Origin of the sequence: Sphingopyxis sp. H050 (assembly GCF_001468265.1) — a bacterium.
GTDB lineage: Bacteria > Pseudomonadota > Alphaproteobacteria > Sphingomonadales > Sphingomonadaceae > Sphingopyxis.
Window position 1 is genome coordinate 108,727 of sequence record NZ_LNRZ01000010.1, and the last position, 54,890, is coordinate 163,616.

A 54,890-nucleotide genomic window follows, 5' to 3' on the forward strand; every position below is an offset into this window, starting at 1 on the left:
CGACCAGCCAGATGACCCAGATCGCCATCCGCTGCGCCGGCGGCGCGGTGAATGTGCCGAACGGGCCGAGCAGCCCGATCAGCAGCCCGAGCGCGACAATCACCAGCAATTCGATCGTCAGCCGCTTCGCCATAGGGCGTCTTGTGCGTGCCATTTCGCGCAGCGTCAATCGGCCGTCCGCCCGCTTTCGCGAAGAAATCCGCCGCTTTTGCGAAGAGGCGATTGCCCGCGAACGGCCAGCGGGCAGGGAAAGGGCATCGAAGCCGCCAGCAACAGGATTGGACCGTGACCGCTCTTGCCGCCCCCGCCCATACCGGACATATCCGCCGCATCGCCGCGACCGCACTGCTCGTCCTCGCCGTGATCGTCCTCGCGCTGCTTGTCCGCCCTTTCATCGGCACGTCGGATTATCGGACCCCGGCCTGGGCGATCTGGGTCCACCTCGCGACCGTCATCCCGGCGCTGCCGCTCGGCGCCTGGCTGCTCTGGCGCCGGCGCAAGGGCGACGCCGCGCATCGTATCGGCGGGCGCGTCTGGGTGCTGCTGATGATCGTCACCGCGATAGACAGCTTCTGGATCCGGACGATCACCGGCGGCATCGGGCCGACCCACCTCTTCTCCCTCGTGACGCTGGTGCAGATTCCGCGCGCGATCCTGTTCGCGAAGTCGGGGCAGATCGAGCGGCATCGGAGGACGATGCGCGGGGTCTATTTCGGGCTGATCGCGGCCGGCTTCTTCGCGATGGCGCCCGGCCGCACGCTGTGGGCGCTGATCTTCGGCTGAGCGTCTCTTCGGTTGAACGGGACGGGCGGTTGGTCCTAAAGCCGGGACATGACCGAGCAGCTGACCATCGTCCTTTCGCAGATGACCCAGACGGTCGGCGACCTTGCCGCCAACGCCGCCGCGATGCGCGCGGTGCGGGCGCGTCACGGGCAAGCCGACCTGATCCTCTATCCCGAGTTGCAGCTGATCGGCTATCCGCCCGAGGATCTGGTGCGCAAGCCCGCGCTCGCGGCGCAGGCCGCGACGCTGCTCGCCGAACTTGCCGCGGATACCGCCGACGGCGGTCCGGCGATGCTCGTCGGATCGGTCGAATGGGAGGGCGATGCGCTCTACAATATCGTCGCGCTGCTCGACGGCGGCCGGATCGTCGCGACGCGGCGCAAGCATGAACTGCCGAATTACGGCACCTTCGACGAAAAGCGCGTTTTCGTGCCCGGGCCGCTGCCCGACGTCGTCGAATGGCGCGGGGTCCGGCTGGGGCTGCCGATCTGCGAGGACGGCTGGCTGCCGACCGTTTGCCGGCATCTCGCAGGCCAAGGCGCCGAACTGCTGATCTCGGTCAACGGCAGTCCTTATGAGATCGACAAGGACGAGCGGCGGCTGACGCAGGTGTTCGCGAGCCGCGTCGCCGAAACCGGGCTGCCGCTGATCTTCCTCAACCGCATCGGCGGGCAGGACGAGCTGGTGTTCGACGGCTGTTCGTTCGTGCTGAACGGCGACGGGACGACCGCGCACCGGCTGACCGACTGGGAGCCCGAGGAGCGGGTGACGCGCTGGACCAAGGGCGCCCCAGATGGGGAGGGGGGCGGCTGGGCCTGCGATGCGGGCGCGATCACCGAATGGGAGGCGCGTCCCGCCGACATCTACAGCGCGATGATTCTCTCCTTGCGCGACTATGTCGAGCGCAACCGCTTTCCCGGCGTGGTGCTCGGCCTGTCGGGCGGGATCGATTCGGCGATTTGCGCCGCGATCGCCGCCGACGCCCTAGGCGCGGACAAGGTCTGGTGCGTGATGCTGCCGAGCCGCTTCACGAGCCAGGAAAGCCTCGACGATGCCGCGGGCTGCGCCGCGATGATCGGGTGCCGGCTCGACACCATCCCGATCGTCCCGGCGGTCGAGGCGTTCGATCAGATGCTGGCGGGCAGCTTCGCCGACCGCGACGTCGACATCACCGAGGAGAATGTCCAGTCGCGCATCCGCGGCGTGACGCTGATGGCGCTCAGCAACAAATTCGGGCCGATGCTGCTGACGACGGGCAACAAGAGCGAGATGAGCGTCGGCTATGCCACCATCTACGGCGACATGGCGGGCGGCTATAATCCGCTGAAGGACGCGTACAAGATGACGGTCTTCGCGCTTGCCGAGTGGCGCAACGCGAATGTGCCGCGCCTGTCGCGCAACCCGGTGACGCCGGTGATGCCCGCGAATATCGTCACCAAGCCGCCGAGCGCCGAGCTGCGCCCCGACCAGAAGGACGAGGACAGCCTGCCGCCCTATGCCGATCTCGACCGCATGCTGCATATGCTCGTCGAGGAGGAAGCGAGTGTCGACGATGTCGTCGCGCGCTATGGCTTCGATCGCGACGCGGTGGTGCGGATCGAGCGGCTGCTGATGCTCGCCGAGTACAAGCGCCGGCAGGCGCCGCCGGGGGTCAAGCTGTCGACGCGCAACTTCGGCCGCGACCGGCGCTATCCGATCACGCACGGGTTCCGGACGGCCTGACTCGCGCCGCCGACTCGCATCGTCAGCGAAACCGGCTATAGGCGCGCCATGACCGTTACGACCCGCTTCGCTCCCTCGCCGACCGGCACTCTCCACGTCGGCAATGTCCGCACCGCGCTCCACAATTGGCTGTGGGCGCGCAAGCATGGCGGGCGCTTCCTGTTGCGCATCGACGACACCGATCTCGAACGCTCGAAAGAGGAATATGTCGACGGCATTCGCGCCGACCTTGCGTGGTTGGGGCTCGATGTCGACGGCGAGGAGCGGCAGTCGGCGCGCTTTGCGCTGTACGAGGCCGAATTCGACAGGTTGAAAGCGTCGGCGCGCGTCTATGCCTGTTACGAGACGCCTGAAGAGCTCGACATTCGCCGCAAGGTGCTGCTCTCGCGTGGCCTGCCGCCGGTGTACGAGCGCAAGCCCGCCGACGCGCCGGTCCCTGCGGGAGTCGCGCCGCACTGGCGGTTCAAGCTCGACCATGACGCGCCGATCGAGTGGGCCGATATGGTTCGCGGTCTTCAGCATTTTGAACCGAAAAACATGTCTGACCCGGTCGTGCGCCGGGCCGACGGCAGCTGGCTCTATCTGCTGCCGAGCGTCATCGACGATATCGCTATGGGCATCACCCATGTCGTGCGCGGCGAGGATCATGTGTCGAACACCGCGGCGCAGATCCAGATGTTCGAGGCGCTTGGCGCAAAGCCGCCCGCCTTTGCGCATGAGGCGCTGCTCGTCGGGACCGAGGGCAAGCTGTCGAAGCGGCTGGGCTCGCTCGGCATGGCGAGCCTGCGCGAGGACGGGATCGAGCCGATCGCGCTCGTCGCGCTGCTCGCGCGATTGGGGACGAGCGACCCGGTCGAGCCGGTGACGTCGGCGGCGCCGCTGATCGAGAGCATCGACTTCGCGCGCTTCGGCCGGGCGCCGGCGCGCTTCGACGAGGGCGAACTGGCGCTGCTCAACCAGAAGATCCTGCACCACACCGACTATGCCGCGGTCGCGCCGCGCCTGCCGATCGCGATCGACGAAGCGCGCTGGAACGCCATCCGCCCGAATCTGATGACGGTTGCCGAGGCGGCCGATTGGGCGGCGGTGTTCGATGGACCGTTCGATCCGCCAGCGGCCGCCGACGAGGACCGGCCGATGCTGGCCGCGGCCGCCGCCGCTGCCCCCGGCATCGACTGGAGCGCCGACCCCTGGCACGCGCTGACCGATGCGGTGAAGGAAGCGACAGGGGCCAAGGGCCGCGCGCTTTTCCTGCCGCTGCGCCGCGCGCTGACGGGACGCGATCATGGTCCCGACATGGGCGAATTGCTGCCGCTCATCGCCAAGGATCAGGTAGTCCTGCGGCTGTCGGCTTAGGCGCCTCTTCCTCCTCATCGCGCCCGACGTCCTTGCCGACCTTCCCACTTGACATTGTCGGTAATGTTATACTATTACATGATCAGACTTGGCTGATAGCAGCGGTTGAGCGCGGGGCCGGGTCGTTCGAGGCAAGGAGAGAGGCCATGACCCTGATTCCGTTGATGTCCGCCATCATCGCGGCACCCGAAGCGATGACTGCGCCCGAAGGCGCGCCGGCGCTGCGGCGTGAGAGCTACAACCCGGGCGCGGGGCACCGCCCGCTGGCGGCGACGTTGGCGATCGGCCTGCCGGTCGCGCTCGCGATTGCGGTCGCGCTGTCGCCGATGATTGCCGAGATTGCCCCCAAGTCGACGCCGATCATCGGGACACTGATCGAGATCGAGAAGCTCGACCCCCCGCCACCCGATCCGCAGCCGACCCAAAGGCAGGCGACGCCGAACCCGACCTCGCCGACCGAGGTCTTCGACCCGGTCGTTCCGACCCCGCCGCTCAGTGACAACAGCACCGACGTCGGTCCCAAGATATTCGACCCCGTCATCCCCACCGGCGACGTCTATGTTGCGCCCGTCGATCCGCCGAAGCCGGCACCCTTCGTGCTCGCCAAGCTCGATGCGCGATATGCCGGCAGTTTCCAGCCCGACTATCCGGCGCGCGAACAGCGCGAAGGCGTCGAAGGCGTCGCGAGGGTGCGCGTGCTGATCGGCGCCGATGGCCGCGTGAAGGCGGTCGAACTGGTCAGCACCGACAGCCCGGGCTTTTTCGAGGAGACGAAGCGCCGTGCCCTTGCCAAATGGCGCTTCAAGCCCGCAACGCGCGGCGGGGTGGCCGAAGAAAGCTGGCAGACGATGACCGTCCGCTTCGAGATCAAGAACGCCTGAACGGGCTGACCGCACCCCTCCCGGGCGGGCGGTTTCGTGCCGCCCGCCCGCGCCTTTTGCTTGACAGCGTCGCCGAATCCCGCCAATGGCGCGCGGATAAATGGGGGCGGCGCCCGGTGCGCGGCCCTCTTGTTTTTCAAACCAACCGTCGGGGCCATAGTCCCGCCGCATCGGCCGGACCTCCGGCGGATGTGCAGATTTTTCGAGGAACAGGGCCATGGCCAAGCCGACGACCGTCAAGATCAAGCTGGTGAGCACCGCCGACACGGGCTTTTTCTACGTCACCAAGAAGAACCCGCGCACGATGACCGAAAAGATGTCGGTGCGGAAGTACGACCCGCGCGTGCGCAAGCATGTCGAGTTCAAGGAATCGAAGATCAAGTGACGCATCGATCCGTTCGGCAAGGCTGAACGGACCGGCGATGCGCCATCCCCGCGAAGGCGGGGCTCCAGAAGGGCGGCCGAGCGCCGCCCTTTTTCGTGCGCTTTTGGGGCGTCCGTATGGGGGTGGGGAGCTGCCAAAGAATCCTCCCTGTCGCGCAGCGATGGGGAGGGGGACCGCGCCCGAAGGGCGTGGTGGAGGGGCCGCGACGTTGCGCCATTGGCCCCTCCGTCAGCGCTTCGCGCTGCCACCTCCCCATGCCTGCGGCACAGGGAGGATTGACCTCGGCTTCCGGCCTTTTCGGTCGCTTCTGGCCATCGAGCCTGGAGCGCTGCGGCGGGATTATCGAAGGCTTTACGCTCTTCCATCCATGATAGCGGTCCGAATCGGAGCGTCGTCATGAGCCTCGAAGATTTCTCGCGCGAAGTGATGGGCAAGCCGCCCAAGAACCGCGGCCTCATCGACCGCGCCATCTACACCGACGAGGACGGCTGCAGCTACGACCGGCAGGTTGTGACGAGCCGCATTCCGCTCGGCGTCGGCTTTGCCTTTTTTGCAGGGTTGCTGCTCGTCGGCTGGGCCAGCAATGACCCGGCGTGGACGGAGATGGTAGGCCAGACAAAGGCGTTTCTGAGCCTCTTCTGACGGCCGACAGGTCAGGCGAAGGCGCCGACGCTCTCGATGAACTTGATCACCGAAATCGGTTTCGAGACATAGGCTTCGGCCCCGGCAGCGCGGATCTGTTCCTCGTCGCCCTTTCCCGCATAGGCGGTGACTGCCATGATCGGCACCGCGCGCAGTCCGGCGTCGGCCTTCATCTGGCCGATCAGCTCGAGCCCGCTGACGTGCGGCAGCTGGATGTCCATGATGATGAGGTCGGGCGACACTTCGCGCGCCTTTGCCAGCGCATCGCGCCCGTCGCGCACCGGGTGCGCGCTATAGCCATGCGCGTTGAGCAGGTCGCAGAACAGGCGGAGGTTCAGCTCATTATCCTCGACGACCAGGATGGTCTTGCCCATGTTATCTATGTTCCCCACCTTGCATGCGCGGTCCGTTTAGGCGAATCGGCCGCACGACTCAATTGCCTCGCGCCGAAGGGAAATTCCGCTTGCACGAAGACGATGCCGCGCTCGCGCTCCATGCGCTCGGCTGGATCCTCAGCGACGAGCCGCGCGCCGAGCGCCTGCTCGGCATGACCGGGCTCGATCCGGACGCCCTGCGCGCCTCGCTCGGCGAACGCGCGACGCTTGCCGCGATCCTTTCGTTTCTCACCGCCTATGAGGCCGACTTGGTGGCGTGCGCCGAGGCGCTCGACGTCAAGCCCGAAGCGATCGCCGCCGCCGCGGCGCGCCTCGACGGACAGCAGAGGATGGACGCATGATCCGCCCCCCTTCTCGCCCCTTGGTCATCACCGATTGCGACGAGGTGCTGATGCACATGGTCGTCCCCTTCGCGCAGTGGGTCGACGAGGCGCATGGCGTGCTGTTCCGCATGGAGGATGCGAGCTTTGCCGGGGCGCTGAAGCGCAAGGAATGCGGGACGCCTTTGGAGGCGGCCGAGGTCTGGCCCTTGCTCGACGGCTTCTTTCGCACCGAGATGGGGCGGCAGACGGAGATTCCGGGCGCGATGGCGGCGATGGCGGCGATCGGCGATGTCGCCGACATCGTCGTCCTGACCAACGTCGGGCCCGATCATCAGGCGGCGCGCGCCGAGCAGCTGGCGGCGATCGGCCTCACCGCGCCGGTGATCGGCAGCCGCGGCGGCAAGGGCGAACCGGTGCGCGCGCTGATCGAAGAGCGCCGGCCGAGCGTCACGGTCTTCATCGACGATCTGCCGGGCCATCATCATTCGGTCGCGATCGAGGCGCCCGAGGTCTGGCGGCTGCATTTCGTCGGCGAACCCGCAATCGCCGACAAGGTGCGCCCGGCGAAACATGCGCATGCGCGAATCGACGATTGGAACGAGGCCCGCGACTGGATATTGGCGCGGCTCACCGAAAATATCCCGGCGCCTGCCGCCGAACTCGCATAAAGGAACGATCATGTCCGACATCGCCGCCAAGCTCGCCGAACTCGGTCTCGAACTGCCCAAGCCCGCCGCGCCGGTCGCCGCCTATGTGCCGGCCGTCGAGCATGGCGGGTTGCTCTATATCAGCGGCCAGCTGCCGTTCCGCGACGGGCAGGTGGTCACCGGCCGGCTTGGCGACGATACCGATGTCGCGAGCGGCTATGATGCGGCGCGCCGCTGCGCGCTGATGCTCGTGGCGCAGATTGGACAGGCGCTGGACGGCGACTGGTCGCGCGTCGAGCGTGTTGTCAAGCTTGGCGTCTTCGTCAACAGCGCGCCCAGCTTCACCGACCAGGCCAAGGTCGCCAACGGCGCGTCGGAGCTGTTCGAATCGCTGTTCGGCGAAGCGGGCCGCCATGCGCGCGCTGCGGTCGGCGTCGCCGTGCTGCCGCTCGGTGCGTCGGTGGAGGCCGACGCGATCGTCGCGGTGAAGGCCGCCTAGGACCATCGTGGCCGAAGCCGACCCGCCCCAACGCACCCTATCGCTCGGCACCGGCGTTGCCGCGATCGAGGCGGCGGCGTGGGATGCGCTTGCGGGAGACGGCAACCCTTTCGTCAGCCATGATTTTCTGGCGCTGCTAGAGGAATCGGGGAGCGTTGGGCCGGGCACGGGCTGGCAGCCCGCGCCGATATTGGTCGAGGATGCGTCGGGCGCGCTGATTGCTGCCGCGCCGGCCTATCTCAAGTCGCACAGCCAGGGCGAATATGTCTTCGACCATGCGTGGGCCGACGCCTGGGCGCGCGCAGGCGGCGATTATTATCCGAAGCTGCAGATCGCGGCGCCCTTCACCCCGGTGCCGGGTCCGCGGTTGCTCGCGCAGGATGACGAGGCGGCGCTGCTGCTGATCCGCGGCGCCGAGGCGGTGGTGCGGCAGAATGGGCTGTCGTCGGCGCATGCCACGTTCGTGGCGCCCGAACAGATGCCGGTGTTCGAGCAGGCCGGCTGGCTCGTTCGCCGCGACATCCAGTTTCATTTCGCGAATGCCGGTTACGCCGGCTTCGACGATTTCCTCGCTACGCTGACCTCGGCGAAGCGCAAGCAGCTGCGCAAGGAGCGGGCGCGCGCGGTCGAAGGATTGCGGATCGAGGAACTGACCGGCGACGCGCTCAAGGCCGAGCATTGGGACGCGATGTGGGCCTTTTATCAGGACACCGGCGCGCGCAAATGGGGGCATCCGTACCTGACGCGGGCAGCCTTCGACCTGATGGGCGCGCGCATGGCCGACCGGATCATCCTGCTGATCGCCTATGACGGCGCGGCGCCGGTCGCGGGCGCGATGCATCTGATCGGCGCCGACACGCTTTACGGCCGCTATTGGGGCTGCCTTCGCGAGGTCCCTTATCTGCATTTCGAGCTATGCTATTACCGCGCGATCGACATCGCGATCGCGCGCGGCCTCCGCCGCGTCGAGGCCGGGGCGCAGGGCGGGCACAAGCTGGCCCGCGGTTACGGCCCCGTCGCGACCTGGTCGGCGCATTTCATCGCCGATCCGGGCTTTCGCCGGGCGGTCGCGGATTACCTTGAGCAGGAACGCCGCGCCGAGGAAGTCGAGATGGAATGGCTCGAAGGGCATATGCCCTTCAGGCGGAAGGATTAGGCGGCAAAGCGGCGGGTGGCCGGACGGCGCGCCGTCTCGTCGAGCCAGGCGCGCGCCTGACGCTGCGCTTCGGCGATTTCGTCGCGGGTCATTTCGTCGGACAGGTCGGCGCGGCATTGCTGGCCTTCCTTGTTGCCGCCGAGCGCCGCGAGATTGAACCATTTATGCGCCTGGATCAGATCGACATCGACGCCGCCGGTTCCGGTTGAAAAGGCGATGCCCAGATCGAAATAGGCATTCGCGTCGCCGCGCGCCGCCTCGAGCAGACGGCTTTCGATCAGGTACTGGGCAGACTTCAGACTGTTAGCCATGATAACCCCCTTTGGCTCCACCCCACATGGAAACCTCGGGGTCCAAATTTGCGGCTTATGGTCAACAAAGCGTTAACGGCGCGGCGAGTTTTTTGTGGATATAGGGGAAAGGCCGCAGAAATGCGTCGATTTCGCCGTTAATCAAGCGACCGCAAGATTGTCGATCAGGCGCGTTTTGCCCATTCTCGCCGCCGCCAGAAGCCGCGCCGGCTTCCTGAAAAGGCTCAATCTTTCCAGGCTCTCGGCGTCGGCGAGCGCGACATAATCGACGCTGTCGAACCCGCCCGCGACGATGTCGGCCTCGGCCTTGGCGAGCGTTTCGGCGATGTCGGCGCCGCCGGCGATCGCCTTGGCAGCGGCCTTCAGCGCGTTGGGAAAGGCGACTGCGGCGGCGCGCTGATCCTTCGAGAGATAGGCGTTGCGCGACGACAATGCGAGGCCGTCGCTGTCGCGGGCGATCGGTGCGCCGAGGATGTCGAGCGCGAAGTCGAGGTCGCGCGCCATGCGGCGGATGATCGCGAGCTGCTGCCAGTCCTTTTCGCCGAAGATCGCCACGTCAGGCCGGACCTGATTGAACAGCTTCGACACCACCGTCGCGACGCCGTCGAAATGGCCGGGGCGCGCCGCGCCGCAATAATCGGCGCCGAGCTCGGCGACCTCGACATGCGTGCTGTGCCCGCCCGGATACATCGTCGCCACGTCGGGCGCCCAGAGCAGGCTGACACCTTCCTCGACCAGCAGCGCGGCGTCGCGGTCCTCGTCGCGCGGATAGGCGGCGAAATCCTCGTTCGGGCCGAACTGCGTGGGATTGACGAAGATCGAGACGATCACATGATCGGCAACACGCTTCCCCATGCGAACGAGCGACAGATGGCCCGCGTGCAGGGCGCCCATCGTCGGGACCAGCGCGACGCTTTTGCCGCCTTGCTGAAGCGCCGAAACAGCACGGCGCAGCATCGCGATGTCACGGATGATTTGCACGCTCGCCCGCCCTCCGATATTGGCGGCGCAACTGCCACCCAAGCGGCTCCCATGCGCCGCCAACCGGAAAATCGCAACGCCCCATGTCTCAGACGTCGACGCCCGCCCCGCACCGCATCATCTTTGCCAATGAAAAGGGCGGGACCGGCAAGTCGACTTGCGCGGTGCATTTCGCGGTCGCGCTCGCAACCCAGGGCTGGCGCGTCGCGGGACTCGATCTCGACCCGCGCCAGCGCACCTTCCATCGCTACCTCGAAAATCGCGAGAATACGGCGAAGCGTCGCGAGATCGACCTGCCGACGCCGGTGTTCGAAGTGTTCGAGGGCTCGACGATCGAGGAACTCGACGCGCAGGTGGCACGGCTTTCCGAAGGCGCCGACTATTTCATCGCCGACACCCCCGGCCGCGACGATGTCTTCGCGCGTCATCTCGCGACGAGCGCCGACACGCTCGTCACTCCGATCAACGACAGCTTCATCGACTTCGACCTGATCGGGCAGGTCGATCCGGAAACATTTCAGGTCGTGCGCCCCAGCTTCTATTCGGAGCTGATCTGGGACACGCGCAAGGCGCGGGCGAAGACCGACGGGCGGACGATCGACTGGATCATCCTGCGCAACCGCCTCCAGCATGTCGATGCGCACAATATGCGCCGTGTCGGCGAGGCGCTCGGGCAGCTGTCGCGCCGCGTGGGCTTTCGCGTCATCCCGGGGCTGGGCGAGCGCGTCATCTATCGCGAGCTGTTTCCGGCGGGCCTCACCCTGCTCGACAAGGCGCATCTCGGCGGCATGGGGATCGGCCATGTCGTCGCGCGGCAGGAACTGCGCGAGGCGATGGGCGGATTGAACCTTCCGGCGCGCGAGCGGTTGCATCCGGACGGCGACCTGTTCGCCGCGGCTTGACCTTCTCTTCCCAAAGGGACCGACGATGACCCACCTTTTCCACCCCACTATGCTGCGCGAATATGACATCCGCGGGGTTGTCGGCGATACGCTGTCCGACAAGGATGCCTATGCGATCGGGCGCAGCTTCGCGACGCTGATCCGCCGCGATGGCGGACGGCGGGTTGCGGTGGGCTATGACGGCCGCCTGTCGTCGCCGATGCTCGCCGACGCGCTGGTCGCGGGCATCAACGCGGCGGGCGTCGATGCGCTGAATGTCGGGTTGGGGCCGACGCCCATGCTCTATTATGCGGCCTCAACCGAGGATGTGGACGGCGGCATACAGATAACCGGCAGCCACAATCCCCCCGACTATAACGGCTTCAAGATGGTGTTTCAGGGACGTCCGTTCTTCGGCGCCGACATCCAGCGGATCGGCCAGATCGCCGCGGCCGGCGACTGGGAGGCTGGCGAAGGCGCGGCGGAGAGCATCGACATCGTCGACGCCTATGTCGACCGGCTGGTCGAGGGGTTCGCCGGCGGCGCTTTCCGGGTCGGCTGGGATGCCGGCAATGGCGCCGCGGGCACCGTCATCGAGAAATTGACCGCGCGCCTTCCCGGCGAGCATCACCTTTTGTTTACCGACATCGACGGCCATTTTCCGAACCACCATCCCGATCCCACCGAAGAGAAGAATCTGGCCGACCTGAAGAAGCTCGTCGCCGAGAAGAGCCTCGATTTCGGCGTCGCTTTCGATGGAGACGGCGACCGCATCGGCGCGATCGACGGCGAAGGCCGCGTGATCTGGGGCGATCAATTGCTGCAAATCTATGCCGCGGCGGTGCTCAAGGACCGGCCCGGCGCGACCGTCATCGCCGACGTGAAGGCCAGCCAGGCGCTGTTCGACCGCGTCGCCGAGCTGGGCGGCAAGCCGCTGATGTGGAAGACCGGCCACAGCCTGATCAAGGCGAAGATGAAGGAAACCGGCAGCCCGCTGGCGGGCGAGATGAGCGGGCATATCTTCTTCGCCGACACCTATTATGGCTATGACGATGCGCCCTATGCCGCAGTGCGGCTAATCGAGGCGGCGACGAAGCTCGGCAAGAGCGTCACCGAGCTGCGCGGCGAGATGCCGGCGATGGTCAACACCCCCGAGCTGCGCTTCCAGGTCGACGAGGTGCGCAAATTCGCCATTGTGGACGAGGTTCTGGCGCGGCTCGCCGCGTCGGGCGCAACGGTCGACCGGACCGACGGCGCGCGCGTGCTGACCGACGACGGCTGGTGGCTGCTCCGCGCGTCGAATACGCAGGACGTGCTCGTCGCCCGCGCCGAGGCGAAGGACGAGGCGGCGCTCGACCGGCTGATGGCGGCGATCGACGACCAGCTGGCGCAATCGGGCGTCGAGCGTGGCGAGACCGTAGGGCATTGAGCCGACGATCCTCCCTGTGGCGAAGCCATGGGGAGGTGGCGGCCCGCGGGGCCGACGGAGGGGCGAATGCGCAAACGTCGCGGCCCCTCCGCCACCGCTTCGCGGCCGCCCCCCTCCCCATGGCCTGCGGTCCCAGGGCGGATGCTTCTCGTTGCCGCCCGAATACCCTGCAAAAATCTTGCCAGATTGACCTTGGCCGCGTCGCTGGGGTAACGGCGCATGGGGGCTAGAAACGGAACCGACCGACCTATGACCGACGAATCCACCGTGGGGACGCTGACCGACGACGATCATGGCGTCGCCGAGCACAGGGCGCATGCCCATGAGGATGCGGCGACGGGCAACGGCCTGGCGGTCATTTCGATCGCCAAAAGCTATGACAAGCGGGTCGTGCTGTCGGACGTGTCGCTCTCGGTCGGCAAGGGCGAGGTCGTCGGTCTGCTCGGCCCGAACGGCGCGGGCAAGACGACCTGCTTCTATTCGATCATGGGGCTGGTGAAGCCGGATGCCGGGCGCATCATGCTGGACGGGTCGGACATCACCGCGCTGCCGATGTACCGCCGCGCAATCCTCGGTCTCGGCTATCTGCCTCAGGAAACCTCAATTTTTCGCGGCATGACCGTCGCGCAGAATATCGAGGCGGTGCTCGAACTCGCCGAGCCCGACAAGGTGTCGCGCGAACGACGGCTGGAGGAGCTGCTCGACGAATTCGGCCTCACCCGGCTGCGCGATTCGGCGGCGATGGCGCTGTCGGGCGGCGAGCGCCGCCGCGCGGAGATCGCGCGCGCACTCGCCGCAAACCCCTCGATCATGCTGCTCGACGAACCTTTCGCGGGCATCGACCCCTTGTCGATCAGCGACATTCGCGACCTCGTCGCCGACCTCAAGACCCGCGGCATCGGCGTGCTGATCACCGACCATAATGTGCGCGAGACGCTGGACCTCGTCGACCGCGCCGCGATCATCTACGACGGCAAGGTGCTGCTTGCCGGTTCGCCGGCCGAACTCGTCGCCGACCCCGAGGTGCGCCGCCTCTACCTCGGCGAGGGCTTCTCTTTGTGAGCAGCTAGTCCCTGATGGCGTTGGGTCCGCGCCTCGATTTACGCCAGTCGCAATCGCTGGTGATGACGCCGCAATTGCAGCAGGCGATCAAGCTGCTTGCGCTGTCGAACCTCGAACTCGAAGCCTATCTGGCCGAGGCGCTCGAGGGCAATCCGCTGCTCGACGCCTCGCCCGCCGACCGCGACGACGATAGCGGCCCCGACGAAGGCGGCGGCGAGGCGCCGGTCGCCGCGGTGTCAGGCGAGACCGACACCGATCAGGCGCTTTCGTCCGACGCCGGGACCGCCGACGACCTCGACGTCGATTTCGGCGAGGAGCGTTTCCACCACGACAGCGCCAGCGATTCGGTCGGCCTGTCGGGCGCCGGCGAGGATATCGACTTCGACAGCTTCGCCGAGCATGACGGCACGCTCCACGACCATCTGATGGCGCAGGTCGGCGAGCGCTTCGACGGGATCGAGGCGATCGTCGCGGGCCAGCTTGTCGCGCTGATCGACGAGGCGGGCTATCTCCGCGCCGATCTTTCCGAGCTGGCGGCGCAGCTTGGCGTCCCGCTCGCCCTGATCGAGGAAGTCCTCACGGGCATTCAGCTGTTCGATCCCTCGGGGGTCGGCGCGCGTGACCTCGCCGAATGCATCGCGATCCAGGCGCGCGAGGCCGACCGCTACGATCCCGCCATGGCCACCATGATCGCGCACCTCGATCTGGTCGCGAAGGGCGCCTTCCCGCAGCTGAAGCGCATCTGCGGGGTCGATGACGAAGATCTCGCCGACATGATTCGCGAACTGCGCGGCTATGATCCCAAGCCCGGGCTGAAATATGGCGGCGAGGGCGTGCAGGCGGTCGTTCCCGACCTGTATGTCCGCCAGACCGCGAAGGGCTGGGCGGTCGAGGTCAACAGCGGCACGCTACCGAGGCTGCTCGTCAACCGCCGCTATTATGCCGAGCTGGCGACGGGCGCAGCGGCGAAGAGCAAGGCGTGGCTGTCCGAACAGCTTGCGGGGGCGAACTGGCTCGTCCGCGCGCTCGACCAGCGCCAGCGCACGATCGTCAAGGTCGCGAGCGCGATCGTCAAGCAGCAGGAAGGGTTTTTCCTCCACGGCGTCGCGCACATGCGCCCGCTGACGCTGCGGCAGGTCGCCGAAGAGATCGGCATGCACGAATCGACCGTCAGCCGCGTCACCAGCAACAAATATCTGAGCTGCGCGCGCGGATTGTTCGAGCTCAAATATTTCTTCTCGTCGGGCATTTCGGCGACCGAGGGCGACGGCGCGGTGTCGGCCGAGGCGGTGAAGAGCCGGATCAAGGCGATGATTGAGGCTGAAGACGCCAAGGCGATTCTCTCCGACGAGACGATCGCGCAGAAACTGTCGGCCGAGGGCCACGACATCGCGCGGCGCACCGTGGTCAAATATCGCGAGGCGATGGGCTATGGCTCTTCGGTGCAGCGGCGGCGGCAGAAAGCGCTGGCGGGTTAAGGACCTCGTCACCCCGGACTTGATCCGGGGGTCCATGACGTCGCCGCAGCTATGGATGCCGGATCAAGTCCGGCATGACGAAATTAGGGGAGTGAACCGGTTGACTTTTTGCCCGCATCCCCATAGTTGCGCCGCTTCGCGTCAATACGCCAAGATTTACGGACAGAGATCATGAAGATTCGCAACAGCCTGAAGTCGCTGAAGGACCGCCACCGGGATAACCGCGTTATCCGCCGCCGTGGCCGCACCTATGTGATCAACAAGACCAACCGCCGCTTCAAGGCGCGCCAGGGCTGATGGCCCTGCCGGGGCGTTTTCCGCCCCGCGCGCATTGCGAAGTTAGCGTAACGCCGTCGGATGCTTCCGGCGGCGCTTTCGCGTGTCTGGAGGCCCCATGATTCGCCAGAGCGTGATCTTCGACGTCGGCCGCGTCCTCTTTGACTGGGACCTGCGCTATCTGTTCGCCAAGCTGATCGACGACAGGGACGAGCTCGAATGGTTCGTGACGCATGTCGTGACGCCGCAGTGGCACTTCCAGCACGACGCCGGCCGCCCGCTCGCCGAGATGCTGCCCGAGCTGAAAGCCGAATTTCCGGGGCACGACGCGCTGATCGACGCCTATGCGGCGCGCTTCAACGAGACGATTCCCGGGCCGATGCCGGGCAGCCTCGAACTGGTCGAACGGCTGGACGCTGCCGGCGTGCCGCTGTTCGCGATCACCAATTTCGGGCATGAATTCTGGGAAGGCTTCCGCCCGACCCAGCCGGTCTTCGACCGCTTCCGCGACATCGTCGTGTCGGGCACCGAGAAATTGATGAAGCCCGATCCCGCCATCTACCGCCTTGCGATCGAGCGATTCGGGATCGATCCAGCGGGCGCGCTGTTCATCGACGACGTCGCGCACAATGTTGCGGGCGCCGAATCGGTCGGGATCGCGGGGCACCAGTTTGTCGATGCGGCGGCGCTGGAGCGGGAACTGGTCGGGCGAGGGTTGCTGGCGGAATAGTCGGGGAACTCCCGCGAGCGCCGGTCTTTTTTTGGTTCACGCAAAGGCGCGAAGGCGCGAAGAAGAGGGCTTGGGCCGTCAGGCCCCTCCTTGCCATCCACGATCTGGTTTATCGCGACGTCGATGGGAAAAGGCCGCTTTGCGGCACGTGCAATCTTCTTCGAGCCTTCGCGTGCAAATCCGAAAAGCCTATTTCTCCACCCCCAGCTGCGTCAGCACGAAGGCGAACTCCTCGGCGTCCTCGTGCAGCGCCCCCCAGCGGCCCGACTTGCCGCCATGGCCCGCGCCCATGTTGGTGCGCAGCAGCAGCGTCGAATCGTTCGTCCGCGTCGCGCGGAGCTTGGCGACCCATTTGGCGGGCTCCCAATAGGTCACGCGCGGGTCGTTGAGGCCCGCCGACACGAGCATCGGCGGATAGGCTTTTGCGGTCACATTGTCGTAGGGGCTGTAGCTCAGCATATAATCGAACGCGGCCTTGTCGGTGATCGGGTTGCCCCACTCGGGCCATTCGCCCGGGGTCAGCGGCAGCGTGTCGTCGACCATCGTGTTGATCACGTCGACGAAGGGCACCCCTGCGAGAACCGCGCCCCACAGTTCGGGCGCCTCGTTATAGATCACGCCCATCACCTGCCCGCCCGCCGAGCGCCCCTCGACCGAAATTTTGCCGGCGCTGGTGTATTTCTTGGCGATCAGGCCCTTCGCGACGTCGATGAAGTCGTTGAACGTATTCTTGCGCTCGGTCGTCTTACCCGCAAGATACCAGGCGCGGCCCATGTCGTCGCCGCCGCGGACATGCGCGATCGCATAGATCATCCCGCGATCGACGAGGCTGAGCCGCGTCGTCGAGAAGCCCGGCGGGACGCGGTAGCCGTATGAGCCGTAAGCATAGAGATGCATCGGCGCGCTGCCGTCGAGCTTCGTCCCCTTTTTGTAGACGAGCGATGCTGGGATCAGCGTCTTGCCGTCGCGGCTCGGCAGATTAACCCGTTCGGTTACATATTGTGTCGCGTCGTAACCCGAAGGAATTTCCTGCACCTTCAGCGTTTCCAGCGTTCCGCTTGCCAAATCATAGTCATAGACGGTGTCGGGCGTGACCATCGATTCATAGTCGAGCCGCAATTTGTCCTGATGATATTCGGGATTGTCGCCGAGACCCGCGACATAAGTCGCCTCAGGGAATTTGATCCGGCCCGGGGTCAGCGGCGCGTCATATTTGCGGATATCGACCTGATCGAGCCCGTCCTCGCGCGCTTCGATGACGAAATAGTCGCGGAATATCGACAGGCCGGTGATGTAGCTGTGATCCGATCCGGGGATCAGCGTGGTCCACTTGCCCGGGTCCTTCACGCTCGCGGTCGCGACGCGGAAGTTCGGATGCTCGTCGTTGGTGTGGATGTAGAGCGTGCCCTCGCGCTCGTCGACGCTATACTCGCGGCCCTTCTGGCGCGCCGAGACGAGCTGCATCTTCGCCTCGGGATTGTCGGCGGGGAGCAGATACACCTCGCTCGTCTCGTTATCGCCCGTCGCGATCACGATGTAATTGTCCGCCGCGGTTTTGCCGATCCCGACCCCGAAACCGATGTCGGGCTCCTTGTAGAGCAATTTGTCGTCGGCGACGGGCGTCCCGAGCTTGTGCAGCCGGACATTGTCGGTGCGCCAATTCTCGTTCGCGAGGCCGTAGAGGATGGCGTCGTTACCCGACGTCCAGACGAGCGACGACAGCGTACCGGGGATGACATCGGGAAGTTGCTCGCCGGTATCGAGATTGCGGATCCGCGCCTCGAACCGCTCCGAGCCATTGTCGTCGAACGAATAGGCCATCAGCTTGCTGTTCGGGCTGATCGACAGTTCGGCGAGGCGGAAATATTCCTTGCCCGCGGCCATTGCGACCTCGTCGAGGATCAGCTGCGCTTCGCCGCCTGCGACGGGCTTGCGATACCATTTTTTATATTCGGCGCCCTCGTCATATTCGACCCAGTAGAGCCAGTCGCCGTCCTTTTGCGGCACGCTCGAATCGGCTTCCTTGATGCGGCCCTTCATCTCCTGGAACAGCGTCTCGACCAGCTTCGCGTGCGGCTTCATCGCCGCATCGAAATAGGCATTCTCGGCTTTCACATAGTCGAGGATATCCGCGTCATCGATCACCGGATAGCTTTGGTCGCGGAGCCAGAAATAGGAATCGGACAGCGTCTTGCCGTGCAGCGTGACTTCGTGCGGGCGCTTGTCGGCGACCGGAGCGGCGGGGCTGGTGGTCAATTTGGGCTCTTTCTCTTCGGCAAGGGCACTCGGGGACGCGACAAGCGGGGTGGTAATTGCGGCCAGAAACATCCAAATAGCGCGCATATGAAAACCCTCGCAGCGTCGCCCCGATCGGGCAGGATGGCTGCGATGTAGGAACAAGGAAGCAGCCATGTCCAGCCCCGTCCACGCAGAGCGCCTCGCCCGCGTCCGCGCCGAACTCGCCGCGCGCGGCCTCGACGGCTTTGTCGTGCCGATCAGCGACGAGCATATGAGCGAATATGTCGGCGCCTATGCGCAGCGCATGGCGTGGCTGACGGGGTTCGGGGGATCGGCCGGGACCGCGGCGGTGCTGCCGGCAAAGGCCGCGGTGTTCGTCGACGGGCGCTACACCGTGCAGGTGCGCGATCAGGTCGACGGGACGCTGTTCGACTATGTCGGCGTGCCGCAGTCGAGCGTCGCCGAATGGCTGGGCGCGAACGTCAGCGCGGGGCAGAAGGTCGGGTACGACCCGTGGCTCCACAGCATCGACTGGGCGCGCGGGCTGGAGAAGGCGATCGCGGCGAAGGGCGCGAGCCTCGTTGCCGTGACGCCGAACCCGCTCGACGCCGCGTGGGACGACCAGCCCGCGCCGAGCGACGCCGTTGTGACCGTCCACGACGCCGCGCTCGCCGGGCAGGGCGCGGTCGAAAAGCGCGAGGTCATCGCCGACTGGCTGAAGGCCAAGGGCCTCGACACGACGGTGATGACCGCGCTCGATTCGATCGCCTGGACCTTCAACATTCGCGGCACCGACGTCAGCCACACGCCGGTCGGCCTCGCCTTCGCGCTGCTCCACGCCGATGCGACGGCCGATCTGTTCATAGCGCCCGAAAAAATTACCGACGCCGTGCGCGCGCACCTCGGCAACAGCGTCCGGATCCACGATCGCGACGCGTTCGAGGCGGCGCTTGCCGATCTGTCGGGCAAGGCGGTCGCGGTCGATCCCGACCGTGCGGTCGCCGCGATCTTCACCGCGCTCGAAGCCGCCGGCGCGAGGATCGAACGCCACCGCGACCCGGCGGTGCTGCCCAAGGCGATCAAGAACCACACCGAGCTCAATGGCACCCGCGCGGCGCATGTTCGCGACGGCGTCGCGGTCGCGCGCTTCCTGAAATGGATGGAAGAGGTCGCGCCGCAGGGCGGGCTCGACGAGCTCGGCGCAGCGGCGAAGCTCCGCGCATTCCGCGATGCGAACGGCGCGCTCAAGGATCTGTCGTTCGACACCATCTCGGCCGCCGGCCCGAACGGGGCGCTGCCGCATTACAAGGTCGACGAGACGACCAACCGCGCGATCGAGACGGGCACGCTCTACCTCGTCGATTCGGGCGGGCAATATGCCGACGGCACGACCGACATCACGCGCACGATCGCGATCGGCGCCCCGACCGCCGAGATGCGCCGCCGCTTCACGCAGGTGCTGAAGGGCCATATCGCGCTTGCGACCGCGCGCTTCCCCAAGGGGACGCGCGGCAGCCAGCTCGACATTCTGGCGCGGCAATATCTCTGGGCCGACGGGGTCGATTATGCGCATGGCACCGGCCACGGCGTCGGCGCCTATCTGGCGGTCCACGAGGGGCCGCAGCGCATCGCCAAGCCCGCGGGCGGCCAGGCGGGGACGGAGGAGCCGCTGCACGCGGGCATGATCCTCTCGAACGAGCCCGGTTACTACAAGGCGGGCCATTTCGGCATCCGGATCGAGAATCTCGTTGTCGTCGTGCCGCAGAGCATCGCGGGCGCCGAGGAGGATATGCTGGGGTTCGAGACGATCACCTTTGCCCCGATTGCGCAGAACCTCGTCGAGGTGGCGCTGCTGTCGCCCGCCGAGGCCGACTGGCTCGACGCCTATCATGCGGAGGTGCTGGCGAAGCTGGGGGCAGGCATGGCAGGCGAAGAACGCGCCTGGCTGGAAGCGGCCTGCGCACCGCTTGATCGCACGCCCGCCTCGCTCGCGGCCTGAGGCCCGCATGATCGATCATCGCAGCGCCATACCGCTCGCCGATTTCCGCGTGCAGGAGCGCGTTCGCGTGCGCTTCAACGAGATCGACGGCCAGAATATTGTCTTCAACGGCAATTATCTGGTCTATGCCGATATCGGGGTGACCGAATATTTCCGGGCGCTCGGTGAGGGCCAGCCCGGCCCGTATTTTAACCAATACGGTACGGATATTCGCGAAACGCATTGCGAAATCGACTATCATGCGCCGGCGCGACTCGACGAGCTGATCACGATAGCGGCGCGAATCAGCGCCTTTGGGCGGACGAGCTTTACGCTCCATTGCGGAATTTTTCGCGGAAACGAGCGGCTGACCGATATCGAGATCAGCTACACCCATATCGATTCGGACAGCGGGCAGCCGACGGCGCTGCCGGGCAGCTTCATCGCCGAGGTGCGGCGATTCGAATCGCGCACGCCGGCTCAGGACTGATTCGCGCGCGGGCCGGTTCGAACCGGATCGTATTTCTCGACCAAAAAACTCAGCTTTTCCGGCCGAAAAGCCAAAAAAAAGGGCCGCCCAAAGGCGGCCCGTGAAAGTTTTGGGAGAGGATGCCTAAAAGGCGAGTTTGTTATTGCACTGCACCATGATTGCTGCAACTGCGAAAAAAGCATCCGCAGTTGCATTTTTTGCAATGCTGAAAGCGGTTGCATGCATTTGGCGCATCTGCCCCGGGCCGCATCCGCGCGCATCCGGCTCTCGCATTCTGCGGGCACATCCCCTAAATTGGGCCGATGCGAATGTTCAACAATCTGGATGTCACCGGCGGTCTCAGCGATTTCTGGACCTATGTCCGCGAACCTCGGCCGCATCGCTGGGCGGTATGGGGCGTCGCGATCGCGCTGACATGGGTCGTGTTCCACGGGGTGTCGGAATATCTGATCCCTTATGAGAAGCCGAAGCCCTCGATCGTCTATTTCGAGAATTGGAAGGCGACGCGCAGCGCGGCCGAGATCCGCGCCGACTGGGTGGCGCGCGCCAAGGAAACGACCCTCCGCAACGCCGAAAAGCGCGCCGAATATCAGCGCTTCGCCGACAGCATGGGCATCGAATATGATTCGAGCGAGGCCGACAAGGTGACGCGCGAGACGCTGGGCGAGGAAGCCGCAGCCGCCGCGAAGCAGAAGCCCGCGCCGGTACAGACGCGCTCGACGCTTGCCGAGCGCGCGGCGCGCGGCCCGGCGGCCCCCCCGCAGAATTGATGCGGCAACCGCTCACCGACGCCGACTGGATGGCGGTCGCCATCGCCCTGTCGCGGCGCGGACGGCCATCTTCCGCGCCCAATCCCAATGTCGGGTGCCTGCTCGTCAGGGATGGAAAGGTCGTCGCGCGCGGCTGGACGCAGCCCGGCGGACGGCCGCACGCCGAAGCCGTTGCGATTGCCGCGGCGGGCGAAGCGGCGCGGGGCGCCACCGCCTATGTCAGCCTCGAACCCTGCGCGCATGCGAGCCCGCGCGGGCCGGCGTGCAGCGATTCGCTGATCGTGGCGGGCGTTGCGCGCGTGGTGATCGCGGCGCAGGACCCCGATCCGCGCACCGACGGCGCGGGCATCACCCGGTTGCAGGCGGCGGGCATCGAGGTGGTGACGGGCGTGTTGCCGGCCGGGGCCCGCGCTGCCATGGCGCCCTGGTGGACGCGGCAGGTCGAGGGGCGGCCGTTTGTCACGCTCAAGCTTGCGACCTCGCTTGACGGCTGTATCGCGCTGCGTGACGGGTCGAGCCGCTGGATCACCGGCGAACGCGCCCGCGCGCATGGCCATCTCGAACGTGCGAGCCATCAGGCGATTCTCGTCGGGCGCGGCACGTTCGAGGCCGATGCGCCGAAGCTCGACGTGCGGCTGGCGGGGCTCGCCGACCGCAGCCCGAAGAAGTTGTTGCTGACCACCGGCGGCGCGCCCGAAGGCTGGACGGCTGTCGCGTCGCCGCAGGCGATCGCCGATGTCGATTCGGTGCTGGTCGAAGGCGGCGCCGGCGCGGCGTCGGCTTTCCTCGCCGCCGACCGCGTCGACCGGCTGCTGCTCTACCGCGCGCCGATCCTGATCGGCGGCGGCAAGCGCGCGCTTGGCGATATCGGCCTGACCGATCTGGCCGAGGCCCACGACCGCTGGCGGCTCTCCGACAGCCGCCTGCTTGGCAGCGACCGGCTCGACGTCTACGAGCGCATCAGGACATATTGAGGGCATCCATGTTCACCGGCATCATCACCGACATCGGCACCATCCGCAGCCGCGAGGATCGCGGCGACACGCGGCTTGTCATCGGCACCGCCTATGACACCGACACGATCGACCTCGGCGCGTCGATCGCCTGCTCGGGGGCGTGCCTGACCGTCGTGGACAAGGGGCATGACGGCGATGGCCACTGGTTCGCGATCGACGCGAGCGGCGAAACGCTGGCGCGCACGGCGGCGGGGATGTGGGACGCGGGCCGCCGCCTCAATCTCGAACGCGCGCTGAAGATCGGCGACGAGCTCGGCGGGCATATCGTCACCGGCCATGTCGATGGGGTGGGTACCATCGTTTCGGTAACGCCGGTCGGCGACAGCATCGGCGTGACGGTGTCGGCGCCGGCGGAGCTGGCGCCGCACATCGCCGCCAAAGGATCGATCACCGTCGACGGCATCTCGCTGACGGTCAACGAGGTCACCGATCAGCCCGACGGGACCGCGCATTTCACGCTCAACATCATCCCGCACACGCAGGAGATGACGACGCTGAACGAAGCGGCGGCGGGGCGTCCGGTCAATCTGGAGATCGACATTTTGGCGCGCTACCTCGCGCGGATGCAGGCGCGGGGGTAATCAGCCCGCAAGGCCGGTTACGAAAATATCTCACGCAAAGGCGCGAAGGCGCGAAGAAAAACGCCGGCGCGGCGAGTCTTTCAATAATTCTCACACAAAGACACAAAGATGGGGGCTTGCCCAAGCGACGCGTTGTGACCCCGGGGCGAAGCGATTTTTTTCGTGGCCGCCTGCGGCGGCAAGCAGCGATCGCGCCTGAAGCCGCCATCTTTGTGTCTTTGTGTGGGATTCCTCTTCCTGGCGCCTTCGCGCCTTTGCGCGAGATAATTTTCCCGCACCGACGCGAGCGGAATCAGCTCTCGACCCAGCCCGCCGCGATCTCGGGATCCATTGCGATCATCGACCGCCGCATCGCGATGCGTCCGATGCGCAGCAGCTCGGCCTTGCGCCGCGCCGGTGCAAGGTTGCAGCTCGCGGCTTCGCGCACCACCGCGGCGCCATAACGGTCGGCGATGATCAGCCCCGAGCTTTCGGGGCGATAGTCCGGCGTCTCGAGGATCGCGGGGTCGAGCCCCGACGCCAGCGCCCAATAGAAGCGATCGCACCAGTCGCAATAGTCGGGCCATTTGCCGTCGCCGTGCAGGTCGGCACGGCTGACCTTGATCTCGACGATTATGATATTGCCCTTGGCGTCGATGGCGGTCAGGTCGGTGCGCCGCCCGTTCGGGAGCGTCACCTCGGGGATCGCGACCAGCCCCTGCTGCGCGAACAGCCGGCACACGCCGCGCGCGACATCCGCGGCGGTGATTCCAACGTCGGCGCCGACCAGTCCAGTCACGGCCACACCTTACCCCGTTCGCCCCGAGCTTGTCGAAGGGCCGTTCTTCGCTCCCGCGGCGTCACAAGACAGGACGGTGCCTCGACAAGCCAGGCACGAACGGGCGTGCGTTTGTCCTCAGAAGGGAACGTCGTCGTCCAGGTCGTCGTCGAAGGGCGCACGGCCACCGCCGCCGCCCGCGCTTCCGCCACCGCCCTGGTTCCAGCCGCCGCCTGCGCCTGCGCCGCCGGACGAGCCGCCGCTGCCCTGATCCCAGCCGCCGCCCGATCCGCCGCCGCCCTGCGACCAACTGTCGCCGCCGCGCGAGCCGCCGCCGCCCGGCGCGCCGTCGAGCATGGTCAGCGTGCCGCCCATCCCCGCGATCACGACCTCGGTCGTATATTTGTCGTTGCCGTCGCGGTCCTGCCATTTGCGGGTGCGCAGCGAGCCTTCGATATAAACCTTCGAGCCCTTCTTCAGATAGCGCTCGACGACCCCGACCAGCCCGTCGCCGTTGATGACGACATTATGCCATTCGGTGCGCTCCTTGCGCTCGCCGGTCATCCGGTCCTTCCACTGTTCGCTGGTCGCGATGCGGATATTGGCGATCTTGCCGCCGTTCTGGAACGACTTGATTTCGGGATCGGCGCCGAGGTTGCCGATGAGAATTACCTTGTTGACGCTGCCAGCCATCGCCGCTCCGCTCCGCTCAAAAGTTGGGAGGATCAGCCTAGGCCAAAGGCGACGGCTGTCCAGTAAGTGATTCCAGCAGCGGCATAGGCGAGCAGGAACAAATAGCCAACCATGAACAGTGGCCATTTCCATCCATTGGTCTCGCGGCGCGTGATCGCGATCGTCGAAATGCACTGCGGCGCAAAGACGAACCAGGCAAGGAAGGCGAGCGCGGTGGCGAGGCTCCACTTGCCCTGCAGCCGCTCGCCCAGCGTCTCGGCCATCGCCTCCTCGTCGCCGTCGGCGTCGATCGCATTGGCGGTCGCCATCGCCGACACCGCGACCTCGCGCGCCGCCATCGCGGGGATCAGCGCGAGCGCGATGTCGTGGTTGAAGCCGATCGGCTCGACGACGACTTCGAGGCCGCTCGCGATGCGGCCGGCGACGCTATATTCGACCTGGCTCTGCCCGTCGGGCGCCCTGGGGAAGCTGAGCAGAAGCCAGAGGACGACGGTGGTCAGCGCGATGATCGTGCCCGCGCGGCGCAGGAATATCCATGCCCGCTGCCACAGGCCGAGCGCGATGTCGCGCCACTGCGGCATCTGGTAGCGCGGCATTTCCATCATGAAGCCGGCCGCATTGCCCCTCGCGATCGTCTGCCGCAGCACGAAGGCGACCGCGAGCGCGCCGACGATCCCCGACAGATAGAGGCCGAACAGCACCAAGCCTTGCAGCCCGACGCCGACACCGCCGACGGTACGGTCGGGGATGAAGGCGGCGATGATCAGCGCATAGACGGGCAGGCGCGCCGAGCAGGTCATCAGCGGCGCGATCAGGATCGTTGTCAGCCGGTCCTTCTCGTCGGGAATCGCGCGCGTCGCCATGATGCCCGGCACCGCGCAGGCGAAGCTCGACAGGAGCGGAATGAAACCGCGCCCCGACAGCCCGACCTTCGCCATCAGCCCGTCCATCAGAAAGGCGGCGCGCGTCATATAGCCCGACGCTTCGAGCAGCAGGATGAAGAGGAAGAGGATCAGGATCTGCGGCAGGAAGACGACGACGGCGCCGACGCCCGCCAGCAGACCTTCGACGATCAAGTCGCGGGCGAAATTCTCGGGCAGGGTGGCGACGACCCATTGCTGCATCGACCCGACCAACCCTTCGAGCGCATCGGCGGGCGGCCGGGCCCAGGCGTAAACGGCCTGGAACATCACGAACATCAGCGCGAGCAGGATGATGAGGCCGCCTATGGGGTGCAGGACGATGCGATCGACGCGCTGCGTCCAGCGGCGCACCGGCGTCTCGGTGACGATCGCCGCCGTCGCGAGGGCGCGCGCGCGCTGGTGGAGCGACGCGTCGTTCTGGGGCGCGGCCACCGCTTCGCGCGGCTGGTGCGAGCGGATCGCGCCATCGATCGCCTCGAGCAACTCGGTCAGCCCGCGCTTGCGTACCGCGACCGTGGGGACGACAGGCACGCCTAGCTCGCGCGACAGCCGCTCGGGATCGAGCGTCAGCCCGTCGCGCTCCGCCAGATCGAGCATGTTGAGCGCAACGACGGTCGGCAAGCCGAGCGCGAGCAGTTCGAGCGCGAAGCAGAGGTGATTGTCGAGGTTGGCGGCGTCGAGCACGACGATCAGCGCGTCGGGGCGCTTCTCGCCCTCCTGCCGGCCGAGGATGACGTCGCGCGTCACCGCCTCGTCAAGGCTTGCGGGGGTCAAGCTGTAGGTGCCGGGCAGGTCGATCAGCGAGATCGGGCGTCCGTCGGCGAAGCTCGTATGGCCGGCCTTCCGCTCGACCGTCACGCCGGGATAATTGGCGATCTTCTGCCGCGCGCCGGTCAGCGCGTTGAACAGGCTCGACTTGCCCGCATTGGGATTGCCGACCAGCGCGATCGAGGGAATCGCGGCGGTCATGCGGCGCCCCCGCGGCCGACAATGGCCTCGACTTCGATCGCGGCGGCCTGCCTGGCGCGGATGATCACTTGCATCCGCCCGATCGTCAGCGCCAGCGGGTCGCGCGAGAAGATGCTGCCGCGATGTCGCGGGGTGACTTCGCATCCTTCGAGCAGCCCGAATTCGCGCAGCCGCCGGCCCTCGTCCTCGGACATCGCCGTCCAGTCGATCCGCGCGATTCGCACCGCCACGCCGAGCGGCGCCTTGTCCAACACATTCGCGAGCAATGCTGTCATTTGCGAGCGATTATCAATATCGCTCGTGCGGCGCCAGTTCTTTATCGAAACGGGTCAGCGGCCGGGGTAACGCAGCCGACCGATGAAGCGCGCCAGGCTGGGCCGCTCGCTGCTGCGCGCGGTGCGGCGGTGCTTCCAGCTTTCGAAACGCATCACTTGGTCGATCCGCCGTGCGAGGAAAGCGCGCGTTTCGGCGAAATCCTCGCTCTCGTCGTTCAGGAACACCGCCATCGTCGAGCCATAGACCGCGCCCAGGATCGTGCGCTTGCTGTAATGATTGAAGTCGGTCGCGGTGTCGCCCGCGAGGTTCCACATCAGGTCGGCGGCGCGCCAGCCGAGCCTGGCGGCATGCGGCGCGTTGGTCGGGAGGGCAAGCAGCGCCAGCGCGCGGCGCAGCGATTCGCGGTCGGGCGCCAGCAGGTCAATGCGCGTCTCGACGAGCGTCGTGATCCGTTCGCGAACTTTGAGCGTCGCCAGCTTTTCGGCGGGCCAGCGGTCCGCCATCGCGGCGTCGATGCTCGCGAACCACGCATCGACCATGTCGCGGGCGCCGCCGGGAAAGGCCAGGCGGGCGACGTCGGCGTCGACACCCAGCCGCGCGGCGGCATCGGCGAGCGCTGCGTCGCCGAAGCCGTCGAACGCCGCATTCTCGGCGATCAGCGGCGCGAGCGCGGCGCGAATCTCGTCGAGCGTGGGATCGGCGGGAAGCGGCGCTGTCGGTGTCTGGGCCATGACGATCAGATAGGCCGCCCGGCGCGGCTCGGCAACCGGATCAATACGAGCGCGGCGCCGACCAGCATGCCGCCGAAAAGATCGATCGGCCCCAGGGTCTCGCCGAACATCAGCCAGCCCGTCAGCGCCGCGACCGCGGGCTGGACGAGCAGCGTCAGCCCGATAACAAGCGGCGAAAAGCGCGGCAGCGACCAGGTCATGAGCCCCTGACCGATGATCTGGCTGGTCAGCGCGAGCAGGATCAGCGGGGTCCAGTTCTGCGGGAGGATGGTCTCGCCGAGCGCGAGCGCGGTGCCGAGCAGGATCGGGACGCATGTCGCGGAGGAAATGCCGAGCGCGGTCCACGGCGCGAGCGTCCCGCGCACGCGCTGCATCAGGATGACATAGGCGGTGTAGAGCACGCCTGCGAGCAGGCTCAGCAGGTCGCCGACCAGATAGGCGGGGGAAAGCTCGTAGCTTTGTCCCATCAGCAGCGCCGATCCGGCGAAGGCGAGCAGGATCGCCGCCGCCTGCCACCCGCGCGGCAGGCTGCGGGTCAGGAAGATCGTCCAGACGACGAGCAGCAGACTGGCGCAATTGCCGAACAGCGTCGCATTGGCGACCTTGGTCTGCAGGATGCCGATATGCCAGGCGGCCAGATCGAGCGCGAAAAAGACGCCCGCCGCCGCCGCAACGGTGATGGCGGGGCGTGGCGGCAGCATGCCGCCGCTCTCGCGCCAGGCGAAAAACAGCAGGAAAGGCAGCGCCAGCGTCATCCGCCAGAAGGCCGAGGCGGTCGGGCCGGTGTCGGCCAGTCGGACCAGCATCGCGCCGATCGACAGCGACACATTGCCCGCGAGCAGCGCCAGGAATGCCCAGCGGCCCGCCTGCGGAGCCGTCACCTTGCTTTCGTCGAGGCTTTCGATCTTGGCTGTCATTTAGATTTTCTTTTGCTACCCACCATTGTGCCGGCGCCGTGGTATCCATAGCTTCGGGGGCCATAGCGACGGCCGTTCGGATCGTCGCGGACAAAAAGCGAAAGGTGGAAATATGGCCGTATCATTGTTCGACCCGATCAAGCTGGGCGCGATCGAGGCGCCGAATCGCATAATTATGGCGCCGCTGACGCGCGGCCGCGCCGGGCCGGGCTTCGTGCCCAACGAACTCGCGCGCGACTATTATCGCCAGCGCGCCTCGGCGGGTCTGATCATTTCGGAAGCGACCGGCATCTCGCAGGAAGGTCTCGGCTGGCCGAGCGCGCCGGGGCTATGGACCGACGCGCAGGTCGAGGGCTGGAAGCCCGTCACCGACGCCGTCCACGAAGCCGGCGGGCGCATCGTGGCGCAGCTCTGGCACATGGGCCGCGTCGTCCATTCGGTGTTCAACGACGGCAAGCCGCCGGTCTCGGCATCGGCGACGCAGGCGCCCGGCAAGGCGCATACGCCGGTTGGCCGCCTCGAGTATGAAGTCGCCCGCCCGCTCGAGCTCGCCGAAATCCCGCGCGTGATCGCCGACTATGTGACGGCGGCCGAGAATGCAAAGAAGGCCGGATTCGACGGCGTCCAGTTGCACGGCGCGAACGGCTATCTGATCGACCAGTTCCTGCGCGACGGCAGCAACCTGCGCGACGACGACTATGGCGGCCCGGTCGAGAATCGCATCCGCCTGCTCCGTGAAGTGACCGCGGCGCTGATCTCTGTGTGGGGCGCCGATCGCGTCGGTGTGCGCCTGTCCCCCAATGGGGACACGCAGGGTGTCGACGACAGCGCGCCCGAACAGTTGTTCCCGGCCGCCGCCGCGGCATTGGACGCGCTCGGCATCGCCTTCCTCGAATTGCGCGAACCCGGCCCCGACGGCACGTTCGGCAACACCGACGTGCCGAAGCAGTCGCCCGCAATTCGCCGGGCCTTCAACGGCCCGTTGATCCTCAACAGCGACTATGACGTCGCAAAGGCCGAGGCCGCGCTGGACAGCGGCGTCGCCGATGCGATCGCCTTTGGCCGGCCGTTCATCGGCAACCCCGACCTGGTCGAGCGTATCCGCACCGGCGCCGACTGGGCAGCCGACAATCCGCAGACCTGGTATTCGGCGGGGCCGGAAGGCTACACCGACTATCCGGCGCTGGTTACCGCGTAAGTAAAAATTGGCCGGGCAGCGTGATCTGCCCGGTCAATTTCTTTCCGCGATCGCCTTGTCGACGATCCCGGCGCCGATCGGCCCCAGGATATTGCCGCCGAAACGGAACAGCAGAAAGGCGCCGATGAACAGGATCACCGGCGAGATCACCAGCGCCACGATCGCGGCGATCAGCCCGACGAAGAACAGCGTCATAAAGCCGCCGCTCAGCACCTGCTGACCCTTTGCGCCAAGCTCTATCGTACGCGGCCCTTTCGCATCCCACCATTTGCCGGTGACCACGGTCTTGCGGCCGCGCGCCGACCCGCCCGCCTGTGGCTGAGGGCGTTCGGCGATGCGCGCCGGCTGGGGCGCCTTGGCGGAGGGCGCTGAGTCCTTCCACGGCCGCTTTTTGTTCATCTCGGCAACCGCGGCCGTCAGCCGCTCGTCCGGCCGCGGCGGCGCTGTCTCGGTGCGGCGGGCGGGAGCGGGTGCGGTCGTTGCAACGGCAAGCGGTGCCGCCTCGCGCTCGATCGGCGCGCTGCGCTCATGTCCCATGCGCCGGTCATGCTGGGCCATGCGCTCGGCGGCGCTCAGCGGAGTCTGCCCGGTTTCCTTGTCGATCACCACCAGCCGCCCGCCGCGCTCGACGACGGAAAAACGGCTGGGAGGCGGGCGATCAACCAATGCCGAATTGTTCCTTCAGGGCCAGCATGGCGAGCGCGGCCTTCGCCGCTTCGCCGCCCTTATCCTTGCGCGTCTTGTCGGCGCGCGCAAGCGCCTGTTCCTCATTCTCGACCGTCAAAATGCCGTTGCCGATCGCAAGGCCGTCGAGCGTCAATGCCATGATGCCGCGCGCGCTCTCGTTCGAGACGACTTCGAAATGATAGGTTTCGCCGCGGATCACGACGCCGAGCGCGACATAGGCATCGTACCGCCCGCTGTCGGCGGCGAGCGAAATCGCGGCGGGAACTTCGAGCGCACCGGGCACGGTCACGACCTCGTGGCTATGTCCCTCGGCGTCGAGCGCGCTTTTCACGCCGTCGATCAGCATGTCGTTGAGGTGGCTGTAGAAGCGGGCTTCGACGATCAGAACATGGGCCATCAGGCTTCTCCGGGGATGGGTCGCTCGCCGACGACCGACAGGCCATAGCCTTCGAGGCCGACGATATTGCTGTGGGTGGGGGTGAGCAGTTCCATCGCATGGACGCCAAGATCAACGAGGATCTGGGCGCCGATGCCATAGGTGCGAAGGTCCATGCCGCCTTCGGGCGGCGCCGATTCGGCGTCCGCCGAGCCCGGGAGCGGGCGCATCAGCATCACGATAACGCCGGCGCCGGCTTCGCCGATGGCGTCCATCGAGCGCTGGAGGCGGCGCTTCCTGGGGCCGGGGCGGCCCATGATGTCGTCGAAGATCGAGACCGCGTGCATGCGCACCAGCGTGACGCCTTCGGGATCGACCGGGCCCTTCTGGAGCACCAGATTGACGCTGCCGTCGACCTTGTTGCGATAGGATTTGAGCCGCCAGTCGCCGCCGTAATCCGATTCGAACGGCTCGTCGGCGACGCATTCGACCAGCCGGTCGGTGCGGCTGCGATAGGCGATCAGATCGGCGATGGTGCCGATCTTCAGGCCATGGCGCCGCGCGAAGGGGATGAGGTCGTCGAGCCGCGCCATCGTGCCGTCGTCGTTCATGATCTCGCAGATCACGCCCGAGGGATTGAGCCCGGCGAGCCGTGCGATGTCGACCGACGCCTCGGTATGGCCGGCGCGGACCAGCACGCCGCCGTCGCGCGCGATCAGGGGGAAGACATGGCCGGGGGTGACGATGTCGTCGCGGCCCTTGCCGGCGTCGATCGCGACCGACACGGTGCGCGCACGGTCGGCGGCGGAAATGCCGGTGGTGACGCCCTCGCGCGCCTCGATCGAGGTGGTGAAGGCGGTTTCGTGCCGGGTGCCGTTCTGGCGGCTCATCAGTTCGAGCCCGAGCGTTTCGACGCGGCTGCGCGTCAGCGTCAGGCAGATCAGGCCGCGGCCGTGGGTCGCCATGAAATTGATCGCATCGGGGGTCGCCATTTGCGCCGGGATGACGAGGTCGCCCTCATTCTCGCGGTCTTCGTCGTCGACGAGGATGAACATGCGGCCGTTGCGCGCCTCGGCAATGATCTCTTCCGGGCTCGCCATCGGGGAGATGTCGCTGCCGTGCGCGAGCCAGTTTTCGAGCTTGCGCAGCGTGTCGGCGGTGGGGTTCCAGCCTTCGGAATCGAGGTCGCGAAGGCTGTTGGCGTGAAGACCCGCGGCGCGCGCCAGCCCCGATCGGGACATGGTGCCGTCTTCGACGATGGCGCGGATACGGTCGATGAGTTGCGTGGACATGACCCCGCAATTTCACATCAGAGTGTGATTGTCAATCCCGTGATCACATCGAACCGAATGGGATGGATCATTTCGGCCCGAAGGTCGTCCCCAAGTCGCGTTGTGTCGCGCCCTTGGCGTCGAGCAACGGTAGGATCGTTCCCGTACGATCGTCGCGCTTCGCATAATCGCGCGCCGACATGCCCGCGATATGGTCGGCCTTGTCGGGGTTCGCGCCATTGCGGATGAGCAGGCGAATCACCGCGGGATTTTTTGCCTGGACCGCCAGGATCAGCGCGGTCTCGCCGCGCCGGTTGGTCTGGTCGATCGGCGCCTTCCGGCTCAGCAACACTTCGGCGCCCTCGGTGAAGTCGAGCAAGGCCGCATGCATCAGCGGCGTCACGCCCTGCCGGTCCGCGATCGACGGGTCGGCATCCTTGCCCAGCAGGAAACGGACCCACTGAATGTCGCGCCGCTTTGTCGTGATGATAAGGGCGGTCTCGCCGGTGTCGGGATTGCGCGTGTTGACGTAGGTCGGATCATTCTTCAGCGCCTCGGTCGCCTTGGTGCCGTCGCGGCTGTCGACCGCCTGCAGGAAGCTGTAACCGCCGCGAAACTGCGCCAGCGCCGGGTTTGCCGACAGCGCGGCGGCAGCTGCCAGAAGCGAGAGCGAAGCTAGGCGGAATTCCGCGCGTCGAAACATGATCGAGAGACCCCTGGGGCAATTTGTCCGCCGCTCGGCACGACGACAATGGTTGATTTTCGCGGGCTAGCCGATCAAGGCTGGCCGCATGATGAATATGGATATTATGGGACGAAGGCGGGTCCGTTCAAGTCTGCTCCTGATTATGGCGGCGATGCTGGCCGGCTGCAACGCCCCTGCAGGCGCCCCCGCGGCCGATCCGCCGCTCGCCGGCGCAAAGATCGGCGGGCCGTTCACGCTGACCGATCAGGACGGCAAGACCGTCTCCGACACCGACTTCGCCGGCAAGTACCGCCTCGTCTATTTTGGCTACAGCTTCTGCCCCGACATCTGCCCGGTCGACCTGCAAAAGCTGATGCGCGGGCTTGCGCAGTTCGAAAAGGCCGACCCCGCGCGCGGCGCGAAGGTCGCGCCAATGTTCGTCACCGTCGATCCCGAACGCGATACGCCGGCGGCGCTCAAGCCCTTCGTCGCGCGCTATCATCCGCGGCTGATCGGCTTGACCGGCACCCCCGAACAGATCGCCGCCGTCGCGAAAGCCTATGTCGTCACCTATAACAAGGTGCCGGGATCGGCGCCCGACCGCTATCTGATGGCGCACAGCCAGCTCGCCTTCCTGATGGACCCGCAGGGCAAGCCCCTGGCGCTGCTGCCGCTGGACGATCCGTCGACCGATCCCGACGAGGGCGCGCCCGACAAGGTCGCCGCCGACCTGGCGAAGTGGGTCAAGTGATGCCTCCCAAGGCGCAGCCCTTCTGGGAAGCGCCGCTCGCCAGCCTCGACGCCGGCCAGTGGGAGGCTTTGTGCGACGGCTGCGGCAAATGCTGCCTCCACAAGCTCGAGGACGAGGACACGGGCCGCGTCTATCCGACCAATGTCGCCTGCCGCCTGATCGACCTCGAGACTGCGCGCTGCAGCGACTACAAGCATCGCCGCCGCCATGTTCCCGACTGCCTGACCCTGACCAAATCGAAGGTCGAGGATCTCGAATGGCTGCCGCAAACCTGTGCGTATCGCCTGCGCGCCGAAGGCGAGCCGCTGCCCGAATGGCATTATCTGGTCTGCGGCGACCGCGACGCCGTGCATCGCGCTGGCCAGTCGATCGTCGGCTGGACCGTGGCCGAGGATATGGCGGGACCGCTGGAGAATCATCTTGTCGAACGCGTGGTTTAGTCCCGACGCCGACAGGCCGCAGATCCGGGTCGGCGACACCGCTTGGCCGGTGCGGATCGTCCATCACGCCCAGTCGCGCCGCTACAAGCTGATCTTCGACGGCGCGCGCGGCGAGCTGCGCCTCACCCTGCCGCGCCGCGCGAGCGCGGTGCGCGCGCTCAAATGGGCGAGCGAGCAACAGGACTGGCTCGCCGAGCAGGTCGGCAAGAGCGCCGCGCCGGTGCTGGTCGGTCCGGGCGCGTCGGTGCCGCTGTTCGGTATCGCACGCCGCGTCGAGTGGAACCCCGCTGCGCCGCGCGCGGTGCGGCTACGGGATGATGCGTTGCTCGTCGGCGGTCCCGTCGACACCGTCGGCCGTCGCGTCGAACGCTGGCTGAAGGGGCAGGCGCTCGAGCTGATGGAGCGGGAGAGCCGCGAGATTGCGGCGCGCGCGGGGCTTTGCGTCGGCCGCGTCGGGGTCGGCGATCCGCGCAGCCGCTGGGGCAGCTGCACCCACGACGGCGACCTGCGCTATAGCTGGCGGCTGGTGATGGCGCCCGATCATGTCCGCCGAGCGACCGTCGCGCACGAGGTCGCGCATCTGCGCCATATGGATCATGGCGCCGACTTTCATGCGCTGGTCGACGATCTGCACGACGGCGACGTCGGCGCAGCGCGCGCCTGGCTGCGCCGCGAAGGGCGCGGCCTGCACCGCTATCGCTTCAGCTAATTGGGCTCACCGTTCGCCGGACGCGGCGGCGGCGATGCCTTGGGCGCCGGCACCGTGACGATCTTGCCCTGCGGCCCGCTCTTGGGTGCGCCATTGTCTGCCGGCCGGCGGCCGGTCTGTTCCTCGATCCACTGCTGGTTGAGCACCGGCCCGCCCTCGTCGCCGGTCGGCGGCGGCGCGTCGGCGGGCGGTGGCGACAGGTCATAGGGCAGCTCGATCGGCATGCCATTCTCGTCGACCAGCCCCCCCTCGCCGGGCTCGCCCATATAGGCGTCGCCTTCTTCCTCCAGCTGCCATTCGGGCAGCACGACCTCGGTATCGAACGCCTCGACCGGGCGCCGCGCGACCGCGACGCGCATATAGTCGGCAAAGGCCTTGGCGGGTGCGCGGCCGCCCTGCAGCCCGCCGACCGGCCGGGCGTCGTCGCGGCCCATCCACACGCCGGTGGTCAGCCCGCTCGAGAAACCGAGGAACCAGCCGTCCTTGTTGCTCGACGTCGTGCCGGTCTTGCCCGCTACGGGGCGGCCGATCTGCGCCGCCTTGCCGGTGCCGGTGTTGACCGCGGTCTGGAGCAGGTCGGTGATCCCCGCGGCGACCCAATTGTCGACCAGCACCTGTCCGTTCGACGCGGGGCGCTGATAGAGCAGGCGGCCGTCGGCGGTCGTCACCTTGGTGATGCCGTAAGGCTGCACCGACACGCCCTTGCGCGACACCGCGGCAAAGGCGGCGGTCATGTCGATCACCCGCACCTCGGCGCTGCCGAGCACCATCGAGGGGTGGGTGTTGATCGGCGTCGTGATCCCGAAGCGCCGCGCCATGTTCGCGACCGCCGAAAAACCGACTTCGTCGCCCAGCTTCGCCGCGACGGTGTTGACCGAATAGGCAAAGGCGGTGCGCAGATCCATCGCGCCGGCAAAACGCCCCGACGAGTTGCGCGGGCTCCAGCCGTTGATCGTGATCGGCTCGTCGACGACCTGATCGTTCACCTTATAGCCCGCCTCGAGCGCGGCCATATAGACGAACAGCTTCCACGCCGACCCCGGCTGGCGCATCGCCTGCGTCGCGCGGTTGTAGTTGGAGCTGACATAGTCGGTGCCGCCGACCATCGCGCGCACCGCGCCGTCGCGGTCGATCGACACCAGCGCGCCCTGCACGCCCTTCGGGGTGTTCGCCTGGATCGACGCGGTCGCCGCGCGCTGCATATTGAGGTCGATCGTGGTGTACACGTCGAGCGCTTCGCTGCCCTCGTCGATCAGCATGTCGAGCTGCGGCAGCGCCCAGTCGGTGAAATAGCGCGCGCTATTCTGTCCGGTTTCCTGCGCCATCTGGACGTCGGCGGGCTTGGCGCTATCGGCCTGCGCCTGCGTGATCACTCCGGCATCGACCATCACCGACAGCACGACGTCGGCGCGGCCGAGCGCCGCCTGCGCGTCGGCGGTCGGCGAATAGCGCGACGGCGCCTTCACGAGCCCCGCGATCACTGCGGCCTCGGACAGCGACATTTCGGTCGCGCTATGCCCGAAGAAGCGCCGCGAGGCGGCGTCGATGCCGTAACTGCCGCCGCCGAAATAGACCTTGTTGAGATAGAGCTCGAGCAGCTCGTCCTTCGAGAATTTCCACTCGAGCGCCATCGCCAGCACCATCTCGCGCGCCTTGCGCGTCCAGGTGTAGCTGTTCGACAAGAAGATGTTGCGCGCCAGCTGCTGGGTGATCGTCGACGCGCCCTGCATGCGGCGGCCGGTGCCGTAATTGCGCGCGGCGACCACCGCGGCGCGGCTCATGCCGACCGGATCTACGCCGGGGTGATAGCGAAAGCGCCGGTCCTCGACCGCGACCATGGCGTCCTGCATCACCTCCGGCGTTTCGCGCAGGGTCAGCCAGCGCCCGTAATTGGGCCCCAGCGACAGGAAGACGGTGCCATCGGCGGCGTGGATGCGGATCGTCTGCCCCGCGGGCGATTTCTTGAGCTCCTCGAAGCTCGGGATGCGCTGCACGGCGATGCCGACCGCCACCGCGACCGCGACCAGCCCGACGAAGGCGAGGCCAAGGCCCCAGCGGAACAGCCGCCGGAACCAGACACGGAATCGCGACGGGGTCGTGGACGGGCCACTCCCCCGGGTCGACGCTGACGATTTACCTGCGGATGCCTGCTGTCGTTCGCGGCGCAAAGCTGTGTGTTCCTTCCCTCACTGCGCCCCTGATGCGTCAGTGCCGGCGGGTTGGTTAGCTTTCGCCGGTGTCCGCCTCATCCTGCCCGCGCTCGGCGAAGTCAAGCGCCGCGCTGTTGATGCAATAGCGCAGGCCGGTCGGCCCGGGGCCGTCGGGAAAGACATGGCCCAGATGACCTTCGCATTTCGCGCAGCGTACTTCGGTGCGGATCATGCCGTGGCTGCGGTCGGTCAGTTCGGTGACGGCATCGCCCGCGGCGGGCGCGGTATAGCTCGGCCAGCCGGACCCGCTGTCATATTTGGTGCGGCTGTCGAACAGCGGTTCGCCGCAACCGGCGCAGCGATAGACGCCGTCGCCCTTGTGGTCGGTATATTTGCCGGTGAACGCGCGCTCGGTGCCGCCCTCGCGGAGGACATGGTGCGCCATCGGATCGAGTTGCTTGTCGGTGTTGGGATCGGCCATGCGATGATCTCCTTCGTTGGGGCCAATATCGGTGCGAAGCCGGGGTGTCGCAAGGGGCGGATCAGCCGGCGTCGATCCGCGTCATGCGCGATGCCATTCGCACCAGCGGGGGAAAAAGTGACGCCAGCGACACCATCGGCGCGGCGGTCGCCCGCGCTTCTCCCGCCCGCCAGGCGAGGTTCGCCAGCGCAAAGGGGCGCCGCATCCGGGACGCGAGCTGCTTCTGGAAGGCCGGGGCCGCATCGGCTCCCGCGCGATGCCAGGCAGCCACCGCGGCCCCGGCGCTGGCGATCGCCAGTCCCATGCCTTCGCCGGCCAGCGACGGAATTACCCCCGCCTGGTCGCCGAGCCTGAACAGGCCGGCCGACGTCTCGGCGGTCCGCCAGCCATAGGGGACATGGCCGATCGCATCGACGCTGCGCGACCAGTCGGCATAGGCCAGCCGTGCGCCCAAATGCGGCAGCCCGTCGCCGAGCGCGCGCAGCAGCGCTGCGGGATCGCCGCCCGCTTCGTCGAGCCGCGACTTGTGGACGGCCAGGCACAGGTTGCCGCTGCCGTCCTCCTGCCGCACCAGCCCGGCATAGCCGCGGTCGAAGAGGTGCAATTCGACCGCGTCGCCGACCAGGCGGTCGAGGGCAGGGTGCGCGGGCAGCCGCAGCCGCAGTCCGATGACCGGATCGCCGCGCTGCCATTCGCCGGGCTCGCGGGCAAAGCCGCGAAAGCCGTGCTTGCCCGCCGCGAGGAAGAGCGAAGGCGCGGCCAGTGACGCGCCGTCGCGCGTCTGCACCGCGCCGCCGTCCAGCGCCGTCGCATGCACCCCGCGCTCCAGCCCGGCGCCCGCGGCTTCGGCGGCCGCCTGCAACGCGCCGTCGAGCCGGTGCCGCGACACCCCCATCGCCTCGCCAGGCAGCGGCGTTTCGCTCTGCCGCGCACCCGCGAACAGCCGCACGCTGCGCACCGCCTGCCCGCCGAGCGCCACCAGATCGATGCCGAGCGCGTCGAGCCGCGCGAGCGTCCGCCAGCTCAGAAAGCCGCCGCATAGCGCATCGCCCGTTTCCTTCGTGCGCTCGATCAGCAGCGTCTTCGCGCCGGCCCGCGCCAGCCCGATCGCCGCGGCCGAGCCGGCTGGCCCGGCGCCGACGACGATGGCGTCCTGCGTCACCGGATGCGCTCGACGCAGAGGCGATAGGGGAAGCTGCGAAAGATGCGGCATTGGCCCGCGGTGTCAGGCAGCGCTTCGGCGAGCATCGCCCGCCATTCGGCGCGGCGGAAGCTGCGCCCGACCGAGAGTTGCCCGTCGCGGCGCACGATCGGATCGGCGAACGCCAGCACCGCAAGCAGCGGAAAACCCATGAAGGGCAGGCGCTGGCGGTGCAGGTCGTTGACCAGCCAGCCGCGCGCGCATTCCTTGTCCATGAAGCGCAGATATTCGCTGCGCTGCACCGGCGTCATATGATGGGTGACGAGGCTGGACAGGATGATGTCCCACCCCTGCCCCGCCAGATCGCGATAGTCGCCGGTGACCAGCGTTGCGCGGCCGGCGAGCTTCGCATCGGCAACCGGCGCGCTCTTCGGATTGAGGTCGACCCCGACAAGGTCCAGCGGCACCCCGCGCGCATCGCCCCAGCGCGCGATGCGCGCCAGCATGTCGCCCGCGCCGAACCCCACGTCGAGAATGCGCCACGGCTTCGCACCGACCCCGCGCGCGCGCACCCGCTCCAGAAAGCCGACCGTCGGCCGCCGCGCCAGGGTCAGCGCGTTGACGCGCGACAGGTCGGCGAGCACCCTGGCATAGCGATCGGGCGGCAGCTCGGCGGCGTCCATCTCCTCCTCGCGCGCGATCGGTTCGGCGAGGCTGGCGAAGGGGTTCATGCGCCGAACCGGATCGCCTCGGCGGCGAGGCCGGGGCCGAAGGCGACCGCAATCCCCTGCCCTTCGGCGCCGCGCGCCATCATCTCGGCGAGCACGAACAGGATCGTCGCCGACGACATATTGCCGAAGCGCGCCAGCACCGACCGGCTGTCGGCGAGCGCTTCGGGCGGGACGGCGAGGGCATGTTCGACGGCATCGAGGACCGAGCGCCCCCCGGCGTGGATCGCGAGCAACGCGGGCGCCGCGCCATCGCCGAACAGCCTTTCGCGGACCGCCGGCGCGGCCAGCGCCTCGCGGAGGCGCCCGGGCACCTCGCCCGACAGGTGCATCGCAAAACCGGTGTCGCCGATATGCCAGCGGATCAGCTCTTCGCTGTCGTCGAGCGCGAGGCTGATGCCTTCGCCGAGTTCGAGACCGCCCGGATCGGCCGAAACGATCCCCGCCGCCGCGCCGTCGCTGAACTGGAGCATCGCGAGCAGGGGCTCGGGCTTGTCCTCCAGCTGCAAGTGCAGCGTCGACAGCTCGACGCTCACCACCAGCACCACCGCTTGCGGTTCGGAGCGCACGATATGCCGCGCGGTGCGCAGCGCGGTAACCCCCGCGTAGCAGCCCATGAAGCCGATCAGCACGCGCTCGACCGTCGCCGAAAGCCCCAGCCGCCGTGCAAGGATCTGGTCGATCCCCGGCGCGACGAACCCCGTGCAGCTGGCAACGACGATATGCGTCACCCGCGCCGGATCGAACGCATCGCCGAGCTTGGCGATCGCCTGCAACGCCAGTTCGGGGGCATGTTCGGCATAGGCGGTCATGCGCGCCGAGGTCGGAGGCAGGCCGGGGACGTCGTAGAAGCCGCCGGGCGCGACGGGCGATCCGCCGCCGGACGTCGGGGGCAGGACCGACCAGCGATGATCGATTCCGGAGCGTCCGGCCATCCGCGAGAACAGCGCACGGATGCGCTCGTCGGTCAGGCGCGGGGTCGCCCAGTCGATGAAGGCCTGATGGATATCATGGGTCGGGACCGCGGTGGCCAGGGCGTTGAGATGGGGGAGCGGGGGGAGGCTCATCAGGCGCTGGTTAGACCCAAATGGGGCCCTCCGCCAGCGGAATGGGGCGAAGGCGGTTTTACGCGGGATTAACCATGGCGCGGCTATGGCGACAGGCGTGAAACTGCGCCTGATCCTTGGCCTGCCGCTGCTGCTCGCCGCGCCGTCTCCGGCGGCGGCGCAGTGCCTGCTGTGCGGCAAGGATGGCGGCGGCTCGGGCCTCGTCAAGCGCAAGGCCGAAACCCCGCTGCGCGTCGAGGTCGAAACCCAGCTCGACATGGGCCGCGTCGCGGCCGGAGCCGGCGGCGGCGAGGTCGAGATCGACCCGCTGACCGGCGCGCGGCGCGTGCGGGGCAATATCGTCGACCTCGGCGGCATGTCGCTCACCGGCACCGTCACCGTCAGCGGCGAACCCGGCGCCGAGGTGCGCGTCTTCCTGCCTCCGACGGTCGACCTCGAAAGCGGCGACGGCCGCACCGCACGCGTCGTCGGCCTCGCGACCGACCTCGGCGCCGCGCCGCGGCTCGGCCCCGACGGTCGCTTGCAGTTCCGCTTCGGCGGCCGCCTGCAGGTCGCCGGCGCCAGCGGCGGCGACTATCGCGGCCGGATTCCGGTGACGGTGGAGTATCAGTAGGACTCGCCGTCCGCTTCCGATCGCCGTGAACTAGCGATGGCGGATAGTCTTGCTGTCCGCCTTCTTCGCCAGACGCCGAGTCCAAGCGATAAGTCGCCATATGAACACGGCCGCGACGGCGGCGGCGACAACCATCAGAAACGTTTGAACGCTACCGGACTCGACGTTCGAGGCCAGAAGGCCAAGAAGGGCGAGGATCAGGCCAAGGACATAGTTCGACCGGCTGACGCCATCGTCATAGCCCCGGTCGATCCATCGAAAAATGCCTGAAAGAATATCCACGGCCGGAAGCTATCAACATCGCAAGCGCGTGCAAGCGACGGTCAGCGCGTCCCGAACAACACCGTCCCCACGCGCACATGCGTCGCGCCCAGCATCACCGCGGTCTCATAATCGCCGCTCATCCCCATCGACCGCAGCGGCAGGCCGCGGCGCTCGGCGAGTTCGTCGAGCAGGGCGAAGTAGGGCGCGGGCTCGACGTCGGCGGGCGGGATCGCCATCAGCCCGTCGATCTTGAGGCCCGCCGCGGCCGCTTCGGCAAGCAAGGCGGGCAGGTCGGCGACCGCGCAGCCGCCCTTTTGGTCCTCGTCGCCGATATTGACCTGCACGAACAGCTGCGGCTGCTTCCCCGCCTTCGCGCAGGCCTTGGCAAGCGCCTGCACCAGCGACGAACGGTCGACGGAGTGCACTGCGTCGAACAGCGCCACCGCTTCCTCGGCCTTGTTCGACTGGAGCCGGCCGATCAGGTGGAGCACGACATCGGGGGTTTCGGCGCGCAGTGCGGGCCATTTTGCCGCGGCCTCCTGCACGCGATTCTCACCGAAATGGCGCTGCCCCGCCGCGATCAGCGGGCGGATCGCCGCCGCTTCGTGCGTTTTCGACACCGCGATCAGCTCGATATCGGCCGATTTGCGTTGCGCGCGCTTGGCCGCCGCCGCGATATTCGCTCTTACTTCGGCCAGCCGGTTCGCCGCGTCGCTCATAGTCCGTTCCTCGAAGGGCGCGTTGCGTGCGCCCGCGACGCGCCTATAGAAAGGGCGATGGTCCGGCGCCACCCCCTGCCTCTCCGCTGGCTGGTCAGCGACGAACGCGCCGCGGCGGGCATGATCACGCTCGCTGCGATCCTGCCGCCGGGCAGCGGCATCGTGCTGCGCCACGACGCGCTGAAGCCAGGCGCGCGCTGGCGGCTGGCGCGCCGCCTCGCGCGGATGGCGCGCGGGCGAAAGCTGGTCCTGCTGCTTGCCGGAGCGCCCGCAATGGCGAAGCGCTGGGGCGCCGATGGCGTCCATCTGCGCCAGCCGATGGCGGGCCGTGCGAAGCAGGCGCATCGCCTCGGTCTGATCGTCACCATGCCGGTGCACGATGCGCGCGAGGCGCGCCGCGCCAGATGTGCGAAGGCCGATGGCGCCTTCATCTCGCCGCTGCATCGCACGCGCTCGCATCCCGGCGCGCCGCCGCTCGGACGCGCCGCATGGTTGCGGCTGGCGCGTCTGACCGGCGCAAAACCCGTCGCCCTTGGCGGCATGACTCCTGTGCACGCGCGTCGACTAAAGCGCGCGAGCGGACTCAATCCCGGATGGGCGGCGATCGATGCTTGGGATGAAAAAGCGGCGAAGCGCCAAGCGCGTCAGAAGCGGAACGCGGTGCCCACATAGACCGCCTGGCTGTCGCGGCGCGCGTCGGTCAGCGGCTGGACACGGTCGTCGGTGCGGTAGCGAACGCCCGCGGTGACGTCGAGATTCTTGGTCACACGGTAGCTGCTGACCACATCGACATTCTGGTCGTCGCCGGGCGCGGTGACGCGGTCGGTCGCGCCGGCGGGGTCGCTCGGCCGCGCGATGACGCGCGTCGCGAAGCGCGATTTTTTGGCGTCGGCCTGTTCGGGCGCCTTGGCGACCGGCAGGTTGCGCAAATCGGTGCCGCGCGGCAGCGCCGGGGTCACGAATTTCTCGAAGCCGACCGATGCGCCGAGGTCATAGGCGACCGGGGTGATCGCGATCGGAGCCTTGCGCGCCGTGCCGGTGAGCGCCGCGGCGAGGCTGTTCTCGTCGCGCGCGCGGATCACGACGGTGATCGCCCGATTCTTGCGGCTCTCGTCGGTGAGCGCGGGGGTGAAGCTGAAGCTGCGACGCTGTTCGGCCGACATCTTGGCATAACGCGCGATCAGGCGCGGATCGCCCGACGCCGGGGTGAACTGGCCGAGCAGCGTTTCGGACAGCGTCGTGTCGCGGATGCGGTCGGAATTGCTGGACATCGCTGCGAGCGCAGGCGGCAGCGCAACTGAAATCGCCGCTGCGGCGATCAGTCCTGCTTTCCAAATATGTCGCGGTTTCCGCGCCATCATTCTGCGACTCCGTCCCCAATCGATTCGAGAGATAGGCTTCCGTGGCGCATAATTCCAGTGATTCGCGACCGATTAATCTCGTGCATCCGGCTTTTCGCCGAAGTTGTTGCCTCAAGACCACAGTGGTGTCGCAAGCTGAGCCCAAGATGAACGGCCGAAAAGACGCGATTCCCGCGCTTGCCGGACGGCGGCAAGGGCGATAGAGACGCTGTCAAATTTGCAGCAGCGCGGCCTTTGCGGCGCTTATAAAGATAAGGTGTCCCGCATGTCCAAGCTTTCCATTCTTGCCTCGCGTTCGGCCACGCTGGCGCTGCTCGGCGTCGCGGCGCTCGGCCTTTCGGCCTGCGCCGGCAAGGACAAGCCGAAGGCCGACCTTGCCGCATCGCAGGTCACGACGATCGGCGTGAATTCCTATCTGTGGCGCGCCTCGCTCGACGCGCTGTCGTTCATGCCGCTGCTGCAGGCCGACAGCTCGGGCGGCGTGATCATCACCGACTGGTACGCCAACCCGGCGAACCCCGGCGAGCGGATGAAGGTCACCGTGTCGATCCTCGACCGCGACCTGCGCGCCGACGCGCTCCGCGTCGCGGCCTCGCGCCAGGTCGCGCAGGGCGGCACCTGGGTCGATGCGCCGGTGCAGGCGGCGACGGTACAGAAGCTCGAGGAAATCATCCTCACCCGCGCCCGCGACCTGCGCCGCAGCGCGATCGAGGGCTGATATCGAATTTCCGTGTTTCCCCGCGAAGGCGGGGATCCATCTCCGGTTGTTTCGGATTTGAACGGCAGGTGATGGGCCCCCGCCTTCGCGGGGGCGCACTATTTTGATCGATGGCATTTTGATAAACGGGGTAAGAACGAATGACCCGCGAAACGCGCTTTGGCGCTCTCGCCGCCGATGCCCGGTGGCAGGCCGCCTGGGACGCCGCCAACAGCTTCGCCACCACGGATAGCGGCGACGCCCAAGGTAAGGATCGGCCCAAGGCCTATATCCTCGAGATGTTTCCCTATCCCTCGGGGCGCATCCATATGGGCCATGTCCGCAACTATGCGATGGGCGACGTCCTCGCGCGCTTCAAGCGGATGACCGGCCACGACGTCCTCCACCCGATGGGCTGGGACGCCTTCGGCATGCCTGCGGAAAACGCCGCGATGGAAAAGGGCGTCCACCCCGGCGGCTGGACGCGCGACAATATCGCCGCGATGCGCGGCCAGCTGAAGCGGCTCGGCCTCGCGATCGATTGGAGCCGCGAACTCGCGACGTGCGAGCCCGACTATTACGGGCAGGAACAGGCGCTGTTCCTCGACCTTTTCGCCGCGGGGCTGGTCACGCGCAAGGAAAGCTACGTCAACTGGGATCCGGTCGACATGACCGTACTCGCGAACGAGCAGGTGATCGACGGTCGCGGCTGGCGCTCGGGCGCGCTCGTCGAAAAGAAGAAATTGTCGCAGTGGTTCCTGAAGATCACCGACTTCGCCGACGAGCTGCTCGAAGGCTTGGATAGCCTCGATAAATGGCCCGACAAGGTGCGGCTGATGCAGGAAAACTGGATCGGCAAGTCGCAGGGGCTGGAATTCAGCTTCAAACTCGCGGGCGGCGCGCCCGGCTTCGACGTCTTCACGACGCGCCCCGACACGCTCTATGGCGCCAGCTTCGCGGCGATCTCGCCCGACCATCCGCTCGCCGAACGTCTCGCCAAGGATTCGCCCGAGCTCGCCGCCTTCATCGCCGAATGCCGCCGCCAGGGCACGTCGGCCGAACAGCTGGAAACCGCCGAGAAGCTGGGGTTCGACACCGGCCTGGCGGTCGAGCATCCGCTCGACCCCGACTGGCATTTGCCGGTCTGGGTCGTGAACTATGTGCTGATGGATTATGGCACCGGCGCGATCTTCGGCTGCCCGGCGCACGACCAGCGCGACCTTGACTTCGCGCATAAATATGGCCTGCCCGTGCACCGCGTGATCGCCGACGGCGATAACACCGAACAGCATTTCACCGGCACCGAGGCTTACACCGGCCCCGGCAGACTGGTGAACAGCCATTTCCTCGACGGGATGACGATCGAGGAAGCCAAAGTCGCGATCATCGCGCGCGCCGAGCATGAAGGCTGGGGCAAGGGCACGACCGTATGGCGGCTGCGCGACTGGGGCGTTTCGCGCCAGCGCTATTGGGGCACCCCGATCCCCTTCATCCATTGCGATGCCTGCGGCCTGCTGCCGGTCCCGAAAAGCCAGCTGCCCGTCGTGCTGCCCGAGGACGCCGACTTTTCGGTCCCCGGCAACCCCTTGGACCGCCATCCGACGTGGAAGCATGTGGCATGCCCGTCGTGCGGCGGCGAAGCCGTGCGCGAGACCGACACGCTCGACACCTTCGTCGATTCGTCCTGGTATTTTCTGCGCTTCGCCTCGGCCCCCGCGGACAAGCCCTTCGATCCCGACGTCATCCGCCGCTGGCTGCCGGTCGACCAATATATCGGCGGTATCGAGCACGCGATCCTTCACCTGCTCTACGCGCGCTTCTGGACGCGCGCGCTGAACAAGCTCGGGATGATCGACATTCAGGAGCCCTTCGCCAGCCTGTTCACGCAGGGGATGGTCACGCACGAAACCTACAGCCGCGAACAGGGCGAGGGCCACGCCCCGCTCTTCTTCACCCCCGACGAGATCGTGCGCACCGCCGACGGCGCGACGCTCGAAGCCGATGGCGCGCCGGTCGATGTCGGCCGCGTGATCAAGATGTCGAAGTCGAAGAAGAATGTCGTCGATCCCGACGCCATCCTCGACCAATATGGCGCCGACGCGGTGCGCTGGTTCATGCTCTCCGACAGCCCGCCCGAGCGCGATCTGCCGTGGAGCGAGGCCGGCATCGAGGGCGCGTGGCGCTTCGTCCAGCGCCTGTGGCGCCTGTTCGGCGATACCGAGAATATGGGCGAGGGCGGTGAGGACAAGGGCCTTGCCCGCAAGCTCCACCAGACGATCGCGGGCGTCGCCGCCGATGTCGAATCGCTCGGTTTCAACAAGGCGGTGGCAAAGATCCACGCGCTCGCGAACGAGATCGAAAAGGCGAGGCCTTCCGACACTCGCGCCGAGGCATGCCGCACGCTGATCCTGCTCGTCGCCCCGATGATGCCGCACCTCGCCGAGGAAGCCTGGGCCGCGCTGCCGGACGGCCAGCGCCCGACCGCAATGGTCGCCGATGCGGCATGGCCCGCTGCCGATCCGGCGCTGCTCGTCGATGACGAGGTGACCATCGCGATCCAGATGGCGGGTAAGCTCCGTGACACGATGACGATCGCCAAGGGTCTCGACAGGCAGGCGACCGAAGCCGCCGCGCTCGCGCGCCCGCGCATCGTCGAACTGCTCGCCGGCGCAACGCCGAAGAAGGTGATCGTGGTCCCCGACCGTTTGGTGAATATCGTTCCCTGATGATGGCATTCGGGCGGAACCTTTTATGTCCGTTCGCGTCGAGCCCTTCGACTGCCGGAAGGCGCTCAGGATGAATCAAGGTCGAGACGCCGATCGTTCGTGTTTGCCTTCCAGGTGTCTCGACTCGCTCGACACGAACGGAATAAGGGTTAGTGGTGCTCAGGATGCGTAGCCTTTTTCTCTCCGCCCTCGTCGCCGCTTCGCTGGCCGTCGGCGGCTGCGGCCTTCGTCCGCTCTATGCGAACGGCAGCAAGGGCGCGGTGGCGCAGGTGCTCGCCGACGTCGACGTCGCGCCGATCGAAGGCCATTCGGGCTTTCTCGTCCGCAATGCGCTCCGCGACCGCTTGCAGGCGGCGCAGGGCGGCGCGGGCGCGGGCAATCGCCTCCGCCTCGACGTCCGGCTCGAGGATTCGATCACCGGCTTCGGCGTCCGCGCTGACGATGCGGTGACGCGCGAGCGCCGCACGCTGCGCGCGCGCTACCAGCTCGTCGATGGCGCGACCGGCGAAGTGCTGCTCGACGCGACGGCCTTCTCCGACGCCGGGATCGACGTCGTCGGCAGCGAATATGCGACGATCGCCGCCGAAAGCTCGGCGCTCGAACGCCTCGCCTCGGGCGTCGCCGACCAGATCGTCGCGCGCCTTGCGGTCTATGCGAACCGCGGCGGCGGCCGAACATCCGACGCGCTGCCGCCCGCGCCGGCCGGGCAATGAAAAGCGTCAAGCCGCACGACCTCGAACGCCAGACGCGCCTCGACCCTGCGGTTCGTTTCACCCTCCTGACCGGCCCCGACGAAGCGACGATGGAAGCCGTCGCGCACCATCTGATCGGCCTGGCGGGCAAGGACGCCGAGCGCCTCGACCTTTCCGGCTCGCAGCTCTCGCAGGATCCGTCGCTGCTTGCCGCCGAAGCCGCGTCGATGTCGCTCTTCTCGCCGTCCCGGGTGATCAAGGTCGAACTGTCGGGCAGCGGCGACGACAGCCTCGCCGCGGTCGAGGCGCTGCTCGCCGCCGACACCGCGATCAACCCGGTGATCGCGACCGGCGCATCGGTCACCGCCAAGTCGAAGCTGGTGAAGCTGGTCGAGGGCGCCGGAAATGCCGTCGCCGCCATCTGCTACCAGCCCGACCGCCGCGCGCTCGTCGGCATCGCGATGGGCGCCGCGCAGGAACAGGGCCTCCGGCTCGGCAATGCCGAGGCGCAGTTGCTCGTCGACCTCGTCTCGGGCGATCAGGCGCTGATGCGCCGCGAGATCGAGAAGATCGCGCTCTACCTCGACGCCGCCGCGGATCGCCAGCGCCAGGTGACCGCCGCGGACATCGCCGCGCTCGGCGCCGCGACGCATGAGGAGGATGTCAGCGAGTGCATCAACGTCGCGCTCGGCGGCAAGGTGCGCGAGCTGCCCGACATGCTGAGCACCGCCGCCGCGGTCGGGGTCGCCGAGATCCGCATCATCCGCGCGCTCGGCATCCGCGCGATGCAGCTCGCGCGGCTGCGCGCCGAGGTCGACGCGGGGGCGCATCCCGCGACGGTCGTCGCGGCCAAGAGCAGCGGCGTGTTCTGGAAGGAACGCGACGCGGTGACCGCGCAGCTCCACATCTGGGATTCGGTGCGCGTCGCGCGGCTGATGACGCGCCTCCTCGACTGCGAACGCGCGCTCAAGGCATCGGGCACCGCGGGCGCCGTGCTGTTCCGCAAGCTGATGACCGACATCGCGCACCAGGCGGCACGAGCGCGCTAGGATTTTTCACGCGAAGACGCGAAGACGCGAAGGCGCGAAGAAGATCGTGATCGGCCGACAGGCCGCTATTCGATCAACCCCGCGTCTGTTGCGATGTCAGAATGAAAGGCCCGCTTCGCGCCTTCGCGCGAACCGAAAAGAAAACCGCCCGCTCACCGAAGCGAGCGGGCGGTTTCTTTACCCCGTCTTACGCGATCAGAATTTGCCGCGCAGCGTCACGCCATAGGTCCGCGGTTCGGCGAGGAACTGCGAGAAGATCTGGCGGCCGCCCGGATATTGCGGGTCGGCGAAAGCGGTGCCGGTCGACGTGCCGCCTTCCTGGAACGGCGAGTTGAACGCCACCTGGGCATATTGCTTGTTGAAGATATTCTGCCCCCAGAATTCGATCCCCCATTTCTCGTCGGGGCCGCGGATGCCGATACGCGCGTTGAAGATCGCGTAGCCATCCTGCTCCTTCTGCGGGAAGAGGTCCGACCCAGTGTTGTAGTCGCTGGTCATGCGGCCATCGATGTAGACGAGGCCCGAAAGCCCGCCGCTGCCGATGTCCGGGGTCCAGGCGACGCTGCCGGTCGCGACCAGTTCGGGCGCGTTCGACAGATTGTTGCCGGGGAGCAGGCGGAGGGCCTGATCGAGCGGCGCGCCGTTGTTGTTGCCGACCAGGTTGCTGCGATATTTGGTGTTCGCATAGGTCAGGCCCGCGGTCATGCGGAAGTCGCGCGCCGGAACCAGCGACGCTTCGAGCTCGAAACCTTCCGAGCGCACGCCATAGCTCACGTCGTCCGCGGCGCAGGCGCCGGTCGTTGCCGCCGCCGCGTTGAAGTTCGGCGCCCCCGTGAACTTGCTCTGGTCGCGGTCGCCGCCGTTCAGGCTCGTGTCGCATCCATTGACGTTCTGGACCAGGAAGACCGTGCCGTTGAACGTGTTGAGCTGGAAGCTGGAGAAGTCCGACCGGAAGAAGGTCAGGCCGAGGCCGAACGGACCGGTCGAATATTTCGCGCCCAGTTCATAGCTGTGCACCGTTTCGGGGTCGAACTGCAGGTTGCCGACCAGCGACTGCGCGCCGCCGGGGGTCGCCGCGAACGGCAGGATCGGCGATTTCAGCGCCGAACGGTCGAGGTTGAAACCGCCCGCCTTGTACCCGCGCGAATAGCTCGCATAGACGAGCAGGTCGTCAATCGGCTTGTACGACAGGATCGCGGTGCCGGTGAACTCGTCCTCGCTGCGCTTGTCGTTGATCGAGACATTGTTGAGCTCGGCGGTCGAATTGCCCTGGCAGGCGAGACCGATCAGGCCGCCAGCCAATGCGCGCGCGGTGGCGTTGGTGCTCGACAGGTCGTCAAGGACCAGACCCTGCACCGTGGTGCAGACCGTGTTGTCGTTGGTGAAGGTCGCCGAGAATTTCTTCTTGTCGTTGGTGTACCGCAGGCCGAACGTAAAATCGAGCTTGTCGGTGATGTGGAAGATATTGTGCGTGAACAGCGCCCAGTTCTTGCCGTTCTGGCGATAGACGTCGTTGATGCTGCCGCGATCGCGGAGCCCGTCGAGCGCGGTGAAGGCCGCGACGATGTCCGGACCCGACGCACCGCTGGCGCCTGCGATCGTCGCCGGGCCGACCCCGGGCACGACGCAGAGCGGGTTGGTCGGCGAATAGAGACCGGCAAGGCCGCCGCCCGAGATGATGCGGCAGGTCGCAAAGCGGCCATATTGCGTCCCGAAGCGAAGGTTGTCGCGCACGCGCAGCTTTTCATTGGCGTAGAAGCCGCCGACCAGCCAGTCGAGCTTGCCGTCGAAGGCCTCGCCCTGCAGGCGGACTTCCTGCGTGAAGGTGTGGAACTGGCGGTACGCATCGTCGCTCGGCGCGCGATAGAGGATATCGACGGTGTTGTAATCGACGTCGCCCGCCTGGCCCGACCGATATTCGCGGTATGCGGTGATCGAGGTCAGCGTCGCGCCGCCGAAATCATAGTCGATCTGGCCCGAGAAGCCGTAATCCTTGGTCTCGCCGGCGAAGCTGCGGCCGGGGCTGACCGAGATATTGCGGCTGTAGCCCTGGTTGAACGCCGCGAGCGGCTGGCCGAGGTCGCGCAGCACGTTGATGATGTTGTTCGTCGTCGCGGTCGGCGCGACGCCGACGGTGCTCGGATTGTTGAGGTTGCCGATATAGGGATTGACCGTCGGGCCGACATAGATCGCGCCGCAGCATTCCTCGTCACGCGACGTGTAATCGGCGATCAGGCGGACCGACAGCGCGTCGGTCGGCTCGAACAAAAGCTGGCCGCGCAGGAAATAGCGGTCGCGGTTGTTGATGTCGCGGCCGTTGACCGTGTCGCGCAGGAAGCCGTCGCGCTTAACCCAGACGCCGTCGAGGCGTGCGGCGAGCGTTTCGCCGAGCGGGCCGGTGACGCTGCCGGCAAGGCGCCAGTAATCATAATTGCCATAGGTGACCTCACCGGTGGCGCCGAAATCGAACGCAGGCTTTTTCGAATAGATGCTGATCAGGCCCGCCGACGAGTTGCGGCCGCCGAGCGTACCCTGCGGCCCGCGCTGAACCTCGATGCGGTCGAGTTCGCCGAGTTCGTTGAGGCCGATGCCCGACCGCGAACGATAGACGCCGTCGATGAACACCGGGACCGAGCTTTCGAGGCCCGGGTTGTCGCCGACGGTGCCGATGCCGCGGATACGCGCCGAACCATTGGCTTCCGAGCCGGTCGAGGAGACGAGCAGCGACGGGGCGACCTGGTTGAGCTGGCGGATGTCGTTCGCGCCGCTGTTCTGCAGCGTTTCGGCGCTGACCGCCGAAATCGCGACGGGGACGTCGGACAACAGCTGCGAACGGCCCTGCGCGGTCACGACGATGGGAGCATCGCCGCTGTCGTCGGTGTCGGCCGTGCTATCCTGCGCGAAGGCGGGGACCGATACGGCGGCGATTGCGAGCGACACGCCGAGCGCGCTGGTGCGCAAAAGACGCGCAGCAAGAAGCGAAGATGATTTCATGGTGGGCACTCCTCTCAACATTTCATTATTTTTGTTGCCCGCCGAACATATCGAAATTGCTAGGCCGTTCCAGCCGGAGGCCACGCTTTTGCGGCGTTTTTCAAACGGTGAGGCTTTTTGGTCACAGGCGTGAAGGGGCGGCCGGCGGCCGCGGGCGGTCAACGCGCGGCGGCGATACGGCTTGCCGTAGCGTCATTCGCGCACGGAACCGACAGCAGGCGCCCGCGCGCGACGAGCATCGCGCGATAGCTTCCCGAAAAATTTCCTGCGATCACCGGGTCTTCACAGGCGAGGCCGCCGGTCAGGCTGCCGAAAGCGGGCAGGATCAGCCGCTGCCTGTCGCCCGCGAAGCAGGGGCGCGAAACCAGGCGTCCGCGCAGGTTCAGGCGCAGCTTGGGGTGGAAATGCCCCGACACTTCGGGCCGTGTTTCGGCGGCGAGGGTCTGATGGCGAAAGACGATGCCGTCGACGACCAGCTCGTCGGCGACCTCGCCGCCCCACGCGCCGCCGGTCAGACCGTCGTGATTGCCCGCGATCCAGACGAGTTTGGTCGCCGCAGCCTGCCCGTGCAGCCGCTCGGCGACCGCGGGAACGATCCGGCTTGCGGCGTCGCGGTCATGGAAACTGTCGCCCAGGCACCAGATCGCCCCCGCCCCCGTCGCAGTGACGAGCGCGGCGAGCCGGTCGAGCGTGTCGTGGCTGTCATAAGGCGGCAGCGGCTGGCCGTGCGCGGCGTACCAGCTCGCCTTCTCGAGATGCAGGTCGGCGACGATCAGCGCGCCGTGCCGCGGCCAGAACAGCGCGCGGTCGGCCAGCATCTGGAACTGCTGGCCCGCAAAGGCGAAGGTCGCGGCGGCGGTCATGGCGCCGCTATGGCAAGCCGCTTCGCGCCGGGCAAGCGCCCTAGACGCCGCGGTCTACATAGTTTGCGGCGAAGCGCAGCTTGGTGTCGCGGCTGGCGCCGTCGGGCAGGTCGAAGACGACGCGCTTGTTCGGGAAATCGATCTCGACGCGGTCGAACAGCGCCAGGCTGTCCATGCCGAGCAACAGCGCCGGCCGGTCGTTGAGGCCCAGCGCGCGGAACGCCTGGCTGTCGGCGAAGCTGACCGGCAGATCGTTCACGTCCATGCCGTTGATCACGATGCGCTTGATGGCGGTGCGCGTCGCGGAAACCGTCTCGCCGGTCACCGCGCCCAGCGTCGTCGCGACGAAGGGCAGCCGGTTCGCGCGCCGGTCGGCGACGAGCTTCTGCAGCGCAAGGTTGCCGACGCTCGTCTGCGCCCCCGTATCGACGATCACGTCGATGCGCTTGCCGTTCAGCCGGGCGTCGGACAGGATCAGCCGCCCCGCCGAATTGCGCGCGGTAACGACGATCGCATCGTCGTCCTTGATCAGCGACGGTGCACGGCGGCGGGTTTCGAGCACCTGCATGCTTTCCTTGCGGAAATCGATGAGGATGCGGCGCTGTTCGAGCATGTCGACCCCGATCAGCCCGGCGGCGCCGATATGCCGGCCGAAAAAGGCCGGGGCGTCGACCCCGGCGAGGTGCAGGTTCGACATCTGCAGCGCGGCGATACGGTAACTCGGCACCGTGGTCGAACTGCCGATCGTCGCCAGCCGCAGCTTCGCGCCCTCGACGAGTCCCAGTCGCTCGGCGAGCTCGCGCGCGATGACGGTGCGCTCGGCGCCGGTATCGACCAGGAAGGAATAGGGCCCCTTGCCGCCGATCATCACCTGCACCGACATCCGCCGCGTCGCATCGAGATCGAAGGGCTGGATGAAGGGAACGACGGTGACGGGCGGCAGCACGGTTTCGGCGGGCGGCGTTGCCGGCGCCGCAGTGCCGGGCGCTGAGGCTGGCGCGGGCGGTTGCGACGCGCCGGTCGGCAGCGGCGCCGCCAGCAGCAGGGCCGTTGGGACGAACCGCTTCCATGCATGGGGCATCACAGGCATCCTCTTTCCGTATATATTTTGCCGCAATACTACGCCTCATGCGCAGTCGCAGCAAGCGAAACGCCGGTCACGCGCGATCCCGCTAATCGGGACGCATCGCTTCCTCGGCCAGCGTATCGGCGAGCTCGCCGAGCAGCGCGTCGTCGAGGTCCGACGCCGCGACATTCTCGCGCCCGATCAGCACCAGCGCGGGGATTGCGAGCGGGCTGACGCGCTCCAGCTGCTTGTGCAGCATCGTTCCCGCCGCGCGGTCGAGCAGGTCGCCGAGCCGCGCGACGTCGGTCAGCCGCTCGCGCGCATCGGCCCAGGCGGCTTCGAGCAGCAGATGATCGGGCTCATATTTCCTGAGGACGTCGAAGATCAGGTCGGTCGAAAAGGTCACCTGCTTGCCGGTCTTGCGCTTGCCAGGATGCTGGCGCTCGATCAGCCCGCCGATCACCGCGACCTCGCGAAATGCGCGCTTCAGCAAATGCGAGCTTTCGACCCATTCGACGAACTCTTCGGACAATATCTCCGCATCGAACAGATTTTCGGGATGCAGGACCGGGCGCAGCGACCAGATCGCCAGCGCATAGTCCGACGCGACGAAGCCCAGCGGCTGCAACCCCGCGCGCTCCATCCGCTTGGTGATCAGCATGCCGAGCGACTGGTGCGCGTTCCACCCCTCGAAGGGGTAACAGATCATGTAGTGATGCCCCTCGTGCGGGAAGGTCTCGACCAGCAACTCGCCGGGGCGCGGCAGCACCGATCGCAGCGCCTGCATCTCCAGCCAGAAGCGCACATCCTCGGGAAAGCGCTGCCAGCTCGTCGGATCGGCCAGGAAGCCGCGCACCCGGTCGGCGAGCCGCGTCGACAGCGCCATGCGCGCGCCGACATAGGAGGGGATGCGCGCGGGCTTGGTCGTCGCGCGGACGATCAGGTCGGTGTCGCGGATGCTTTCGACCTCGAGGCTCAAACCCGCGAAGGCGAAGGTGTCGCCGGTGACGAGCGTGCTCGCGAAATATTCCTCGACGCTGCCTAGGCGCCGCCCGTTCTTGAAGCGCACGTCGAGCGTCGGCGCATCGACGATGATCCCCGCGTTCAGCCGGTGCTGCGCGGCGAGCCGCGGATGCGCGATCCGCCAGCCGCCCTGCCCGTCGGGCGCGAGGCGGCGAAAGCGGTCGTAGCTTTTGAGCGCATAGCCGCCGTCGCGCACGAAGCCGAGCAGGCGCGCGAAGGTTTCGGCATCGACCCACTGGTAGGGTGCGGCGCTGCGAATCTCGGCGAGCAGCGCCTCTTCCTGAAACGGCGCGGCGCAGGCGAGCGCCATCACATGCTGCGCGAGCACGTCGAGCGCGCCGGGGCGGAAGCGGTCGGCGTCGCGCTCGCCCGCCTCGACCGCGTCCAAGGCCGCGCGCGCCTCCAGATATTCGAAGCGGTTTCCGGGCACGATCAGCGCCTTGCTCGGTTCGTCGAGCCGGTGGTTCGCGCGTCCGATCCGCTGGAGCAACCGCGACGATCCCTTGGGCGCCCCCATCTGGATCACGCAATCGACGTCGCCCCAATCGAGCCCGAGGTCGAGGCTGGAGGTCGCGACGAGCGCGCGCAGCCGCCCCTCGGCCATCGCCTGCTCGGCGCGCTGGCGCGCCTCGCGGTCGAGGCTGCCGTGATGGATGGCGATCGGCAAGCTGAGGTCGTTGACCTTCCACAGCTCCTGAAAGATCAGCTCGGCGAGCCCGCGCGTGTTGCAGAAGATGATCGTCGTGCGGTTCGCCGCGACCACTTCCATCACCTGATGCACCGCCCAGCGCCCCGAATGCCCCGCCCATGGCACCGCGCCCGCGGGCAGCAATATGTCGATGTCGGGATCGGCGCCCGCCTCG

The 54,890-nt window shown here is 67.2% G+C and carries 58 protein-coding genes (2 of these 58 only partly in view); 32 read left to right on the forward strand and 26 right to left on the reverse strand.

Annotated features, from left to right (window positions below):
* On the reverse strand, positions 1-133 hold the beginning of the coding sequence (locus ATE67_RS18120; RefSeq protein WP_058818050.1) for a LytTR family DNA-binding domain-containing protein. The gene continues 629 nt to the left of window position 1, outside the view; 133 of the gene's 762 nt are visible here — the first part of the coding sequence; its start codon is at positions 131-133; its stop codon lies off the left edge, out of view.
* A gap of 152 nt (positions 134-285) precedes the next feature.
* Between ATE67_RS18120 and ATE67_RS18125 the strand changes: the two genes are divergently transcribed.
* The 6 genes from ATE67_RS18125 (at position 286) to ATE67_RS18150 (ending at position 5,769) form a co-directional block, all read left to right on the forward strand.
* Positions 286-783: a DUF2306 domain-containing protein gene (locus ATE67_RS18125; protein ID WP_058818051.1), complete on the forward strand. Its 498-nt coding sequence runs from the start codon at positions 286-288 to the stop codon at positions 781-783.
* Positions 784-831: 48 nt separating this feature from the next.
* Positions 832-2,505 carry an NAD+ synthase gene (locus ATE67_RS18130; RefSeq protein WP_058818052.1) on the forward strand — a complete coding sequence of 558 codons (1,674 nt, stop codon included), beginning with the start codon at positions 832-834 and terminating at the stop codon, positions 2,503-2,505.
* A gap of 48 nt (positions 2,506-2,553) precedes the next feature.
* On the forward strand, positions 2,554-3,861 hold the full coding sequence (gene gltX / locus ATE67_RS18135) for a glutamate--tRNA ligase (RefSeq protein ID WP_058818053.1): 1,308 nt from the start codon (positions 2,554-2,556) through the stop codon (positions 3,859-3,861).
* A gap of 146 nt (positions 3,862-4,007) precedes the next feature.
* Positions 4,008-4,742 (forward strand): energy transducer TonB, encoded by a 735-nt coding sequence (locus tag ATE67_RS18140; protein WP_058818054.1) that lies wholly within the window; start codon positions 4,008-4,010, stop codon positions 4,740-4,742.
* A gap of 217 nt (positions 4,743-4,959) precedes the next feature.
* Positions 4,960-5,127 (forward strand): 50S ribosomal protein L33, encoded by a 168-nt coding sequence (gene rpmG, locus ATE67_RS18145; RefSeq protein ID WP_058818055.1) that lies wholly within the window; start codon positions 4,960-4,962, stop codon positions 5,125-5,127.
* Positions 5,128-5,523: 396 nt separating this feature from the next.
* A complete protein-coding gene (locus ATE67_RS18150; protein ID WP_058818056.1) occupies positions 5,524-5,769 on the forward strand; it encodes a hypothetical protein in 246 nt (81 codons plus the stop codon).
* An 11-nt stretch (positions 5,770-5,780) separates the two neighbouring features.
* On the opposite strand, the gene ATE67_RS18155 is transcribed toward ATE67_RS18150, so the two are convergent.
* Complete coding sequence (locus tag ATE67_RS18155; RefSeq protein ID WP_058818057.1) at positions 5,781-6,143, reverse strand: response regulator; 363 nt, start codon at positions 6,141-6,143, stop codon at positions 5,781-5,783.
* Positions 6,144-6,232: 89 nt separating this feature from the next.
* Between ATE67_RS18155 and ATE67_RS18160 the strand changes: the two genes are divergently transcribed.
* The 4 genes from ATE67_RS18160 to ATE67_RS18175 are packed head-to-tail and all read left to right on the forward strand — an operon-like array spanning position 6,233 to position 8,789.
* Positions 6,233-6,505 (forward strand): DUF3572 family protein, encoded by a 273-nt coding sequence (locus ATE67_RS18160; RefSeq protein WP_231728218.1) that lies wholly within the window; start codon positions 6,233-6,235, stop codon positions 6,503-6,505.
* Positions 6,502-7,155: a hypothetical protein gene (locus ATE67_RS18165; RefSeq protein WP_058818059.1), complete on the forward strand. Its 654-nt coding sequence runs from the start codon at positions 6,502-6,504 to the stop codon at positions 7,153-7,155. Before ATE67_RS18160 ends, ATE67_RS18165 begins: the two co-directional genes overlap by 4 nt.
* Before the next feature lie 10 nt (positions 7,156-7,165).
* Positions 7,166-7,633, forward strand: a complete 468-nt coding sequence (locus tag ATE67_RS18170; protein WP_058818060.1) for a RidA family protein — start codon at positions 7,166-7,168, stop codon at positions 7,631-7,633.
* Between the two features lie 7 nt (positions 7,634-7,640).
* On the forward strand, positions 7,641-8,789 hold the full coding sequence (locus tag ATE67_RS18175; RefSeq protein WP_058818061.1) for a GNAT family N-acetyltransferase: 1,149 nt from the start codon (positions 7,641-7,643) through the stop codon (positions 8,787-8,789).
* On the opposite strand, the gene ATE67_RS18180 is transcribed toward ATE67_RS18175, so the two are convergent.
* Positions 8,786-9,100, reverse strand: a complete 315-nt coding sequence (locus ATE67_RS18180) for a sel1 repeat family protein (protein ID WP_058818062.1) — start codon at positions 9,098-9,100, stop codon at positions 8,786-8,788. The genes ATE67_RS18175 and ATE67_RS18180 overlap by 4 nt on opposite strands.
* A 141-nt stretch (positions 9,101-9,241) precedes the next feature.
* The gene (gene panC, locus ATE67_RS18185; RefSeq protein WP_058818063.1) at positions 9,242-10,081 is read right to left on the reverse strand and encodes a pantoate--beta-alanine ligase; all 840 of its coding nucleotides are present in this window, start codon (positions 10,079-10,081) and stop codon (positions 9,242-9,244) included.
* Between the two features lie 83 nt (positions 10,082-10,164).
* Between panC and ATE67_RS18190 the strand changes: the two genes are divergently transcribed.
* From ATE67_RS18190 to ATE67_RS18215, 6 genes are all read left to right on the forward strand, one after another.
* Complete coding sequence (locus tag ATE67_RS18190) at positions 10,165-10,983, forward strand: division plane positioning ATPase MipZ (protein ID WP_058818064.1); 819 nt, start codon at positions 10,165-10,167, stop codon at positions 10,981-10,983.
* A 25-nt stretch (positions 10,984-11,008) separates the two neighbouring features.
* Positions 11,009-12,391, forward strand: coding sequence for a phosphoglucomutase/phosphomannomutase PgmG (pgmG, locus tag ATE67_RS18195; protein ID WP_058818065.1), 1,383 nt, complete (start codon positions 11,009-11,011; stop codon positions 12,389-12,391).
* 249 nt (positions 12,392-12,640) lie between these two features.
* Entirely contained in the window at positions 12,641-13,453 is an 813-nt protein-coding gene (gene lptB, locus ATE67_RS18200; protein WP_156417103.1) for an LPS export ABC transporter ATP-binding protein, read from the forward strand.
* A gap of 14 nt (positions 13,454-13,467) precedes the next feature.
* Positions 13,468-14,931 (forward strand): RNA polymerase factor sigma-54, encoded by a 1,464-nt coding sequence (gene rpoN, locus ATE67_RS18205; RefSeq protein ID WP_058818066.1) that lies wholly within the window; start codon positions 13,468-13,470, stop codon positions 14,929-14,931.
* 171 nt (positions 14,932-15,102) lie between these two features.
* Positions 15,103-15,228: a type B 50S ribosomal protein L36 gene (gene ykgO, locus ATE67_RS18210; protein WP_003046794.1), complete on the forward strand. Its 126-nt coding sequence runs from the start codon at positions 15,103-15,105 to the stop codon at positions 15,226-15,228.
* 97 nt (positions 15,229-15,325) lie between these two features.
* Positions 15,326-15,937, forward strand: coding sequence for an HAD family hydrolase (locus tag ATE67_RS18215; RefSeq protein WP_058818067.1), 612 nt, complete (start codon positions 15,326-15,328; stop codon positions 15,935-15,937).
* A 189-nt stretch (positions 15,938-16,126) separates the two neighbouring features.
* Here the strand turns inward: ATE67_RS18215 and ATE67_RS18220 are convergent, their stop codons facing one another.
* Positions 16,127-18,265 (reverse strand): S9 family peptidase, encoded by a 2,139-nt coding sequence (locus ATE67_RS18220; protein WP_058818068.1) that lies wholly within the window; start codon positions 18,263-18,265, stop codon positions 16,127-16,129.
* Positions 18,266-18,347: 82 nt separating this feature from the next.
* Between ATE67_RS18220 and ATE67_RS18225 the strand changes: the two genes are divergently transcribed.
* The 5 genes from ATE67_RS18225 (at position 18,348) to ATE67_RS18245 (ending at position 23,010) form a co-directional block, all read left to right on the forward strand.
* Entirely contained in the window at positions 18,348-20,174 is a 1,827-nt protein-coding gene (locus tag ATE67_RS18225) for an aminopeptidase P family protein (protein WP_058818069.1), read from the forward strand.
* Between the two features lie 7 nt (positions 20,175-20,181).
* On the forward strand, positions 20,182-20,643 hold the full coding sequence (locus ATE67_RS18230) for an acyl-CoA thioesterase (protein WP_058818070.1): 462 nt from the start codon (positions 20,182-20,184) through the stop codon (positions 20,641-20,643).
* A 308-nt stretch (positions 20,644-20,951) separates the two neighbouring features.
* The gene (locus ATE67_RS18235) at positions 20,952-21,413 is read left to right on the forward strand and encodes a hypothetical protein (RefSeq protein WP_231728219.1); all 462 of its coding nucleotides are present in this window, start codon (positions 20,952-20,954) and stop codon (positions 21,411-21,413) included.
* Positions 21,414-21,442: 29 nt separating this feature from the next.
* Positions 21,443-22,387: a bifunctional diaminohydroxyphosphoribosylaminopyrimidine deaminase/5-amino-6-(5-phosphoribosylamino)uracil reductase RibD gene (ribD, locus tag ATE67_RS18240; protein ID WP_058818116.1), complete on the forward strand. Its 945-nt coding sequence runs from the start codon at positions 21,443-21,445 to the stop codon at positions 22,385-22,387.
* Between the two features lie 8 nt (positions 22,388-22,395).
* Positions 22,396-23,010, forward strand: a complete 615-nt coding sequence (locus tag ATE67_RS18245) for a riboflavin synthase (RefSeq protein ID WP_058818072.1) — start codon at positions 22,396-22,398, stop codon at positions 23,008-23,010.
* A 292-nt stretch (positions 23,011-23,302) separates the two neighbouring features.
* On the opposite strand, the gene ATE67_RS18250 is transcribed toward ATE67_RS18245, so the two are convergent.
* The 6 genes from ATE67_RS18250 to ATE67_RS18275 all read right to left on the reverse strand — a co-directional run bounded on the left by ATE67_RS18250 (position 23,303) and on the right by ATE67_RS18275 (position 28,276).
* Positions 23,303-23,788, reverse strand: a complete 486-nt coding sequence (locus ATE67_RS18250; RefSeq protein ID WP_231728220.1) for an MmcB family DNA repair protein — start codon at positions 23,786-23,788, stop codon at positions 23,303-23,305.
* Positions 23,789-23,905: 117 nt separating this feature from the next.
* Positions 23,906-24,460, reverse strand: a complete 555-nt coding sequence (gene ssb / locus ATE67_RS18255) for a single-stranded DNA-binding protein (RefSeq protein WP_058818074.1) — start codon at positions 24,458-24,460, stop codon at positions 23,906-23,908.
* A gap of 32 nt (positions 24,461-24,492) precedes the next feature.
* Positions 24,493-26,352, reverse strand: coding sequence for a ferrous iron transporter B (gene feoB, locus ATE67_RS18260; RefSeq protein WP_058818075.1), 1,860 nt, complete (start codon positions 26,350-26,352; stop codon positions 24,493-24,495).
* Positions 26,349-26,627, reverse strand: coding sequence for a FeoA family protein (locus ATE67_RS18265; protein ID WP_082660487.1), 279 nt, complete (start codon positions 26,625-26,627; stop codon positions 26,349-26,351). The genes feoB and ATE67_RS18265 overlap by 4 nt, the downstream gene beginning before the upstream one ends.
* A 54-nt stretch (positions 26,628-26,681) precedes the next feature.
* Positions 26,682-27,359, reverse strand: coding sequence for a COQ9 family protein (locus tag ATE67_RS18270; RefSeq protein ID WP_058818076.1), 678 nt, complete (start codon positions 27,357-27,359; stop codon positions 26,682-26,684).
* 5 nt (positions 27,360-27,364) lie between these two features.
* Positions 27,365-28,276 (reverse strand): DMT family transporter, encoded by a 912-nt coding sequence (locus tag ATE67_RS18275; protein WP_058818077.1) that lies wholly within the window; start codon positions 28,274-28,276, stop codon positions 27,365-27,367.
* Positions 28,277-28,388: 112 nt separating this feature from the next.
* Between ATE67_RS18275 and ATE67_RS18280 the strand changes: the two genes are divergently transcribed.
* A complete protein-coding gene (locus ATE67_RS18280) occupies positions 28,389-29,474 on the forward strand; it encodes an alkene reductase (RefSeq protein ID WP_058818078.1) in 1,086 nt (361 codons plus the stop codon).
* Between the two features lie 33 nt (positions 29,475-29,507).
* Here the strand turns inward: ATE67_RS18280 and ATE67_RS18285 are convergent, their stop codons facing one another.
* The 4 genes from ATE67_RS18285 to ATE67_RS18300 form a co-directional block, all read right to left on the reverse strand.
* The gene (locus ATE67_RS18285) at positions 29,508-30,140 is read right to left on the reverse strand and encodes a hypothetical protein (RefSeq protein ID WP_058818079.1); all 633 of its coding nucleotides are present in this window, start codon (positions 30,138-30,140) and stop codon (positions 29,508-29,510) included.
* Positions 30,133-30,558, reverse strand: coding sequence for a 6,7-dimethyl-8-ribityllumazine synthase (ribH, locus tag ATE67_RS18290; protein WP_058818080.1), 426 nt, complete (start codon positions 30,556-30,558; stop codon positions 30,133-30,135). Before ribH ends, ATE67_RS18285 begins: the two co-directional genes overlap by 8 nt.
* Entirely contained in the window at positions 30,558-31,829 is a 1,272-nt protein-coding gene (gene ribB / locus ATE67_RS18295; RefSeq protein ID WP_058818081.1) for a 3,4-dihydroxy-2-butanone-4-phosphate synthase, read from the reverse strand. Before ribB ends, ribH begins: the two co-directional genes overlap by 1 nt.
* A gap of 67 nt (positions 31,830-31,896) precedes the next feature.
* A complete protein-coding gene (locus ATE67_RS18300) occupies positions 31,897-32,511 on the reverse strand; it encodes an ankyrin repeat domain-containing protein (RefSeq protein WP_058818082.1) in 615 nt (204 codons plus the stop codon).
* Positions 32,512-32,599: 88 nt separating this feature from the next.
* Here ATE67_RS18300 and ATE67_RS18305 point away from each other — a divergent pair, with 88 nt between their 5' ends.
* The 3 genes from ATE67_RS18305 to ATE67_RS18315 are packed head-to-tail and all read left to right on the forward strand — an operon-like array spanning position 32,600 to position 34,393.
* Positions 32,600-33,244, forward strand: a complete 645-nt coding sequence (locus ATE67_RS18305; RefSeq protein WP_082660488.1) for an SCO family protein — start codon at positions 32,600-32,602, stop codon at positions 33,242-33,244.
* On the forward strand, positions 33,244-33,684 hold the full coding sequence (locus ATE67_RS18310; protein ID WP_058818083.1) for a YcgN family cysteine cluster protein: 441 nt from the start codon (positions 33,244-33,246) through the stop codon (positions 33,682-33,684). The genes ATE67_RS18305 and ATE67_RS18310 overlap by 1 nt, the downstream gene beginning before the upstream one ends.
* Entirely contained in the window at positions 33,665-34,393 is a 729-nt protein-coding gene (locus tag ATE67_RS18315; protein ID WP_231728221.1) for a M48 family metallopeptidase, read from the forward strand. The genes ATE67_RS18310 and ATE67_RS18315 overlap by 20 nt, the downstream gene beginning before the upstream one ends.
* Here ATE67_RS18315 and ATE67_RS18320 read toward each other — a convergent pair.
* From ATE67_RS18320 to ATE67_RS18340, 5 genes are all read right to left on the reverse strand, one after another.
* Positions 34,390-36,561, reverse strand: a complete 2,172-nt coding sequence (locus tag ATE67_RS18320) for a transglycosylase domain-containing protein (protein ID WP_058818084.1) — start codon at positions 36,559-36,561, stop codon at positions 34,390-34,392. The two genes, ATE67_RS18315 and ATE67_RS18320, sit on opposite strands and share 4 nt — an antisense overlap.
* Positions 36,562-36,616: 55 nt before the next feature.
* Positions 36,617-37,024: a peptide-methionine (R)-S-oxide reductase MsrB gene (msrB, locus tag ATE67_RS18325; protein WP_058818085.1), complete on the reverse strand. Its 408-nt coding sequence runs from the start codon at positions 37,022-37,024 to the stop codon at positions 36,617-36,619.
* Positions 37,025-37,085: 61 nt separating this feature from the next.
* Positions 37,086-38,186: an NAD(P)/FAD-dependent oxidoreductase gene (locus ATE67_RS18330; protein WP_058818086.1), complete on the reverse strand. Its 1,101-nt coding sequence runs from the start codon at positions 38,184-38,186 to the stop codon at positions 37,086-37,088.
* Complete coding sequence (locus ATE67_RS18335; protein ID WP_058818087.1) at positions 38,183-38,896, reverse strand: methyltransferase domain-containing protein; 714 nt, start codon at positions 38,894-38,896, stop codon at positions 38,183-38,185. The genes ATE67_RS18330 and ATE67_RS18335 overlap by 4 nt, the downstream gene beginning before the upstream one ends.
* The gene (locus tag ATE67_RS18340; protein WP_058818088.1) at positions 38,893-39,960 is read right to left on the reverse strand and encodes a type III polyketide synthase; all 1,068 of its coding nucleotides are present in this window, start codon (positions 39,958-39,960) and stop codon (positions 38,893-38,895) included. Before ATE67_RS18340 ends, ATE67_RS18335 begins: the two co-directional genes overlap by 4 nt.
* Before the next feature lie 97 nt (positions 39,961-40,057).
* On the opposite strand from ATE67_RS18340, the gene ATE67_RS18345 reads away from it, so the two are divergent.
* Together ATE67_RS18345 and ATE67_RS21505 are read left to right on the forward strand one after the other, a co-directional pair.
* Positions 40,058-40,573, forward strand: coding sequence for a DUF4402 domain-containing protein (locus tag ATE67_RS18345; RefSeq protein ID WP_231728222.1), 516 nt, complete (start codon positions 40,058-40,060; stop codon positions 40,571-40,573).
* Positions 40,574-40,609: 36 nt separating this feature from the next.
* Positions 40,610-40,843 (forward strand): hypothetical protein, encoded by a 234-nt coding sequence (locus tag ATE67_RS21505; RefSeq protein WP_156417106.1) that lies wholly within the window; start codon positions 40,610-40,612, stop codon positions 40,841-40,843.
* A gap of 53 nt (positions 40,844-40,896) precedes the next feature.
* Here ATE67_RS21505 and ATE67_RS18355 read toward each other — a convergent pair whose 3' ends face one another.
* Positions 40,897-41,556, reverse strand: coding sequence for a YggS family pyridoxal phosphate-dependent enzyme (locus tag ATE67_RS18355; RefSeq protein WP_058818121.1), 660 nt, complete (start codon positions 41,554-41,556; stop codon positions 40,897-40,899).
* A 57-nt stretch (positions 41,557-41,613) separates the two neighbouring features.
* Between ATE67_RS18355 and ATE67_RS18360 the strand changes: the two genes are divergently transcribed.
* Complete coding sequence (locus ATE67_RS18360) at positions 41,614-42,228, forward strand: thiamine phosphate synthase (RefSeq protein ID WP_058818090.1); 615 nt, start codon at positions 41,614-41,616, stop codon at positions 42,226-42,228.
* Here ATE67_RS18360 and ATE67_RS18365 read toward each other — a convergent pair.
* Positions 42,201-42,827 (reverse strand): hypothetical protein, encoded by a 627-nt coding sequence (locus ATE67_RS18365; protein WP_231728223.1) that lies wholly within the window; start codon positions 42,825-42,827, stop codon positions 42,201-42,203. The genes ATE67_RS18360 and ATE67_RS18365 overlap by 28 nt on opposite strands.
* 355 nt (positions 42,828-43,182) lie before the next feature.
* On the opposite strand from ATE67_RS18365, the gene ATE67_RS18370 reads away from it, so the two are divergent.
* From ATE67_RS18370 to holA, 4 genes are all read left to right on the forward strand, one after another.
* Positions 43,183-43,635, forward strand: coding sequence for a DUF3576 domain-containing protein (locus ATE67_RS18370; protein WP_058818123.1), 453 nt, complete (start codon positions 43,183-43,185; stop codon positions 43,633-43,635).
* Between the two features lie 140 nt (positions 43,636-43,775).
* Positions 43,776-46,340 (forward strand): leucine--tRNA ligase, encoded by a 2,565-nt coding sequence (gene leuS / locus ATE67_RS18375; protein WP_058818091.1) that lies wholly within the window; start codon positions 43,776-43,778, stop codon positions 46,338-46,340.
* A 164-nt stretch (positions 46,341-46,504) separates the two neighbouring features.
* Positions 46,505-47,053 (forward strand): LPS assembly lipoprotein LptE, encoded by a 549-nt coding sequence (gene lptE / locus ATE67_RS18380; protein WP_082660491.1) that lies wholly within the window; start codon positions 46,505-46,507, stop codon positions 47,051-47,053.
* Positions 47,050-48,081 carry a DNA polymerase III subunit delta gene (gene holA / locus ATE67_RS18385; RefSeq protein WP_058818093.1) on the forward strand — a complete coding sequence of 344 codons (1,032 nt, stop codon included), beginning with the start codon at positions 47,050-47,052 and terminating at the stop codon, positions 48,079-48,081. Before lptE ends, holA begins: the two co-directional genes overlap by 4 nt.
* Positions 48,082-48,276: 195 nt before the next feature.
* Here holA and ATE67_RS18390 read toward each other — a convergent pair whose 3' ends face one another.
* From ATE67_RS18390 to ATE67_RS18405, 4 genes are all read right to left on the reverse strand, one after another.
* Complete coding sequence (locus ATE67_RS18390) at positions 48,277-51,075, reverse strand: TonB-dependent receptor (protein ID WP_082660492.1); 2,799 nt, start codon at positions 51,073-51,075, stop codon at positions 48,277-48,279.
* A 158-nt stretch (positions 51,076-51,233) separates the two neighbouring features.
* Complete coding sequence (gene pdeM / locus ATE67_RS18395) at positions 51,234-51,938, reverse strand: ligase-associated DNA damage response endonuclease PdeM (protein WP_058818094.1); 705 nt, start codon at positions 51,936-51,938, stop codon at positions 51,234-51,236.
* 40 nt (positions 51,939-51,978) lie between these two features.
* The gene (locus tag ATE67_RS18400) at positions 51,979-53,019 is read right to left on the reverse strand and encodes a retroviral-like aspartic protease family protein (protein ID WP_058818125.1); all 1,041 of its coding nucleotides are present in this window, start codon (positions 53,017-53,019) and stop codon (positions 51,979-51,981) included.
* A 91-nt stretch (positions 53,020-53,110) separates the two neighbouring features.
* Positions 53,111-54,890, reverse strand: partial view of a ligase-associated DNA damage response DEXH box helicase gene (locus ATE67_RS18405; RefSeq protein WP_058818095.1) — the 3' portion only. The gene runs 629 nt beyond the window's last position; the window shows 1,780 of its 2,409 coding nt (coding positions 630-2,409); its start codon lies off the right edge, out of view; it ends in the stop codon at positions 53,111-53,113.

Excerpts from the sequence above, each read along its gene's own strand:
- ATE67_RS18170 (WP_058818060.1), top strand. The coding sequence starts at position 7,166 with ATGTCCGACATCGCCGCCAAGCTCGCCGAACTCGGTCTCGAACTGCCC.
- ATE67_RS18130 (WP_058818052.1), top strand. The coding sequence starts at position 832 with ATGACCGAGCAGCTGACCATCGTCCTTTCGCAGATGACCCAGACGGTC.
- ATE67_RS18190 (WP_058818064.1), top strand. The coding sequence starts at position 10,165 with ATGTCTCAGACGTCGACGCCCGCCCCGCACCGCATCATCTTTGCCAAT.
- lptE (WP_082660491.1), top strand. The coding sequence starts at position 46,505 with ATGCGTAGCCTTTTTCTCTCCGCCCTCGTCGCCGCTTCGCTGGCCGTC.
- ATE67_RS18370 (WP_058818123.1), top strand. The coding sequence starts at position 43,183 with ATGTCCAAGCTTTCCATTCTTGCCTCGCGTTCGGCCACGCTGGCGCTG.
- rpmG (WP_058818055.1), top strand. The coding sequence starts at position 4,960 with ATGGCCAAGCCGACGACCGTCAAGATCAAGCTGGTGAGCACCGCCGAC.
- ATE67_RS18400 (WP_058818125.1), bottom strand. The coding sequence starts at position 53,019 with ATGCCCCATGCATGGAAGCGGTTCGTCCCAACGGCCCTGCTGCTGGCG.
- leuS (WP_058818091.1), top strand. The coding sequence starts at position 43,776 with ATGACCCGCGAAACGCGCTTTGGCGCTCTCGCCGCCGATGCCCGGTGG.
- gltX (WP_058818053.1), top strand. The coding sequence starts at position 2,554 with ATGACCGTTACGACCCGCTTCGCTCCCTCGCCGACCGGCACTCTCCAC.
- ATE67_RS18340 (WP_058818088.1), bottom strand. The coding sequence starts at position 39,960 with ATGAGCCTCCCCCCGCTCCCCCATCTCAACGCCCTGGCCACCGCGGTC.
- ATE67_RS18275 (WP_058818077.1), bottom strand. The coding sequence starts at position 28,276 with ATGACAGCCAAGATCGAAAGCCTCGACGAAAGCAAGGTGACGGCTCCG.
- ATE67_RS18180 (WP_058818062.1), bottom strand. The coding sequence starts at position 9,100 with ATGGCTAACAGTCTGAAGTCTGCCCAGTACCTGATCGAAAGCCGTCTG.
- feoB (WP_058818075.1), bottom strand. The coding sequence starts at position 26,352 with ATGACCGCCGCGATTCCCTCGATCGCGCTGGTCGGCAATCCCAATGCG.
- ATE67_RS18155 (WP_058818057.1), bottom strand. The coding sequence starts at position 6,143 with ATGGGCAAGACCATCCTGGTCGTCGAGGATAATGAGCTGAACCTCCGC.
- ATE67_RS18245 (WP_058818072.1), top strand. The coding sequence starts at position 22,396 with ATGTTCACCGGCATCATCACCGACATCGGCACCATCCGCAGCCGCGAG.
- ribB (WP_058818081.1), bottom strand. The coding sequence starts at position 31,829 with ATGTCCACGCAACTCATCGACCGTATCCGCGCCATCGTCGAAGACGGC.
- ATE67_RS18355 (WP_058818121.1), bottom strand. The coding sequence starts at position 41,556 with ATGAGCGACGCGGCGAACCGGCTGGCCGAAGTAAGAGCGAATATCGCG.
- ATE67_RS18165 (WP_058818059.1), top strand. The coding sequence starts at position 6,502 with ATGATCCGCCCCCCTTCTCGCCCCTTGGTCATCACCGATTGCGACGAG.
- ATE67_RS18360 (WP_058818090.1), top strand. The coding sequence starts at position 41,614 with ATGGTCCGGCGCCACCCCCTGCCTCTCCGCTGGCTGGTCAGCGACGAA.
- msrB (WP_058818085.1), bottom strand. The coding sequence starts at position 37,024 with ATGGCCGATCCCAACACCGACAAGCAACTCGATCCGATGGCGCACCAT.
- ATE67_RS18305 (WP_082660488.1), top strand. The coding sequence starts at position 32,600 with ATGATGAATATGGATATTATGGGACGAAGGCGGGTCCGTTCAAGTCTG.
- ATE67_RS18300 (WP_058818082.1), bottom strand. The coding sequence starts at position 32,511 with ATGTTTCGACGCGCGGAATTCCGCCTAGCTTCGCTCTCGCTTCTGGCA.
- ATE67_RS18390 (WP_082660492.1), bottom strand. The coding sequence starts at position 51,075 with ATGAAATCATCTTCGCTTCTTGCTGCGCGTCTTTTGCGCACCAGCGCG.
- ATE67_RS18265 (WP_082660487.1), bottom strand. The coding sequence starts at position 26,627 with ATGACAGCATTGCTCGCGAATGTGTTGGACAAGGCGCCGCTCGGCGTG.
- pdeM (WP_058818094.1), bottom strand. The coding sequence starts at position 51,938 with ATGACCGCCGCCGCGACCTTCGCCTTTGCGGGCCAGCAGTTCCAGATG.
- ATE67_RS21505 (WP_156417106.1), top strand. The coding sequence starts at position 40,610 with ATGGCGGATAGTCTTGCTGTCCGCCTTCTTCGCCAGACGCCGAGTCCA.
- ribH (WP_058818080.1), bottom strand. The coding sequence starts at position 30,558 with ATGGCCCATGTTCTGATCGTCGAAGCCCGCTTCTACAGCCACCTCAAC.
- holA (WP_058818093.1), top strand. The coding sequence starts at position 47,050 with ATGAAAAGCGTCAAGCCGCACGACCTCGAACGCCAGACGCGCCTCGAC.
- rpoN (WP_058818066.1), top strand. The coding sequence starts at position 13,468 with ATGGCGTTGGGTCCGCGCCTCGATTTACGCCAGTCGCAATCGCTGGTG.
- ATE67_RS18230 (WP_058818070.1), top strand. The coding sequence starts at position 20,182 with ATGATCGATCATCGCAGCGCCATACCGCTCGCCGATTTCCGCGTGCAG.
- ssb (WP_058818074.1), bottom strand. The coding sequence starts at position 24,460 with ATGGCTGGCAGCGTCAACAAGGTAATTCTCATCGGCAACCTCGGCGCC.
- ykgO (WP_003046794.1), top strand. The coding sequence starts at position 15,103 with ATGAAGATTCGCAACAGCCTGAAGTCGCTGAAGGACCGCCACCGGGAT.
- ATE67_RS18225 (WP_058818069.1), top strand. The coding sequence starts at position 18,348 with ATGTCCAGCCCCGTCCACGCAGAGCGCCTCGCCCGCGTCCGCGCCGAA.
- lptB (WP_156417103.1), top strand. The coding sequence starts at position 12,641 with ATGACCGACGAATCCACCGTGGGGACGCTGACCGACGACGATCATGGC.
- ATE67_RS18335 (WP_058818087.1), bottom strand. The coding sequence starts at position 38,896 with ATGAACCCCTTCGCCAGCCTCGCCGAACCGATCGCGCGCGAGGAGGAG.
- ATE67_RS18280 (WP_058818078.1), top strand. The coding sequence starts at position 28,389 with ATGGCCGTATCATTGTTCGACCCGATCAAGCTGGGCGCGATCGAGGCG.
- ATE67_RS18235 (WP_231728219.1), top strand. The coding sequence starts at position 20,952 with ATGTTCAACAATCTGGATGTCACCGGCGGTCTCAGCGATTTCTGGACC.
- ATE67_RS18140 (WP_058818054.1), top strand. The coding sequence starts at position 4,008 with ATGACCCTGATTCCGTTGATGTCCGCCATCATCGCGGCACCCGAAGCG.
- pgmG (WP_058818065.1), top strand. The coding sequence starts at position 11,009 with ATGACCCACCTTTTCCACCCCACTATGCTGCGCGAATATGACATCCGC.
- ribD (WP_058818116.1), top strand. The coding sequence starts at position 21,443 with ATGGCGGTCGCCATCGCCCTGTCGCGGCGCGGACGGCCATCTTCCGCG.
- ATE67_RS18220 (WP_058818068.1), bottom strand. The coding sequence starts at position 18,265 with ATGTTTCTGGCCGCAATTACCACCCCGCTTGTCGCGTCCCCGAGTGCC.
- ATE67_RS18365 (WP_231728223.1), bottom strand. The coding sequence starts at position 42,827 with ATGTCCAGCAATTCCGACCGCATCCGCGACACGACGCTGTCCGAAACG.
- ATE67_RS18310 (WP_058818083.1), top strand. The coding sequence starts at position 33,244 with ATGCCTCCCAAGGCGCAGCCCTTCTGGGAAGCGCCGCTCGCCAGCCTC.
- ATE67_RS18270 (WP_058818076.1), bottom strand. The coding sequence starts at position 27,359 with ATGGCCCAGACACCGACAGCGCCGCTTCCCGCCGATCCCACGCTCGAC.
- ATE67_RS18150 (WP_058818056.1), top strand. The coding sequence starts at position 5,524 with ATGAGCCTCGAAGATTTCTCGCGCGAAGTGATGGGCAAGCCGCCCAAG.
- ATE67_RS18215 (WP_058818067.1), top strand. The coding sequence starts at position 15,326 with ATGATTCGCCAGAGCGTGATCTTCGACGTCGGCCGCGTCCTCTTTGAC.